The organism is Limosilactobacillus pontis (assembly GCF_002940945.1).
In the GTDB taxonomy this organism is placed as follows: Bacteria; Bacillota; Bacilli; order Lactobacillales; family Lactobacillaceae; genus Limosilactobacillus; species Limosilactobacillus pontis_A.
On record NZ_PNFV01000010.1, the window covers coordinates 1 to 47,786 of the forward strand.

At 45.1% G+C, this 47,786-nt stretch carries 43 protein-coding genes, 2 tRNA genes, 1 rRNA gene and 1 riboswitch; of the genes, 39 read left to right on the plus strand and 7 right to left on the minus strand.

Features of this window, described 5'->3' with window-relative positions; all coding sequences use genetic code 11:
* The first annotated feature begins 123 nt into the window (after positions 1-123).
* The 22 genes from rrf (at position 124) to CK797_RS07745 (ending at position 19,775) form a co-directional block, all read left to right on the plus strand.
* A 5S ribosomal RNA gene (gene rrf / locus CK797_RS07640) occupies positions 124-240 on the plus strand.
* Positions 241-352: 112 nt separating this feature from the next.
* Positions 353-2,332 (plus strand): TerB N-terminal domain-containing protein, encoded by a 1,980-nt coding sequence (locus tag CK797_RS07645; protein ID WP_104689170.1) that lies wholly within the window; start codon positions 353-355, stop codon positions 2,330-2,332.
* Between the two features lie 5 nt (positions 2,333-2,337).
* Positions 2,338-3,678, plus strand: coding sequence for an ATP-binding protein (locus CK797_RS07650; RefSeq protein WP_104689171.1), 1,341 nt, complete (start codon positions 2,338-2,340; stop codon positions 3,676-3,678).
* Between the two features lie 14 nt (positions 3,679-3,692).
* Positions 3,693-5,942 carry a DEAD/DEAH box helicase gene (locus CK797_RS07655; RefSeq protein WP_104689172.1) on the plus strand — a complete coding sequence of 750 codons (2,250 nt, stop codon included), beginning with the start codon at positions 3,693-3,695 and terminating at the stop codon, positions 5,940-5,942.
* Positions 5,943-6,026: 84 nt separating this feature from the next.
* Positions 6,027-6,099 (plus strand) — tRNA-Thr (locus CK797_RS07660).
* 274 nt (positions 6,100-6,373) lie between these two features.
* Positions 6,374-6,518, plus strand: a riboswitch (FMN riboswitch).
* 162 nt (positions 6,519-6,680) lie between these two features.
* Positions 6,681-7,745, plus strand: a complete 1,065-nt coding sequence (gene ribD, locus CK797_RS07665) for a bifunctional diaminohydroxyphosphoribosylaminopyrimidine deaminase/5-amino-6-(5-phosphoribosylamino)uracil reductase RibD (RefSeq protein ID WP_104689173.1) — start codon at positions 6,681-6,683, stop codon at positions 7,743-7,745.
* On the plus strand, positions 7,738-8,340 hold the full coding sequence (locus CK797_RS07670; protein WP_104689174.1) for a riboflavin synthase: 603 nt from the start codon (positions 7,738-7,740) through the stop codon (positions 8,338-8,340). The genes ribD and CK797_RS07670 overlap by 8 nt, the downstream gene beginning before the upstream one ends.
* Positions 8,340-9,521 (plus strand): GTP cyclohydrolase II, encoded by a 1,182-nt coding sequence (gene ribA, locus CK797_RS07675; protein WP_104689175.1) that lies wholly within the window; start codon positions 8,340-8,342, stop codon positions 9,519-9,521. Before CK797_RS07670 ends, ribA begins: the two co-directional genes overlap by 1 nt.
* 3 nt (positions 9,522-9,524) lie before the next feature.
* Positions 9,525-9,986, plus strand: a complete 462-nt coding sequence (gene ribH, locus CK797_RS07680; RefSeq protein WP_104689176.1) for a 6,7-dimethyl-8-ribityllumazine synthase — start codon at positions 9,525-9,527, stop codon at positions 9,984-9,986.
* Positions 9,987-10,147: 161 nt separating this feature from the next.
* Positions 10,148-10,220: transfer RNA gene (locus tag CK797_RS07685), tRNA-Thr, on the plus strand.
* 589 nt (positions 10,221-10,809) lie between these two features.
* A complete protein-coding gene (locus CK797_RS07690) occupies positions 10,810-11,058 on the plus strand; it encodes an AbrB/MazE/SpoVT family DNA-binding domain-containing protein (protein WP_225365043.1) in 249 nt (82 codons plus the stop codon).
* The gene (locus CK797_RS07695) at positions 11,058-11,453 is read left to right on the plus strand and encodes a type II toxin-antitoxin system death-on-curing family toxin (protein ID WP_104689178.1); all 396 of its coding nucleotides are present in this window, start codon (positions 11,058-11,060) and stop codon (positions 11,451-11,453) included. The genes CK797_RS07690 and CK797_RS07695 overlap by 1 nt, the downstream gene beginning before the upstream one ends.
* Before the next feature lie 426 nt (positions 11,454-11,879).
* Positions 11,880-12,884 carry an aldo/keto reductase gene (locus CK797_RS07700; RefSeq protein ID WP_104689179.1) on the plus strand — a complete coding sequence of 335 codons (1,005 nt, stop codon included), beginning with the start codon at positions 11,880-11,882 and terminating at the stop codon, positions 12,882-12,884.
* Between the two features lie 38 nt (positions 12,885-12,922).
* Positions 12,923-13,783: an aldo/keto reductase gene (locus CK797_RS07705; RefSeq protein ID WP_104689180.1), complete on the plus strand. Its 861-nt coding sequence runs from the start codon at positions 12,923-12,925 to the stop codon at positions 13,781-13,783.
* Between the two features lie 109 nt (positions 13,784-13,892).
* Positions 13,893-14,774, plus strand: a complete 882-nt coding sequence (locus CK797_RS07710; protein ID WP_104689181.1) for a LysR family transcriptional regulator — start codon at positions 13,893-13,895, stop codon at positions 14,772-14,774.
* A gap of 279 nt (positions 14,775-15,053) precedes the next feature.
* Positions 15,054-15,992, plus strand: a complete 939-nt coding sequence (locus CK797_RS07715) for an aldo/keto reductase (RefSeq protein WP_104689182.1) — start codon at positions 15,054-15,056, stop codon at positions 15,990-15,992.
* 14 nt (positions 15,993-16,006) lie between these two features.
* Entirely contained in the window at positions 16,007-16,927 is a 921-nt protein-coding gene (locus CK797_RS07720) for an amidohydrolase family protein (protein WP_104689183.1), read from the plus strand.
* Positions 16,920-17,327 (plus strand): MerR family transcriptional regulator, encoded by a 408-nt coding sequence (locus CK797_RS07725; RefSeq protein ID WP_104689184.1) that lies wholly within the window; start codon positions 16,920-16,922, stop codon positions 17,325-17,327. The genes CK797_RS07720 and CK797_RS07725 overlap by 8 nt, the downstream gene beginning before the upstream one ends.
* A 14-nt stretch (positions 17,328-17,341) precedes the next feature.
* On the plus strand, positions 17,342-17,878 hold the full coding sequence (locus CK797_RS07730) for an NAD(P)H-dependent oxidoreductase (protein WP_104689185.1): 537 nt from the start codon (positions 17,342-17,344) through the stop codon (positions 17,876-17,878).
* 16 nt (positions 17,879-17,894) lie between these two features.
* On the plus strand, positions 17,895-18,182 hold the full coding sequence (locus CK797_RS07735) for a YciI family protein (protein WP_104689186.1): 288 nt from the start codon (positions 17,895-17,897) through the stop codon (positions 18,180-18,182).
* A 15-nt stretch (positions 18,183-18,197) separates the two neighbouring features.
* Positions 18,198-18,524 (plus strand): antibiotic biosynthesis monooxygenase family protein, encoded by a 327-nt coding sequence (locus tag CK797_RS07740; RefSeq protein ID WP_104689187.1) that lies wholly within the window; start codon positions 18,198-18,200, stop codon positions 18,522-18,524.
* Positions 18,525-18,668: 144 nt separating this feature from the next.
* Positions 18,669-19,775, plus strand: a complete 1,107-nt coding sequence (locus CK797_RS07745; protein WP_104689210.1) for a low temperature requirement protein A — start codon at positions 18,669-18,671, stop codon at positions 19,773-19,775.
* 206 nt (positions 19,776-19,981) lie between these two features.
* On the opposite strand, the gene CK797_RS07750 is transcribed toward CK797_RS07745, so the two are convergent.
* Positions 19,982-20,446, minus strand: a complete 465-nt coding sequence (locus tag CK797_RS07750) for a MarR family winged helix-turn-helix transcriptional regulator (protein WP_181049546.1) — start codon at positions 20,444-20,446, stop codon at positions 19,982-19,984.
* 191 nt (positions 20,447-20,637) lie between these two features.
* Here CK797_RS07750 and CK797_RS07755 point away from each other — a divergent pair, with 191 nt between their 5' ends.
* The 9 genes from CK797_RS07755 (at position 20,638) to CK797_RS07795 (ending at position 30,056) form a co-directional block, all read left to right on the plus strand.
* Complete coding sequence (locus tag CK797_RS07755; RefSeq protein ID WP_104689189.1) at positions 20,638-21,534, plus strand: AvrD family protein; 897 nt, start codon at positions 20,638-20,640, stop codon at positions 21,532-21,534.
* Between the two features lies 1 nt (position 21,535).
* Positions 21,536-22,312: an ATP-binding protein gene (locus tag CK797_RS07760; RefSeq protein WP_104689190.1), complete on the plus strand. Its 777-nt coding sequence runs from the start codon at positions 21,536-21,538 to the stop codon at positions 22,310-22,312.
* Positions 22,313-22,325: 13 nt separating this feature from the next.
* Positions 22,326-23,042, plus strand: coding sequence for an ABC transporter ATP-binding protein (locus CK797_RS07765; protein WP_104689191.1), 717 nt, complete (start codon positions 22,326-22,328; stop codon positions 23,040-23,042).
* Positions 23,023-25,275: an ABC transporter permease gene (locus CK797_RS07770; protein WP_104689192.1), complete on the plus strand. Its 2,253-nt coding sequence runs from the start codon at positions 23,023-23,025 to the stop codon at positions 25,273-25,275. Before CK797_RS07765 ends, CK797_RS07770 begins: the two co-directional genes overlap by 20 nt.
* A 297-nt stretch (positions 25,276-25,572) precedes the next feature.
* The gene (locus CK797_RS07775) at positions 25,573-26,559 is read left to right on the plus strand and encodes a zinc-binding dehydrogenase (protein ID WP_104689193.1); all 987 of its coding nucleotides are present in this window, start codon (positions 25,573-25,575) and stop codon (positions 26,557-26,559) included.
* Positions 26,560-26,694: 135 nt separating this feature from the next.
* On the plus strand, positions 26,695-28,551 hold the full coding sequence (locus CK797_RS07780) for a heavy metal translocating P-type ATPase (RefSeq protein ID WP_104689194.1): 1,857 nt from the start codon (positions 26,695-26,697) through the stop codon (positions 28,549-28,551).
* Positions 28,552-28,613: 62 nt separating this feature from the next.
* Positions 28,614-28,841, plus strand: a complete 228-nt coding sequence (locus CK797_RS07785; RefSeq protein WP_104689195.1) for a heavy-metal-associated domain-containing protein — start codon at positions 28,614-28,616, stop codon at positions 28,839-28,841.
* A gap of 2 nt (positions 28,842-28,843) precedes the next feature.
* Positions 28,844-29,389: a DNA-binding protein gene (locus CK797_RS07790; protein ID WP_104689196.1), complete on the plus strand. Its 546-nt coding sequence runs from the start codon at positions 28,844-28,846 to the stop codon at positions 29,387-29,389.
* A gap of 19 nt (positions 29,390-29,408) precedes the next feature.
* The gene (locus tag CK797_RS07795) at positions 29,409-30,056 is read left to right on the plus strand and encodes a Crp/Fnr family transcriptional regulator (RefSeq protein WP_104689197.1); all 648 of its coding nucleotides are present in this window, start codon (positions 29,409-29,411) and stop codon (positions 30,054-30,056) included.
* A 105-nt stretch (positions 30,057-30,161) separates the two neighbouring features.
* Here the strand turns inward: CK797_RS07795 and CK797_RS07800 are convergent, their stop codons facing one another.
* Positions 30,162-31,193 carry an MmcQ/YjbR family DNA-binding protein gene (locus CK797_RS07800; RefSeq protein WP_104689198.1) on the minus strand — a complete coding sequence of 344 codons (1,032 nt, stop codon included), beginning with the start codon at positions 31,191-31,193 and terminating at the stop codon, positions 30,162-30,164.
* Positions 31,194-31,358: 165 nt separating this feature from the next.
* Between CK797_RS07800 and CK797_RS07805 the strand changes: the two genes are divergently transcribed.
* Both CK797_RS07805 and CK797_RS07810 read left to right on the plus strand, forming a co-directional pair.
* Positions 31,359-32,348 carry a zinc-binding dehydrogenase gene (locus tag CK797_RS07805; RefSeq protein ID WP_225365044.1) on the plus strand — a complete coding sequence of 330 codons (990 nt, stop codon included), beginning with the start codon at positions 31,359-31,361 and terminating at the stop codon, positions 32,346-32,348.
* A gap of 42 nt (positions 32,349-32,390) precedes the next feature.
* Positions 32,391-33,209, plus strand: coding sequence for a MerR family transcriptional regulator (locus tag CK797_RS07810; RefSeq protein WP_104689199.1), 819 nt, complete (start codon positions 32,391-32,393; stop codon positions 33,207-33,209).
* 70 nt (positions 33,210-33,279) lie between these two features.
* On the opposite strand, the gene CK797_RS07815 is transcribed toward CK797_RS07810, so the two are convergent.
* Together CK797_RS07815 and spx are read right to left on the minus strand one after the other, a co-directional pair.
* Complete coding sequence (locus CK797_RS07815; RefSeq protein WP_181049547.1) at positions 33,280-34,371, minus strand: FRG domain-containing protein; 1,092 nt, start codon at positions 34,369-34,371, stop codon at positions 33,280-33,282.
* Positions 34,372-34,530: 159 nt separating this feature from the next.
* On the minus strand, positions 34,531-34,935 hold the full coding sequence (spx, locus tag CK797_RS07820; protein WP_104689201.1) for a transcriptional regulator Spx: 405 nt from the start codon (positions 34,933-34,935) through the stop codon (positions 34,531-34,533).
* 131 nt (positions 34,936-35,066) lie between these two features.
* Between spx and CK797_RS09105 the strand changes: the two genes are divergently transcribed.
* The 4 genes from CK797_RS09105 (at position 35,067) to CK797_RS07835 (ending at position 40,664) form a co-directional block, all read left to right on the plus strand.
* Complete coding sequence (locus CK797_RS09105; RefSeq protein WP_181049548.1) at positions 35,067-35,231, plus strand: hypothetical protein; 165 nt, start codon at positions 35,067-35,069, stop codon at positions 35,229-35,231.
* 294 nt (positions 35,232-35,525) lie between these two features.
* Positions 35,526-36,533, plus strand: a complete 1,008-nt coding sequence (locus tag CK797_RS07825; protein ID WP_104689202.1) for a LacI family DNA-binding transcriptional regulator — start codon at positions 35,526-35,528, stop codon at positions 36,531-36,533.
* Between the two features lie 169 nt (positions 36,534-36,702).
* On the plus strand, positions 36,703-38,637 hold the full coding sequence (locus tag CK797_RS07830) for a PTS sugar transporter subunit IIA (protein ID WP_104689203.1): 1,935 nt from the start codon (positions 36,703-36,705) through the stop codon (positions 38,635-38,637).
* A 14-nt stretch (positions 38,638-38,651) separates the two neighbouring features.
* Positions 38,652-40,664, plus strand: coding sequence for a beta-galactosidase (locus CK797_RS07835; protein ID WP_104689204.1), 2,013 nt, complete (start codon positions 38,652-38,654; stop codon positions 40,662-40,664).
* A gap of 161 nt (positions 40,665-40,825) precedes the next feature.
* Here the strand turns inward: CK797_RS07835 and CK797_RS07840 are convergent, their stop codons facing one another.
* Together CK797_RS07840 and CK797_RS07845 are read right to left on the minus strand one after the other, a co-directional pair.
* Positions 40,826-42,202 carry an NAD-dependent succinate-semialdehyde dehydrogenase gene (locus CK797_RS07840; RefSeq protein ID WP_104689205.1) on the minus strand — a complete coding sequence of 459 codons (1,377 nt, stop codon included), beginning with the start codon at positions 42,200-42,202 and terminating at the stop codon, positions 40,826-40,828.
* Between the two features lie 291 nt (positions 42,203-42,493).
* The gene (locus tag CK797_RS07845; protein WP_104689206.1) at positions 42,494-43,906 is read right to left on the minus strand and encodes a Na+/H+ antiporter NhaC family protein; all 1,413 of its coding nucleotides are present in this window, start codon (positions 43,904-43,906) and stop codon (positions 42,494-42,496) included.
* 467 nt (positions 43,907-44,373) lie between these two features.
* Here CK797_RS07845 and CK797_RS07850 point away from each other — a divergent pair, with 467 nt between their 5' ends.
* On the plus strand, positions 44,374-44,583 hold the full coding sequence (locus CK797_RS07850; protein WP_104689207.1) for a hypothetical protein: 210 nt from the start codon (positions 44,374-44,376) through the stop codon (positions 44,581-44,583).
* Between the two features lie 114 nt (positions 44,584-44,697).
* Here CK797_RS07850 and CK797_RS07855 read toward each other — a convergent pair whose 3' ends face one another.
* Positions 44,698-45,459 (minus strand): acetoin reductase, encoded by a 762-nt coding sequence (locus CK797_RS07855; protein WP_104689208.1) that lies wholly within the window; start codon positions 45,457-45,459, stop codon positions 44,698-44,700.
* A 203-nt stretch (positions 45,460-45,662) separates the two neighbouring features.
* Between CK797_RS07855 and CK797_RS07860 the strand changes: the two genes are divergently transcribed.
* Positions 45,663-46,967, plus strand: a complete 1,305-nt coding sequence (locus CK797_RS07860) for an IS1380 family transposase (protein WP_104689209.1) — start codon at positions 45,663-45,665, stop codon at positions 46,965-46,967.
* Positions 46,968-47,786: the final 819 nt, after the last annotated feature.

Here is a 47,786-nt window from a genome sequence, read left to right on the forward strand (position 1 = left end):
GATGCATGGAGCGGACCATTACTAATCGGTCGAGGACTTAACCAAGCAGAAGCGGTTAGGTTTGTTGGTGAGATTGGATATTGTTTAGTTTTGAGAGCACAAGCTCTCACCCGAAGAGGGTAGTGTGGTGATGATGCCTTGAAGGATACACCTGTTCCCATGCCGAACACAGTAGTTAAGCTTCAACACGCCGAAAGTAGTTGGGGGATCGCTCCCTGCGAGGATAGGACGTTGCCACGCTAATTACGAAAGGATATGCGTAATGCATATCCTTTTTTTGTTTCTTCATTATTTTTTACTTTGATTTTGGTTCACGATATAATTAGAACATACGTACGGAAGGAGTGATGAGATGGACTACCAGTCACTTAAAAAATTAGTAAGCAACAGGTACGGTCTGCGCTTTGTTCCCCTTCCTAATCAGAACAACGATGGGCCAACGCAGGGGTTATCCATAAAGGCGGGCATGCCGCCCTTTATGGTACTCAACGATGAGGAGCCGGTCCGAGTCGATGCCAAGTGTTTCAGCTTTGCAGACGCAATTCGGGATTTGCCAGGATTTCAAGATTCCTTTTTCCACCGTGATAAACAGTGGGTTGGTTTTAACCTCAGTATTGTCGGGGACCGGGCCGTTGCAAACATCGTCGATTACGCCTTCAAGGCTGCAATAAACGCTGGCCAGGCTGCATCACAGCAACAGCAGTACGTGATTCTTCCTGAGAAGGATAATGATGACTATTACCAAGCGCAAATGATTCCCAAACCGACTTCCCGGCATCTGACACCTATGAAGGAGTTAGTACCTAAGGAAATTGCGGCGGCCCGGGCGGCCTATGATTACTCCCTCTTGCCTGGTGAGCGTCGGGATAAAAATTTTTACCGGCAGGGCCTGATCCTGGAAAACTATTCGGATGATTGTGCGGACTTGGTGCCGTTGAAAAAATACTTTCCAACTTACCATGATCTCAGTTTGGCCCAGTTGCGGACTTACTTCACTTGGCGCACCAAACTGCGTCGGGGCGAGTTCGTCAAAGTCAGTGATTCTTACGCTTATTTATATATCTATGAGCTACTCAATAATATCGGGGTGGATTCTCCAACGACCGGCTTTCAGAAGTTGATGTTATTTCGAGATAAGTATGCGGACCAGTTTTCCTCGCGGATGCGGACCTACTTGAATCGCTGGCTTCAGGATTACGTACTTTATTACCACTTAGACCATGACCTAGCCAACCAGGCCTTTGCAAATGAGATTGCGACAGACCACGACTACCATGTTCTCCTTCATCCAGCCGACTACGATACCGCCGACTTGATAGCGGTGTTCCAACGGCATGCCACCTATCTAAAGAACAGTCGGCTTTATCAGAAGTCGACAAAGCATTTTGCAGCCTTGTTGAAGGTGATCTGGCAAGCGGTGCTGAACCTGCCAGATCAGTCGGGAACTAAGTATTTTGATCACTATATTGCCAGCCAGCAGATGACGACCAACTATTTCTTCGGCAACGCGGTCTTTAACTTTCACCCCCAGCACCAGATGGCTGAATATCCAGTTGATTCAATTCGTCAGTACCGCTTCAAGGGCCGGCAATACTACTGTCTTACTCTCAAAGCCCTACCCAATGAACGACAGAACCTGAACGCCTTCCTTCACGAAGTTGACCGTTTGGTTCGGCAACGGTTCAAGCTAGGTCACCCCCTGAAGCCACGCTGGGTACCGGAAAACATCTTAACGGCAATTAACCAGGGGATCCGGGAGTACCAGCACCAGCTCAAGGAAGCTCGGCGGCCCAAGGTACACATTGACCTGGGTAATATTGATCAGATTCGCCGGGATGCCGCGCTTACCCAAGCTAGTCTGCTAACCGATGAGGAACGGCAGGTTATCGTTGAGGACCAGCATAATGATGGGGCTAAGGAAAAAAGCAATAATCGTTCTCAGAGTACAGTGCCGACCTACCAGTCTGATTTCCAACAGGTTACGCAAGATTCATTACTTTCGAGCGAGACACCAGGTCAATTCAATCTCGCTCAGCCAACCGTGTCGGAGCAACTGGTTCAAGACGCCCCGACCGGTGACCTAGATACGGATGATGCTCCAGACCTGGATGAGGATGAACAATACCTGCTCACTGCGCTCTTGACGGGTGGGCCCTGGCAAGACTACCTGAAGAAGCGGCATTTGATGGTCTCTATTTTGGCAGATCAGATTAATGAGGACCTCTTCAATCTGATCGGTGATGATGTGATCGAATTTGATAAAGATGATCGCCCGGGAATCATTGAAGACTACCGATCGGACCTTGAGAACATGTTTTTAAACAAGGAGTGATTTAAATGACGGAACGGACAAGACAGCGGGTACCGAAGCGGATCGCTCAGACAGTTCTCCACTCACTAAAAGCCGGCGTGGTGCCGCGAATCGGCCTGCCCTACATTACGGTGGGGCGCAAAGATGAGATTGCGGCCCTCCTTCATGACTTTGGTGTGGTAGCTGAGGGTGGCGCTTCCTTTCATTTCATTGTCGGTCGCTATGGTTCGGGAAAGAGCTTCCTTCTTCAGGCGGTCCGTAACTACGTGATGGACAAAGGCTTCGTGGTTGTGGACGGCGACCTGTCACCGGAACGGCGCCTGCAGGGCACCAAGGGGCAAGGGCTGGCCACTTACCGGGAACTTATCCAGAACCTAGCAACGAAGACTCGGCCGGAAGGAGGTGCTCTGACGCTGATCCTGGACCGCTGGATCAATACGGTTATCCAGGAAGTTGCCAGCGAAACCAGCATAGATGAGGATGATCCGCGGTTCATTGTAGCCGTTGACAAGAAGATCGATACGGTCATTACCTCTCTCAGTGAGCTGGTCCACGGCTTTGATTTTGCTAAGCTGCTCAACATGTACTATCACGCCTACCTAGATGACGATCGTGAAACCAAGGCCAAGGTTATCAAGTGGTTCCGTGGCGAGTACACCCACAAGACCGCGGCTAAACAGGAACTTGGCGTGAACGTTATCATTGATGACAGCGACTGGTACGAGTACCTAAAGCTGTTTGCCCGTTTCTTTCGTCAGGCAGGGTATGCGGGGCTAGTGATCATGATCGATGAACTGGTCAACATCTACAAGATTCCCAACAGTATTAGCCGTCAGTACAACTACGAGAAGATCCTAACCATGTATAATGACACCCTTCAAGGGAAGGCTAAGTACCTGGGGATCCTGATGTGCGGAACTCCGCAGGCAATTGAGGACCGGCGCCGGGGTGTCTACAGCTACGAGGCCCTGCGTTCGCGGCTGACGGCGGGGAAGTTTGCCCACGTTGGCGCCCAGGATATGTATGCGCCCGTGATCGAGCTAGCGCCGCTAACTGCGACAGAGATGCTGGTTTTGACCGAAAAGCTAGCCGACATGCACGCCCGTCTCTATGGTTACGACCGTATGATCACCGAGGATGAATTGGCTAAGTTTATCAAGATTGAGTACGGTCGGATTGGTGCTGACACCAGGATTACCCCACGGGAGGTGATTCGGGACTTTATTGAGCTTCTAGACATTGTTTACCAAAACCCGACAACCACAGTTAGTGACCTCCTGAATTCGGACCAATTCAGCGGAGTAGATGATGATTCCAGCGATGACAATGGTCAGTCGGGGAAGGATTATACGGAATTCACGATTTAGGAGGGAGGAGAACGATGGACGTCTTTGCACACTACGCGCCCTTTATCCAGGACTACATCTACCGTCAGGGATGGCAGCAGCTGCGGCCCATTCAAGTGGCGGCAGCCGAGAAAATCTTCGGTACTGACCACAACGTGCTGTTGTCGGCCTCGACGGCGGCAGGAAAGACCGAGGCGGCCTTCTTCCCAATTCTGACCGAACTGAATAATGAGAAGGTTCAAGACTCGGTCAACTGTCTCTATATCGCGCCACTCAAAGCCCTGATCAACGACCAGTATGGCCGGCTGACCGACCTGACCGCGCAGAGTGATATCCCAATTTGGCGCTGGCATGGTGACGTAGCAGCAACCCAAAAGCGCAAGATGCTGAAGCACCCGTCTGGCATTCTTCAGATCACACCAGAGTCCTTGGAATCATTCATGATCAATAAGCACATGGATATCCCCCACCTTTTCCACGGCCTGCGCTTTGTGGTAATTGACGAGCTGCATTCCTTTTTGCGTAATGATCGCGGAGGACAAACATTTTGCCTGATTGAACGGCTTAGCCGGTTGGCCGGGGTCAAACCGCGGCGGATCGGGTTGTCTGCGACGATCGGCAATCTTCGGGAGGCGGCAAAGTTTCTGGGTGCCGGGAGCGGTCACCGGACCGTGGCGCCAAAGGTTAAGAACACTCGGCAGGTCTGGCGCTTGTCGATGGAGCATTTTTATCAGACCGATCCTCAGGCGGCCAGTAAGGACTTCGACCCGGCGGCCCCAGTTGAGGAGAGGACAGACACGGCTCCTGAATTGGCTGATCCCGGAATCGGCTATATCTTCGAACATACCCGGGGAAGAAAAAGCCTGGTCTTTACTAATAGCCGGGAGGAGTGCGAGGCTGTTTGTCAGATGCTGCGCTCTTACAGCGCTGCTAAACATGAGCCCGATCGGTTCCTAATCCATCACGGAAACCTATCGCCAGCACTTCGCCAGACAGCTGAGGACGCGATGAAGGATGATGATTCTTACATGACGACCTGTGCCACGGCGACTCTGGAGCTGGGAATCGATATTGGCAAGCTGGAGCAGGCCTTCCAGATTGATGCTCCCTTTACCGTCTCTGGCTTTCTTCAGCGGATGGGACGAACTGGCCGACGGGGAAATCCACCCGAGATGCATTTTGTGATGCGCGAGGAACATCCAGAGTCGCGGGCAATGCTGCCGGATTTGATTCCCTGGCCCCTGCTACAGGGGATTGCCTTGGTCCAGCTCTACTTAGAGGAACGCTGGGTTGAGCCGCCAGAACCGAACCGCCTACCCTACAGTCTGCTCTATCATCAGACGATGAGTACGCTAGCCGGCGACGGGGAAATGACTCCGGCCACGTTGGCGGGACGAGTCCTGCCACTGCCTTACTTTCACAATGTTAGTCAGGATGATTACCGGATCCTGTTACGCCATCTCCTCAAGACCGATCAGCTGGAGCAGACGGAGCGTGGTAACCTGATTGTCGGTATGGCTGGTGAGCGCGTCGTCAATAACTTTAAGTTCTACGCGGTCTTTCAGGAAAACGAGGAGTTCAGTGTTCATGCTGGATCCGAGGAGCTGGGGACGATTGTTAAGCCGCCACCGGTTGGGGACAAGATTGCGATTGCTGGCCGGGTCTGGGTGGTCGAGGACATTGACCGTCAGCGCCACCAGGTTTATTGCCATGGCGTCAAGGGCCGGATTCCCGCCTACTTCGGAGATGTGGCGGGGGACATTCACCCCAGAATTTTGGAACGGATGCGGCGGGTGCTGGCCGAGGATCAGGTGTACCCTTACCTGATGAGAAACGCTAGGGCGCGGCTGACCCAAGCCCGGGATACCGCTAACGTTGCCGGCCTACCCGATCAGCAGCTGATTAACCTTGGCGGTAAAATGTGGTGTCTTTTTCCATGGACTGGGAGCTATGCTTTCCTGGCCCTGGAGCGCCTGCTACGAATTAAGTGTGCCAAACGTCTGAACCTGCGTGGTTTCAACTCAGTACGGCCCTATTTCATGGAGTTTGCTATGGACGCTAGTGCTGAGGAATTCTTTCAGATCATCGCGGAAGAGGCGGCCAAGGATTTTGACCCGCTGGAGTTGGTGTACCCCAAGGAAGTACCAGTATTTGACAAATATGACGAGTACTTGCCGGATGAGCTGGTACGGAAGGAGTTTGCCCAAAGCATCCTGGATGTTGATGAGATGAAACGGTGCGTGGCCCGAATGTGTGCTGGCCAACATGAAGAACAAAAGAAGTGAAGAGCAAGATGTGCGCTTCACTTCTTTTAATTTTCCCTTGCGTTTGGAGGCGGGGATTGATATACTATTATTCGTCGGTAAATTGCTGACTTAGCTCAGTTGGCAGAGCACCTCACTAGTAATGAGGAGGTCGGAGGTTCGAGCCCTCTAGTCAGCACTAGATAGAGTTCAATAGCCTGTTATAACGGCATTTATGGTCGTTATAACAGGCTATTTTCGTTATCAACTCATCTTCCAACAAAAACTTGCTACGAGCTGCTCCATTTATTATTTCATATGGTGGGGTGATCAGAATATGCGCCTGAAAATTAAAGAAAGCATTATCGGCAAGATTAATTGAACACTATTTGCTATATAGTTAATCAATTGACGAAAAACAATACTCTTTACAAAGAATTGGTAAAGATTTATACTTCTATAAAAGTTAATAATATTTTCTTCGGGGCAGGGTGAAATCCCCAACCGACGGTGACAAGGTATAGCTTGAAGTCCGTGACCCGTTGATCGCTATGGTCAACGGCTGAACCAGTGTGAGTCTGGTACCGACAGTAAAAGTCTGGATGGGAGAAGAAATAAAGTGATGGTAGTGATATTCTACCGTAATTAACGAATTTAAAATATAAGCCCCAGGTAGCAATTTAGTTACCCGGGTTTAATTTTAAAAAGCTATTTCATCCTACCCTAACTGGCCTTGAGGAAAATCCTTGAGGCCTTTTTTGTTGGAGGAGGGGGAAATTAATGGAAAGCGACGAGAAATGGATGAGCCTAGCAATTGAACAAGCCCAAAAAGCGGACTATCAGACTTGGCAAAATCCTCGCGTCGGTGCAGTTATTGTTAAGGGACAAAAACTATTATCGGTTGGGCATACTCAACAGTTTGGCGGCCCGCACGCTGAACGGGATGCAATTAGTAAGCTTCCGACAGGACAATTATCAGGCGCAATTCTTTACGTCACCATGGAACCCTGCAATCACTATGGGAAGCAACCACCCTGCACTCAATTAATTGTTGAGACGGGAATTAAACGCGTTGTAATTGCGGAAACTGATCCACATTCGATAGTTACTGGTAAGGGGATTCAGTATCTACAAAAGCATGGAATAAAAGTGACTACCGGGATATTAACTGAGCAAGCAATGAAAGTTAACCTTCATTATAACTACTACTTTCGAGCTCATCGTCCATGGATAACGATAAAACAGGCTATTTCGCTAGACGGTAAGGTTGCTATTAGTCAAGGCAAACGGACGGCAATCACTAATCAAGAAGTATACGACTTCGTACATCGTGAGCGTGCTTGGTATCACGGCATTATTATTGGCAGCGGAACCGCAATTACTGACGATCCGCAATTAACGGTTAAAGTTAAAACTGCCTTTCCGCCTATTCGCATCATTGTGGACCGGCGGGGAAGGCTGGCGGACCATCCCGATTTACAGTTACTACATGATTTACAAGCAAAGACATGGGTGTTTTCAAGTAATCCAAACCTGGCAAGGGCGTTAAGTGAAACTAAAGCGGAGGTAATATGCTTAGCAGATTGTTCGATTGAAATGGTGATTACTGAATGTGGCCATCGCGGTTTACAGTCACTGTATGTTGAGGGCGGACCAACCATTCAACAGGCAGTGATCGATAGTAACTTGGTTAATGAGTTTGTCACTTACTTGAGTCCGCAATTTATTGGGCGACAGGGGGTTGCGAGAGCTCAAATTCCGCCGACCACCAAAATGGTCACCGTCGATACGAAATTACTGGGGAATAATGTAAGAATTGAGGGTAAGGTGAAGCAAGATGTTTAGTGGTTTAGTAAGTGGAACGGGAAAGATAACGAGCATGGAAATGAAGCAAGGAACAATTACATTGGTGATTGGACCAACTAATCCATATTTTTTATCACAAGCTCAAGTAGGCGATTCGATTGCAATCGATGGAACGTGCTTAACCATTGAGAATTTTAGTGACCGTCAATTTACGGTGACGCTGATGCCACAAACGTTTGCCAAGACAACCTTTAAGGATCGGCGGGTGGGTAGTTTAGTTAATCTTGAACGCTCTCTTCAAGTCGGCTTACGTCTAGAGGGACACATTGTAACCGGGCACGTTGATGAGGTAGTCCAAGTAATCAGTCGCCGGCAAAACAAAAATGCGATTGAGCTAGTGTTTAACTTACCAAGGCGCTTAGCAGGGCAGGTGGTAGCACAGGGAAGCGTCGCAATTAATGGAGTTAGTTTAACGGTTATGACCGTCACGAAGGATACATTTAGCGTAGGACTAATCCCGCATACCCAGACCATTACCAATCTTGATGGATTACAGGTGGGCAGCCGGGTTAACCTTGAAACAGATATCTTGGGTAAATATGTTATCGCAAATCTGAAAGCGAGGGAAAACTAATGGACGTTAAGAAGATTCAGGATGCGCTAATCCATCTAAAAAATGGTGGCTTAGTAATCGTAATGGACGATGAGGACCGTGAGGCTGAAGGCGATATGATCGGTTTGGCAAGTCGGGCCACCCCGCAAAAGGTTAACTTTATGACCAAGTATGCACGTGGATTAATGTGCGTTCCAATGGCGCCAGAAGTTGCGCAACGACTCCAGCTTCAACAGATGACCGCGAATAATACAGATCCTTTTGGGACGGCGTTTACGATTAGTGTTGACCATAAATCGACGACTACCGGGATTTCTGCCTTTGACCGGTGGCGAACGATTACGCATTTGGCTGATCCATCAGCAAAAAATGAAGACTTTTATAAGCCGGGCCATATTTTCCCGTTAGTGGCCGAAGAAGATGGTGTGCTGGCACGGGATGGACATACCGAAGCAGCGGTTGATCTTGCTAGATTAGCTGGTGAGGAGCCGGTAGCGTATATTTGTGAAATCCTGCAGTCGAATGGTGAGATGGCGCGTTCTAAGGAACTTCATGAAATGGCAGATGAATACAGTCTACCGATTGTTACGGTCAAGGAGCTGCAGGAATACCGAAAAAACGAAGTGAGTAGACCGGTAGAGAGCATTAAATTACCAACAAAATATGGTGACTTTAAGCTTCGCCGCTTTGCTGGGGATAATTTAGCCCTGATAAAAGGAAATATCCGCGGTGGCGATCCGGTGATGGTGCGTTTGCATTCTGAGTGTTTTACAGGAGATGTTCTCGGATCGCTGCGTTGTGATTGTGGCCCGCAGTTGCAGGAAGCAATGCGCCAGATTGAAAAACATGGCCGGGGAATAATCCTGTACTTGCGGCAAGAGGGGCGGGGGATTGGCTTACGGAATAAGTTAAAAGCTTACCACCTGCAGGAACAAGGATTTGATACGGCTGAAGCAAATACGCAGTTAGGCTTCAAGGCGGATGAACGCCATTACGAAGTTGCAGCTCAAATGTTGAAAGAGCTAGGAGTTCAGAAAGTAGACCTGCTTACGAATAATCCAGATAAAATAAACCAATTAAAGTTAGATGGAATTAGGGTTAATCGGCGGTTACCATTGGAGATTGCGCCTAATAGTTACGATCAAAAGTATCTTGAGACAAAAAAACAAAAGTTTCACCACATACTAAACTTGGAGGCCTGAAAAATGAATGAGATTAGCGGAAAATTTAACCAGCATGATATGAAGGTTGCCATTGTTGTTGCCGATTTTAACGGTACCGTGACTCATCAGCTTAAAGAAGGAGCAGTTAATGCCTTGATTAAGTTCGGCCTGACAAGTGACCAAATTAATGTTTACCATGTTCCAGGTGCCTTTGAGATCCCGTTTGCTGTTAAGAAGCTGCTTAATAGTGCCCGTTTTGATGGAATTATGACGTTGGGTGCTGTTATTAAGGGAGATACGGACCACTATGATTTGATTTGTCAGAACGTTACCAGTGCAATCATGCAGTTAAACCTGCAAGGGGAAATTCCAATAACATTTGGGTTGCTGACAACCGATAATGTTGAACAGGCAATGCAACGGGCCGGCTTGAAGATGGGGAACGAGGGGGCCAGTACCGCCCAGAGTTTGCTTGAGATGGTCTCACTGAATAGGCAGGTATAGGCGAACAATTAAATTCATCAGTAAAGCTTAGGGGGATAATAAACCGGCCAGCGTAAATTCCTTTCTGGTGCAGTAATAATCAACTGATTTACTGAATTAATTTAAATTATCCCTTGCAATGATGGGGGCGGCTCTGCTATACTATTATTTGTTGGTTAAATGCTGACTTAGCTCAGTTGGCAGAGCACCTCACTAGTAATGAGGAGGTCGGAGGTTCGAGCCCTCTAGTCAGCATAATTAAAACTCACAAAGTTTATTAATCCTTGATATATCAACGTTTTGCGAAGGTATATCAAGGATTGCTTTTGTTTATTTAAGAATATTATGCCCACGGCTGTGTACATAGAAAAAGTGTGTGCATGGGCTTGTATCGGAAAAAGCTTGAATCTACTAATTTGATTTAATAGGTTTTGTGCACATTAATTTGTAAGCAGTCGTTATTGAATGTTTACTTTCAAGCGCACTGAAACGATAGTATGACTCAGTGTTTTTAGAAGAAAATACAAGAGGTCGCATGAATATCAGTGTTGTTTCAATATATTTATTATGTGTTTAAGTTTACATACAAATAGAACTACTTATGGGACTAGAGAGGTTATAGCTATACTTGTAACCATTCCTTAGCAAGGTTATGTGTGTAAATATTCTACGTGAATCTTGTCACGTCAGTTTTTGAGCAAAGTTTATGTACGCAAATCAGAATTTAAAATGGACTCATAAACCATCGGGAAATTTAGCTCAGCTTTAATAAAACGTTGGACGCTTCAATGTATATACTATATAATTTAAATGTATATACGATATGCGAAAGGAGTTTTTAATTATGGCTCTTAAATCATTAACTAAAGTTTTTAAGTCGGGTAATTCAAATGCTGTTAGATTGAACAAAAATATTATGGATGCCGCAGGTTTGAAAGCTGATGATCCCGTTAATGTAATTTTTAATGAGCAAGATGGTAGTGTAACAATTAAGGCCGTCAAAAAAGCAAATTACCATGATAATTTCTCTAAACTATTAGAAAAAAGTTTACATGATGATCGTGAAGCTTTAGATTTCTTGAAGGATAAGTAATGGAATATCTAACTGAAGACGAAATTATTGAAATTAATCGACAGGTAATTACTTTGGCTGGTGAAGGATTGACGGGTGTTCTCGATTCTAATGGACTAAATAGTATAGTTGAAGCTCCTAAGCAAGTATTTTTTGGACATGAAGCATATCCTACTATTTGGCTAAAAGCAGCATATTATTTACAGAAGATTACTAAAAAGCATATATTTGCGGATGGGAATAAGCGAACAGCATTAGAATCGGCAAAAGTATTTTTAATGTTGAATGATATCAATGTTGTATTTAAAGGAATAGAAGCGGGACAAATGGTGTTAGACGTTACTAACTCGCCTGACTCCGAACAAGTAATGTTGAAAATTGCTCAATATTTAAAACAACATCAAGTTAAAAACTAGTATTCCTGTGTATTTACGAAACACAATAATTGGTGTCATACAAAATGATCCCATGTAACTGTAAGGTCGAGGACAGTATCACTCCGTCTATCTAGTCAGCACTAGATAGAGTCTAATAGCCTGTTATAACGGCAATTCTGGTCGTTATAACAGGCTATTTTACGTTAAAAGACGTTACTTACTTCTCCATTTTTTCTCACACTACTGTTTAGTGTGTTTTTTAATCTTCCTCGAATTGCTGTAATTCAACAATACCAAGCGTCTGAGTGGTTTTGGTGTGTGAAAAAGTGAGAATTTAGGGTAAAGTTTATTTTTTACACATTATTCTGAATTGATATATGCCTAAAATGAGTAGATAAGCATTAATTATAGGTAATTAACATCTCCAATTTGATGCTCCATAATAATTTAAAGGAGTGATCAATGATGAAGTATAGTAAGATCCCACAAACTGATATTAAGATTTCAAAGATTGCGGTTGGCGGAATGAGTTTCGGTAAACCAGCGATGAAGACTTACCGTTGGATTCTTGACGAAGAACAAACTGATAAAATGGTTCAGCATGCTCTTGATCTGGGAATTAACTTCTTTGATACTGCCAATGTGTATGGAATGGGGACAAGTGAGGAATATATTGGTAATTCACTTAGGAAACACCAGATTCCTCGGGATAAAGTAGTCCTTGCTAGTAAGGTGTACTTTAATGATGGTCGTCTTTCTAAGGAGGCAATTAATCGAGAAATTGATGGTACTTTAAAACGTTTGGGTACCGATTACCTTGATTTATATATCATCCACCGCTTTGATTATGATCATCCAATTGAGGAGACGATGGCGGCTCTTGATAATTTAATTAAGGAAGGAAAAGTTCGGGCTATTGGTGCCTCGGCTATGTATGGTTATCAATTCCAGAATATGCAACATGTGGCTGAAAAGAATGGTTGGCATCAATTTGTGGCGATGGAAAATCACTACAATCTTTTATACCGAGAAGACGAACGAGAATTGATTCCCATTTGCAAACAAGATGGTGTAATGCTGATGCCATATAGTCCGCTAGCAAGTGGTCATTTAACTCGTCCAACTTGGGAGGGCCGTTCCAAACGAAACGAAACTGATACATCTGAACGTGCTAAGTATGATCATGCTAAACAAGCTGATATGCCAATTATTAAGCGAGTTGCCGAGTTAGCTGATCAGCACCACGTTAAAATGTCCCAAATTGCGCTAGCTTGGCAATGGGCAAAAGGCGTTACCGCCCCAATCGTTGGTGCAACTAAAGAACAATACTTAGATGATGCGGTTCAAGCGATGGAAGTCGAATTGTCACCAGATGAAGTTAAATATCTGGATGAGCCTTATACTGCACACGAAATTGTTGGCGCCTTAGACCAGAATCCTGATGGTATGCTACCGAAGGATGTTAAGTAGGAAAAGTTTATTTAATCGGCAGTGAAGGGATGTTAATAATGCAAACAGTAAAACTTAATAATGGAGTAACGATTCCTCAACTTGGTTTTGGTGTTTTTCAAATGGATGATCTGGATGAGTGCTACCAAGCAGTGACAGAAGCAATTAAAGCTGGATACCGATTATTTGATACGGCAGCAACTTACGGCAATGAAGCAGCGGTTGGACGAGCAATCCGGGAAAGTGGCATTCCTCGTGATCAGTTCTTTGTTACTTCCAAGATGTGGATACAAGATTACCAAGGAACAAGACCACAAAAAGCCATTGACCAGTCACTAACCGAATTAGGTCTAGATTATATTGACTTATATTTGATCCATATGCCATATGGGGATGTCTTTAATGCTTGGCGGGCAATGGAAGAATCCTATCAAGCCGGCAAGTTACGGGCAATTGGTGTTTCTAATTTTTCACCGGATCAAGTTACGAACTTAATGTTGTTTAATAATATAAAACCAGCGATTAATCAGTTAGAAGTTAACCCATGGAATCAGCAGCAAGCAAACGTTCTTTTTAATCAAAGACAAAATATTCAGGTGGAAGCTTGGGCACCATTTGCGGAAGGCAAGAATCAGATATTTACTAATAAGACGTTACAGCAAATTGCACAAGGACACCACAAAACGACTGGTCAAGTTATCCTCCGGTGGCTAATGCAGCGTGGAATTGTGGTTATTCCTAAGAGTGTTCATCAAAAGCGGATTCAGGAAAACATTGATGTTTTTGATTTTTCTTTGTCAGAAACTGAAATGCAGTTAATTACAAAACTTGATCAGCAAACAAGTCAATTCTTTAATCCTCATGATCCAGAAGCAATTGAAACGATTGTGAATGGTGGTCGCCCAGGTGCTAACCATTAATAGCAATGTATGAAACGGGATAACATTGGTTATGGAGAAGTTGGCGTTCCAATATGAATTGATATAATTAAACTGAATAATATTGTGATATCAATTCAAGGAGAAAAGGATGGAAACTAGAATTTTGCGTTATTTTTTAGCAGTTGCCAAACAGGGGACTATTTCCGGAGCTGCTCGTGAACTCCATATTTCTCAACCAACTCTTAGTCGTCAAATTCAACAGCTTGAAGACCAGTTGAATACGCCGTTATTTACCAGGGAAAGACGACGGATGTACCTTACTAAAGCAGGAAGTGCATATGAGGCAAAGGTTCGTCACATCTTAAGCGAACTCGACCAAGCAAATCAGATGGTTGCCACAATCAATAATGATGATTTGACGGGAATAATCCGAATTGGTTGTGTCGAATCGGAAGTAACCAAGATCCTAATTCCGCAACTTGTTGACTTTCATAAACGATACCCCCATGTTCGCTATAATTTTTACGATGCCGATGGTGAAGATATTAAAACGCATCTTGATCAAGGACTTCTAGAGCTCGGTCTAGTATCAACGCCGATCAGCACTGCTAAATATCACACGCTTCAAATTCCAATTAAAGATCGTTGGGGGTTATTAGTACGACCTGACAGTAAATTGGCTAAACAGCAGACGGTAACGGTAGCAGACTTACATGATTTACCGCTAATTATTCCTCATCGTTCATTGATTTATGATGAATTAAATGATTGGTTAATACCACATGGTACACAGTTACAAGTCGTTGCGGAATCAAATTTACTGGCAAATGCCTGTTATCTTGCAGAAGCCGGGGTTGGTAATATTGTCTGTATTGAGGGAGCACCCCGGCCGGCTTCAACTGATTTAAAGTTCATCCCGTTTTCTCCTGAACGTCACCAGAATCAATTTTTAATTTGGCGAAAAGGGGTGGCATTAACAGAACCCACTCAAAAACTCGTTGAAAAAATTTGTAAGGATATTCATGCTTAAAATAACCAATGTGCTTTCTTTGGTAATTGGACAGTATAGGATAAAGGAAAGAGCCTGTTATAACGATTGTGATTAATCGCTATAACAGACTTTTTACATAGGGAAGAAACCGTGAATATTTAACTAAGTAAGTAACAATTAGAGTGGTTGACTGCTTAATTATTATGTTTGGAAAATAATTGAATTTTTTCTTGACCTTGAGTTAACTCCAAGTAGTACTGTAATGATGTAAATGAATATAGAAGTAACTAATGGATTTAATTTAAGGAGGAATTTGCAATGGTAAGTCAACCCAAAATTGTTTTAGGTGCTTGGGCATGGGGTGATAATAATAGCTACTTTGGTAATAACTATGACCAAGCTCATTTTCAAAAGGTATATGATGAAGCAATCAAAGCCGGCTTAACTTTTTGGGACACTGCATATGCATATGGGGCCGGAGCATCTGAAGAGTTGCTAGGTAATTTAATGCAGAATACACCTCGTGAGCAGTTAACGATTTCCACTAAGTTTACTCCCCAGATGGCTGACAATAGTAGCAAGCCGGTTGAATCGATGCTTGCCGGTAGTTTACAACGGCTGCAAACCGACTATGTTGATTATTATTGGATCCATAATAACGCTGATGTTGAGAAATGGACGCCACAGGTTATTCCATTAGTTAAAAGTGGGAAAGTAAAGCATATTGGGGTATCAAATCATACTCTTAGCGAGATTAAGCGGGTCCAGGAAATCTTGAATGAAGCCGGCCTAAAACTAGACGCAGTCCAAAACCATTTGAGCTTATTAGATCGGACTTCAGAACAAGCCGGTATTTTAGATTATTGCCGAGAAAATCGTATTCAATTCTTTGCTTACATGGTTTTAGAACAAGGCGCCTTGACCGGTAAGTATACCACTGACAATCCCTTCCCAGCAGGAAGCGTTCGCGCACAAGTTTATAACAATAAACTTCCCCAATTAACTAGCCTTATTAATGAACTAAAAGAGGTTGGTGATAAGCACAATATTAGCGTTGCGCAGACTGCAATGGCATGGGCCGTTTCTAAGGGTGCTTTACCAATTATTGGTGTTACTAAAACTAACCAGGTTGCTGATGCCGCTACTGTTGCTCAAGTTCAATTAAACGATGACGAAGTTACGCGTTTGGAAAAGGTGGCTGATGCAGCTGGTGTCAATACGATTGGTAGTTGGGAACAGGATATGCGTCAAGATTAATATAAGAGGTTAAGATGATGAAAGTTGATGTTTTTGCGCACGTATTACCGCCACGGTTTTATCAAAAGATGCTATCGATTGAACCGGCATTACCACAAAAGTTCCCGTTCATTAATCATCCGTTGTTAACAGTACCTAACCAACGTAACCAATACTTGCCGAAAGATGTCTACCAAATTATCTCAGCCGTGAATGTTAACCCTGAAGATTATGTTAATTCTGAAGCGGCAGCTGAAATATGCCAGGTAGGTAATCAGGAAATTCAATCGCTAGTTGAAAATAACGATCGTTTTATTGGCGGGATTGCGATGCTACCAATGAACAACATTTCGGCAGCGGTCAAGATTATTGAAGGTATCCCTCACAATCCGGAATTGATAGGAGTCCAAATATTTACCCGGGCGCTTGGTCAGAGTATTGCTGATGAACAATTTCAGCCAATTTTTGCGGCAGCTAGTGAAAACAAAGTTCCCTTATTACTTCATCCGGTTTTCGATAATCGTAAGCCGGATAATAACATTGTCTTCAGCTGGGAATACGAAATTAGTCAGGCCATGATGCAAATCGTCCAAGCTGACGCTTTTGTGAAATTCCCTAATCTCAAAATCATTGTTCACCATGCTGGCGGAATGATTCCTTTCTTTGCTGAACGGATTAACCATATTTTGCCGCCTGAACAAAGCCAGGATTTTCAACGTTTTTATGTTGATACAGCTTTACTGGGTAACCCGAAAGCAATTGAGTTAGCTGTTAGCTATTTTGGCGTTGAACATGTCCTGTTTGGGACGGATGCACCACTAGGAATTGCTCCAGCTGGTGCAACTGCCGAAATTATTAAGGCGATTGAGACAGCCGGTTTAACTAGTGGACAGCAAGCAATGATTTTTAGTGATAACTTTAACCGATTATTTACTAAGGAGAAACAAAATGGCTGATTTAACTATTACCGAAGTAAGTAAAAAATATGATATTAAGCCAGATACTCTCCGTTACTATGAGCGGATCGGGCTAATCCCTAAAGTACCACGGCAAAGCAATGGTAATCGTTACTACAATGAGGGCTTACAGGGATGGATTGAAATGATTGTTTGCTTACGCCATTCAGATGTGCCTGTAGAAAAGCTGGTTGATTATGCTGAAATGCTAAGGCAAGGTGACAGTACTCTGGATGCTCGGGAGGAACTTCTGAAAGAGCAGCTAGCGGAATTAGAGCAACGAAAAAGTAATCTTAATCGCTCAATCAAGCGTCTTAAACACAAAATTTCACTATATGATTCTGGTGAAATTAAAAAGGGCAAAAGTTACTTTGAAGAATACAAAATTATGGATGACTAGGAGGAAGATTGATTATGAAGACAACTGTTTTAGGTTTTCACCCCAATTGGGATCAATCACGGGTTAATAAGACCTTAGCTAATGGCCTTGATCAACAGATCGAAGTCCGTAACATGTACCAACTGTACCCTGATTTTAAGATCGATGTTGAAAAGGAGCACCAAGTTCTTGAAGCAGCCGATCGGATTGTTTTGCAGTTTCCAATGTACTGGTACAGCTCACCAGCTTTACTAAAGCAATGGGAAGATAACGTTTTGTCTTATGGTTGGGCATATGGTACTGATGGGACAGCGCTCGATGGAAAAGAATTGATTATTGCTGTTTCACCAGGTGCTGATAATTATGGGCCAAATGGTTTCGTTAAATATACTGTTCATGAATTATTGCGGCCATTTCAGGCAACAAGCCGCTTAATTGGAACAACCTACATTAAGCCGTTTGTAACAACTGGCTCAATTCACCTAACTGATGAACAATTAAACCATCAAGCCCAACTATATAATGATTACTTACTTAGTGATCATTTAGAAATTCTCGGTGATTTTAAATAATTAAGGAGAGAGTTTTATGTATTTAATTAACGTTAAAATCGATCCACAAACGAAGATTAATGATGAAAAAATGAATGCTCATCGACAATGGTTTAAGTCATTTTATGACCAGCAAAAATTTCTCATTGTTGGTCCGTCAAAATCCATTCCCATGTCCGGAATCATTATTGCCCAAGCTAAGGACCGCGATGAACTCGATAAGATGATTTCGCAAGATGTTTTTTATCCCCAGGAAGCCAGTTATGAAGTAAACGAATTTAAGGCTAATTTGGTAAGTAGTGACATTAAACCAGATCGAGACTAAAAGAGGTGTTAATTAATGAGTTTAACGATTAATCTATACTATACTGGCAAGAACGGCAGTGCCCAAGCCTTTGCCAGAGAAATGGAAGAAAGTGGCCTTGCTCAGCAAATAAGGGACGAAGAAGGAAACGAATCTTACAGGTACTTCCAGCCCCTAAATGATCCAGAGACAATCCTATTAATTGACCAGTGGAAGAATCAACAAGCAATTGATCGACATCATCAATCACCAATGATGGCACAATTAGCACAGTTACGTGACAAGTATGACCTGCATATGAAAGTGCAAAGATTTATGCCAATTAGTAATAATTCCGGGGATGAACAATACCTTCGAAATTAGCTCTGATTAACCAGTACAAATAGATTGTGGCAATTACCAGGACCTTATTTTATAATTTTGGGAATGAGAAGAATGAGATTGGAAATTAACCATTATGGAATTACCAGTTTCACCATTACTAAATTAAATAAGGATGTGATTTCATTGGCTAAAGAAGTTACAAAACGAGTTTCGTTAGTGGAATTATTCTATGATCTTGTGTTCGTCTATATGGTTTCACGGGCAACGGAAATTCTTCATCATGTCCAGAACGGTATTGTTAATTTACCAACCCTGGCTATCTTTGCGTTGGTGATGATTATTTTCATTAATTCCTGGATGGTGCAGATGGTTTTTACAAACCGGTATGGTAAATCATCGATCACGAACATTATCTTTTCGTTCGTCGATATGGCGATCATTTTGTACATGTCAAATACGTTTACTGTAACCTTTGATCAACATCTTTCAACATTTTTTACTGCAGCGGGATTGTTATCATTAACTCTCTGCCTGCAGTATCTAATCGTTTATTGGAAAACTGAGCGGCAAGTTGATCGGCAAATTACGAGAGCTTTTTCGAGCATTCTTGCCTTTAGAGCGTTAACTTTATTTGTCGGTGGCTTTTTTCCTAACCATGTAGGGATCGCAATTGCATTGGGAGGAGTTATTATTAGTTGGATTGCACCGGCATTTACCGGTAAGTATACCCGTCATAATCCAATTATCTTTTCCCATCTGGTAGAACGTTTGACGGCGCTGATTATCGTAATGTTTGGAGAAACAATTATTAACATTGCGGGGTACTTTACTCGGTCTAGCTTCTCACCGCAGTCGATTATGATATTTGTGACTGTAGCGGCGCTGTTCTTTACGTACATTGTTGAATTTGATCACTTAATTGAGGAAAGGCAGACCAACCAGACCGGGAACTTAATGATTTACCTGCACTACTTTGTCTTATTTGGCTTGAGCTTAATTACCGTTGCTTTGAAGTTTATTGATGAACCAGAAATTCACCCAACGTTCTCGGTAACGTGTTTATATCTGGGCCTGACCCTGTTTTACGTTGGTTTGGCAATTTCTAATTACTATAATAAATTTAAGGTTACTAAGCCAATTGTTGCTTGTTTCGTCATAATAACTGCCATTGGTTTTGGTATTTCATTGTGTAATCCAACCTTTACATTAATAGTCGAAACAGTGGTGGCTGTTACTTTAATTAACGCCATAGTATTAACGGGTTTTAACATCAGAAGAGTTCGTGATTAAAACCTAGTATTATTTATCAATATGTTGAAAAGGGTAAAATAAAATCTCTACCGCAATGATGGGCGGTAGAGATTTTTTGCAATTAATTAAGGAATTCATTGTTATTTTTCGCTCGGTTTCATAATTCGGTACAACGCCGATTTTGACAAGTCAACTTTGGATTGTGTTTCGCAGTAAGTATGATGTTAAAGGTAACTATATGTACACTATTCTTCCATGTTAAATCGTCTGCGGATTTTAGAAATGCTATCTGTTCCTTGTAAATATGAGCTTAAAATGTCTATTAATTCATCAACTTGGCTTGGATCATAGATCTTTTGTTCAATAATCTCATTAAATTTTTCGTTAGCGCTATTTATTTTGGGAATCAGCTCTTTTCCTTGGGCGGTTAAGGCGATTAAACTAACCCGTTTGTCTGACTTATCAATCTTTTTAACTAATAGTTTCTTTTTAATCAAAGATTGGACTAATCGACTGGGGGACTTTTTTTCACAAATTAGCAAATTTCCTAGATCCTTTACAGACATTGCACCATATGAATTTAGGATAGTTAGTACCTCAACTTGATTGGCAGTTAGCTTTAAATCCTTAAGTAAACTATTGAAAACAGATAATGATTCTCGTTCACAACTTTTAATTAAGAATCTTAAAATTTCAATTTTGTTATCCATTATTACACGCTTTCTAAACCTAATTGCTGTCGGGATAATTTTACTATGATCAGTTTGATTGATGCAATTAATCAATCCTAAAAAACTATTGACACCAAAAAGTGCATGACATATCATACATTACATAAAATGTATGATATGTCATGCACTTTAAAATAAAAGGGGCTATTTGGCTAAGAAAGGGGTAAGAAATGAACATAAATGAGATTTTAGGAGAGTATAACACCAGGTATTTTGGGGCTGGACACAAGAATACAGGATACTTAATTAAAGATATTCGTGAAAAAGAAGATCACTCATATGAAGCTAATGCTACCGTAAATATTTCAAAAAAGAATTGGTCTATCAAGGACGGAAAAATTATGAAAGCTCATCTCAGTACTATTGACGCTTTAGTGTTGAGCTGCTTGATGGTAGAAAAGGCATTATCAGATGTTGATGTGAACAAATTTTATGTCCATAAATTTACGATTAAAGCTGGTAGCTCTGCTATTGAAAACTTAGATAAAATTCCGATAACGCTTAAAGAAATAACAATCAATGATAAACAAATAAACTGTCAAGTTGATGTAAACAAAATGAACGTAAAGCTATTACTCAAATTAAGGAACAACCTGCCTTCAGGTCAGTCAAACGGCGACAATTATATAAGCAATCACTTTAAAGATTCTGTGGTAGAAATTGATGATGTTCATTATATTAACCAATCTGCTTTAAGTACTAAAGTGACCAAAATGATTGAGCGAGATAGGAGTTATCAAGGGTTGGGAAGCTGTGATCAAAACAGGATATCAATTGTGGAGTGGCTAGTTGTTTTCTCTCAATTAGGAGAAGTAATGGCATACCATTTTGATGACTTAAAGAGATCTGAATCTGAAAACCTATGGATGAAAAGAGTGAAAGCGACTTTTAACGAAGGCACAAAGGAAGACCAACCTATTATAAATATTAGCGAGATTATTAATACTTCCTTGGTAAATATGAAGGGAAATAAGTGGCGGGTAATTAACGCTAAAGGATCAGATATTAATAATTCATTTTACATTGAAGCTAAAATAGCTCATCAATTACCTACGGAGGATAAATAGTATGGGAAAAAATAAAAAACGTTTAGTAATATCTGGCACATATTCGACGGGGAAAACTACTCTTACAACTGCTTTATCAAATTTAACCGGGATTCCTTTAATCAATGCTTTGTCAGCTAGGGAAATATTAACAGACCTATATCCAGGCAGACGTTTTCAAGATATGACTGCATCTGAACTTATGGCACTTGGGCTTAAAAGATTCGAGGAAAGAATACGTGCAGAGGAACAAGCTGTAGAACAAAAAAATGGATTTATTTCAGATGGTTCAGTATTAAATGAATGGATTTATGGAACAGTGCGAATGAAGGTTGGTATTAACCCAGGTTCTACATGGCCTCATAGAGTGGCTAAAGCAGTCACTGGAATTTCATCTAAGCCGTTCATGAAAAAATATTTAAATAGTTATGGAACGGTTGCTAAAGCGCACGCCAGAGAATGGTATACGGATATTATTCATTTACCAATAGAATTTCCGATGGATGCCGATGGTCACAGACCGGTATCTGAAAAGTACAGAATATTATCGGATCGAGAAATTATTAGTTCGTTTAAGGAATTAGGCTTTAATCCTTTTGTTGTTAAGGGTCCGGTTCAGCAACGTTTAGAAAAAATAGTCCAGCATTACGACCTACCAGTTGTCATGTCTGCCGATGAGGCAATTAAAAAGGCCCAGGAGCAAATAAAGACTAATCGTGAAGCAGTATCTAAAAGGATTATTGAGCAGTATCACGAGCCGACCCTAAAGGAAAAGATTAAGTTAATGACCGAATATTAAAAGGAAAGTTATTATGATTGAATTTGAAAAAATTGATAAGGAATATCAAGTTGGTGACCAATTAGTAAAGGCTCTCCATGATGTGAGCTTTGAGATAGAACAGGGAAAGTTAACAATAATTTTAGGGCCGTCTGGTTCGGGAAAAAGTACGTTATTGAATATTTTAGGTGGAATGGATAGACCTACCAGGGGAAAAGTGAAGTTCGATGATCAGTTAGTTTCTGAGCTGAATGATCATGGCCTGACGGACTATAGGAGAAAAGTAGTTGGTTTTGTTTTCCAATTTTATAATTTAATTCCGAGCTTAACCGCACTAGAAAATGTTGCAATTGCAGCGCAATTAAATGACAACAACCAACAGGCAGAAGATTATTTGCGCAAGGTCGGATTATCTGAGCGCTTAAATAATTTCCCTAATCAAATGTCTGGTGGTGAAATGCAGCGGGTTTCGATTGCGAGGGCTTTATCAAAAGAACCTAAATTACTGTTATGTGATGAACCTACTGGAGCACTCGACTCAAAAACTAGTATGAAAATAATGAAAATACTTCAAGACATTTCTAAATCTAGTGAAACTGCCGTAGTGATGGTGACACATAATCCTGAATTTGAACAGTATGCAGACCATGTTATTAGGTTAAACGACGGTCAAATAGAAAAGGCATATGATAATGAAAGTCCCAAAATTGTGGAGGGAGAAAGTTTAGCAAATGAAGATATTGAATCGTAAATTATTTCGAGATATAAGATATAATTGGACTCAATTTATGTCGGTCTTTTTAATGGCGGCACTCTCTATTATTGTATTTGTTGGCTTACAAGGAGCATGGCATGGGTTAAAAGATAGTTTAAATAATTATTTAGCAGAAAATCATCTGCCTAATTACTGGATTCAGGGAAGTTATGTTACTGAAGAAGATAAAAATAAGCTAATGGATATTTCAGGCATAAAAAAAGTAAGGTCTGGAACTAGACTACAAGTTAGGCAAGATGATCATCATCTAATTATTGATTCATTCCAAACCCCCTTAATTGATTTATATCAGGTAAAAGGGAATAAGTATAATAGTCAAAGCAGTAATGGAATATGGATTAATAAGGAATATGCTAAAGCTCATACTTTAAAGGTTGGCGATAATCTACCATTGACGTATGCCAATAAAAAAATAGTTTTAAAAGTAAAGGGTATTGTTCAAAGTCCTAGTCGGATCTACTTTACTGGCACACAAGAATTTATTGCTCCTAATTATTCTAATTATGGTTATGCTTACGTTTCACCTAAAACTTTAAGAAAATCATTCAATTATGTGGGCCCGCAAAACATTATTGAGATTGATGGAAAGCATAAGAATTTAAGAAAAGAAATAGAGAAAATATTTGGTGCTAGATTGTTAACATACTATAATCGGCAAACATTGCCAGACGTTTCTACAGCGACAGAACGAGTTGGGGAGATAAAGAACCTTTCGTATCTATTCTCTTTTATTTTCCTCTTGTTAGCAATTTTGGCGATGTACACAACGATTAGACGATTAATTACTAGTCAAACAGGTGAAATTGCCACTCTGAAAGCCCTAGGATTTTCGAATGCCAAAATTCAAGTCCATTATGCAAGTTTTGGACTATTAGTGGGTGGGCTTGGAACAACTGTTGGAACGATAGTAGCTCCACTAATTTCCTGGTATGTTTTATCAACCCAAAAGAGTATGTTTTCTCTTCCTAATTGGAATATATCATATGAATTTTCTGCGTATGTGGTAATTATTATTGTTATTTTGATCTGCGTTTTGTCGGCTTACTTAGCTGCTAGAAGTGGGTCAAAAGGGTTGCCGGCTGTATATTTAAGAGGTGCTGAAGAAACCACAGCAAGAAGGATTTGGCTTGAACATTGGCAAGGCTTGTGGAAACACCTGCCATATTCTAGTCGTTGGGCCATAAGAGATGCCTTTATCAATCGTACAAGAACGTTAATGGGAATTATTGGCGTGGCTGGCGGCATGATGTTAACAATTGCCGGAATCGGTATGCCACAGTCGATGACCCATTTAGTTGATAAGGCATATAATGATGACTTTTCATACCAAAAAAGGCTGTACGTTAATAATTCTGAAGCATATCGAAGAACTCATCCGCAAGCTAAACAGTGGGTTCAAATAAGCCAGGCACATTTTACCCCTGATGATGGCTATAACAGGTTACTAATTGTAGTCGACCATGGTGATCGCGTTAATATGAAGACAACGAAGGGTGGAACCATCCATAATGGAGGGTTGTATGTCACGCATGGCTTTGCCAAGAAAGCAGGAATCAAGGAAGGTGAACATTTAAAGGTTAGGACTTTTGGAAGCAGTAAGCAGCACTCTTTCAAGGTTAAGGGTATTATTGCCACCGAAACTAATCAGGGGGCTTACATAACCGCCCATACTTGGCAAAAAGCTGAGGGGTTCTATCAACCAACGACGTTATTAGTTGGCAAGAATTACCAATATCATAAAAATGATATTAATTCGACCATTAATATTAGTGAGCAAAAGAAAAATGCATATAACTTTGTAAATAGTCTAATGAGCATTTTTGCCTTAATTATTATGTTTGGTGCATTATTAATCATTATCGTTCTCTATAACCTAGGCTCATTGAGCTTTGTTGAAAGAATGAGAGATTATGCAACTTTGCGTGTGCTTGGAATACATAAGAACGAACTGCGTACATTAACGCTGGTTGAGAATTTAATTACTACCTTTATTGGTTGGTTAATAGGTATTCCAGCCGGAATATGGTTTTTGGGACAGTATGTTGATACATTTTCAACCATCAATTTAGAGTATATAAGATACTATAATTGGCAAACCATTTTAATTGCATCCCTGTTTGTATGGATTTGTTCGTTATCGACTACTTTATTTATTAGTCGTAGAATTAAAAATATTGATATGGTCCAGGCTTTAAAGGGCGTGGAATAAAGAAAATCACTTACTAGTCCTAAACAAGAAGACTAGTAAGTGATTTTTCACATTAATAAGCGATACATCTAGGAGTATGAAATTGCCCAGTTCACAGGTTATCTTAACCTAAGGACGTTTCCACAGATGGTAACCGACGTGATCTCAACTTGATGAAAAATATATTGGTTATTGATTGGCCATAGCTATGCAATCTTTCTATTAATGAAGACTAAATTTTAAAACGAGCTGGCAGACGGACCTTATAGGTAACGGAATGGTATACTGAACTTATCAATCAAAAAGGAGTACTGAACCATGAAAGCACTTGTCGTCAAGCGTCCAAACGATAAAATAATTGATCACCTGCAGATCATCGATGTTGCCAAACCCGTGCCTGCACCCAACCAGGTACTGATCCGCGTCCACGCGGTTGGGTTGAACCCGGTCGACTATAAGGTTGTCGAGAGCGGCGTACCTGCCTGGACCTACCCGCACACCCTCGGGCTGGATGTTGCTGGGGAGATTGCTGCGGTGGGGGCAAACGTTACCGACTGGCAGGTTGGAGAACGGGTATCTGGTCACGGTGATTTGGCAAAGAACGGCTGTTTCGCTGAATTTGTTACCGTGCCAACCTACCAACTGGCCCGGATTCCGGCCGAGGTCAGCTATGAAACGGCTGCCAGTCTGCTCTGTGGTGCCTTGACCGCGTATACCGCCGTGGAGCGCAAACCAAATCTGACGAACGTCAAGACGGTCCTGATTCACGCCGGTGCCGGCGGGGTCGGTAGCATCGCCATTCAACTGGCAAAGCTTCACGGTTTCAGGGTTTTTACTACAGTTTCCACTGGGAAGATCGAGTATGTCCGCCAGTTTCATCCGGATGTCATTATCGACTATCGTAAGGAGAATGTCGATGATCGTATTGAACAGCTGACCGGTGGATCGGGCGTTGACCTGATCATTGACACGGTTGGTAAGGCTGAGGCCGAACGTGACTTGCGTCGTCTTGCTTACAATGGAACCTTGGTGACGATCGTGGATGTGCCGGACTTGACGGGTGTCCCAATGTTTGATCGTGGGCTGAGTGTGGATGTTGTTAACCTCGGTGGCGCCCACCACAGCGGTAATCTAGCCCAGCAAGCAGATCTCGGAAAGATGAATGCCGAAATGCTGAATTTAGCTGCGGCCGGGAAGGTCGACCCACTGATTGAAAAGGTAATTTCTTTTGACCAGATCAAGGCTGGCCTGCAGGCAATCAAAGATCACCAGGTTGTCGGGAAGCTCGTGGCTAAGATTGGTTAAACAATATTGATGATCCCTGATACATCATTGTGGTGCAGCGGGGATTTTTTGATTCGTTTGCATTTTGAAATTGATAATTATCAATTTAATTTCAGTTCCTTCTCCCTATACTTTGAAGGTGAAGGAGGGGAAATTATGGTTAGAACTCAACATTTTTTTACGAAACACCGCCAAGCATTAGTCATTCTGATGACCAGCTTGCTGGTTTTGGCCGAGGCAGCGCGTTGGCTGGGGCAAATGACAACGGTGTACCAGGGTATCATGGCGGTGGCCGGTGTCATTGGCTTCTTGCCAATTCTGCTTACGGCAATCTCGTCACTCCAGGTGCGGCTGATTTCCATTGATGTCCTGGTCAGTACCGCCGTAATTGGGGCGTTTATTATTGGTGAGTATAACGAGGCGGCAATCGTCACCTGGCTATTTATGCTCGGTGAGGTCCTGGAAAATGTAACTCTGCAGAAGACACGATCAGCGGTTAAACAGCTTACTGACCTGGCACCCCAGACGGCCTGGGTGGTTACTCCGGCTGGTGCTGTTCACCAAGAAGATATCGACTTTCTGGATCCGGGTACCCATATTCTGATTAAAACCGGCAGCCAAATACCGGTTGATGGCAATGTTTTGAGTGGTAGCGCCCTGGTTAACGAGGCCAGCATCACGGGTGAGTCCCGTTTGGTTAGGAAGGGCGTAGGCAATACGGTCTTCGCTGGGACGATCTTGGAGAGCGGCACCCTCACCGTCGAGATGACTGCAGCGGGGGATGATACCACCTTTGGCAAAATTATTGAACTGGTGGAGGAGGCTCAGGATTCTCAAACGAAGGTACAGCGATTTATCGACCGTTTTGCCCAGTATTACACACCCTTTGTCCTGATTGTGGCGGTCGTGGTTGGTTTCCTTACCCAGGATATCAGGCTGGCGATCACCGTGATGGTTCTTGGTTGTCCGGGAGCACTGGTAATCGGAGTGCCGGCATCGACTGTGGCGGGGATTGGGAATGGTGCCCGTCGTGGAATCCTCTTCAAAGGTTCTGATGTGATGGATCGCCTGCGTCGTGTCGATACGATCGCTTTTGACAAGACCGGAACCCTGACCATTGGCAAGCCGACGGTCCAGACCCTATTAGTCTTGAAGGGCGACCGGCAGAAGATTATCGACCGGGCCGTAGCGATTGAGCGTCAGTCGGACCACCCGCTGGCTCGGGCAATCACTGCCCTGCCAACTCAGCAGTCACTGACACCGATTAATGTTCAGACACTTAAAGGGCAGGGAATTCGTGCCAAACTGATGGACCAGGAATATCTGCTGGGAAATCGATCTCTAGTGAAAGCAGTTGTTGGGAACAACACCGAACTAGATCAAGCTGTTAACCAACTTGTAGCGATCGGCGACTCCCTGGTGATTTTGGCTAGTACTGACCAGCGGGAATTAGCGATCTTTGGAATTAATGACCAGCTGCGCCCCCAGGCCAGCGTAGCTTTGCAGCACTTGAAGCGGTTGGGTGTCAAGCAACTGGTGATGCTGACCGGGGACAACGTAGGAACGGCTCGGGAAATTGCCGCTACCCTCCCCATCGATACGGTTCGCGCCGGAATGTTACCTCAGGATAAAGAACGCTTCGTTACCGATGAGCGGCGACGTGGGCATCGGGTCGCCTTCGTCGGGGACGGAATCAACGATAGTCCTGCCCTAGCCGCGGCTGATGTTGCCATCGCAATGGGCTCGGGGACAGATGTGGCGATGGATGTTGCCGACTTAGTTTTAGTAAAGTCCGACCTGACCAAACTGGTTACCGCCCGCCAGTTAGCCCAGCGGACCATTATGAACATGAATGAGAACATTATAATTGCCCTTCTGACCGTCCTCCTGCTGTTTATCGGTTTGTTTGCCGGCTATGTTGAGATGGCGTCGGGGATGCTGATTCACGAACTCAGTATCCTGGTTGTGATCCTGAACGGCATGCGGCTTATCAAATATTCACCCCAAAGTTGATATCTATCAAATCTTTATGGCAGAACTCTAGTTAGAATGAAACATGTAAGGAAGTGTTATCAATGGAAAAGGTAATGATGAAACTTGGTGGGCTAACCTGTCCATCATGCTTGACCAAAATTCAAAAGAGTGTTGAAACAGTGAATGGTACCGCAGATGTTAAGGTATTATTTAATGCTGGCAAGGTAAAGTTTAGTCTTGATCCGACTGTCACTTCGCCACAGGTGGTTCAAGATAATATTGAGAAAATGGGTTACACGATCCAAGGAATCAAGACAAAGGAGGTTTAACGATGACAAGCGCCGAACAATACAAACAGGAACTAAAGCAGAGCGACATTGATCATCATACCCCGACTGCGGGGGCAATGACCGGCCATATTATTGCCAATCTGCTAATTCACACCCTTAAGGTCAGTCAGGCTAAGCTATTCGTCCAGGGACCGACTGTCCTTTTTCTGATGCAGTACGGGAATCAGTGGATCAGCTACGAACAAGCCGTGTTTGCCAAACTTAACTGCCTACTGGTCAATAATGGGGAGAGTATCCCTACGACCACGGACCAGTTTAAGCAGTTTGCAATGTTGGAAGAGAACGGGGCTAGTAAGTACGATTCAGGTACCACCCAGCTGTTTGATCTCGTCAAGGACTTTGATACCCAGACCCTGTTTATCACCAAGGGTATTACCCTGGCCCAGCAGGCGGCCTGGCCGGAGCTGGTAACTGCCTTGAGTGATCTTTTAGCGTGGATTAAGGATCAGATTGCCTTGACCCAGCGCTTCCTGGGACATGACCTACGCACGGGGTTGTATACTGAAGAAGATGATGATGACTTTTAATAATTAAAGGAGGAATTCGATGGCTGAGGAAATGTGCGTTCAGCTGGTCCCGCTCTTTAACCATCTTGGCCTTGAACGGCAGCGCCAGGTGGAGCGACTGGTTCACCACCAGCATGTTCGCCGGGGGACGATCGTTGTCAGCCCGGCTGCCAGCGATCGGCTAGTGATTGTCAAGCAGGGGCGTGGCCGGATGTATCAGCTTAGCCCGGCCGGTGAGGAGCAAGTACAGCGGACTCTGACTACCGGAGATTATGTTGGGGAAACCTGGTTACTGGGAGTTGAGAATACCAGTAGCTACGTTGAAATGACAACAGATAGCGACATTTGTGTTCTAAACCGGACGGAGTTTATCCACCTGATCCAAGGTCAGCATGATATTGCCTTAAAGCTTTTGGCTGGTCAGGCGGTAACGATCAGTTGCCTTCGTCAACAGACTCAGCTGTTGGGATTGCCCAATGTCTCCAGGCGGCTGATTGCCTACTTCAACCAACTAGTGGTCCAGCAGGGAAGCACCACGGTGACTCTGCCGTTGAAGCTGAAAGATCTAGCCTCCTACCTGGGAACGACCCCGGAGACTCTATCGCGTCGACTGGCCAAACTACAGGAAAAGGGATGGATTAATCGTCATCAGCGCCGGGTACAAGTGCTAAGACAAGTGGAAAAATAAGTAATCCCCGAGATACTGACACATTGGTATCTCAGGGATTATTTTTAATTCAGAAAAAGCAAAATAATTTAATTTGGCCGTAAGCATCTGACTTTTACAATTATATTACTTCTCAAGCTGCTCAAGCAGATTCGCCGGTACGTGGCGTGGCCCCTGAACGGAAGTTACCCCGTGCTGCTTAATATAGGGGAAGGTGAACTGGTCATGAGCGTATTCCTTCTCCAGCTGGAGCTGCATTACCCGCTTGATCTTTAGCTCAGGGCTCTGGTAGTTGTAGGGTATATCCGTTGCCATAACCCGACAGCGGTAGATGATTGCCTTGACCGGGGCAGAGACATAGAGAAAGACGGTGTCACCGACCCGGACCGTGGTTGACTGCTTCCAGGTAATAGTATCATGGTCGACGAAGGCGTGCATGATATCGTAGTACTTGGGATTGGCAGGTACTAACCAGGCGTGGGATTTAGTTAGCAACTGCCGACTGGCTTGGACCAGCTGTTTGAGGTCTGCGTCAGTCAGGGTATCGTCGAGAGTCACGCAGATCCAATTCTTCCTGCTGAGGTGGTAGCCAGGGTAGATCCCGTCACACTGTAATAGGGCTGAGCGTTGTTTCGGCGGACACCGCAGTTCGATGACCTCGACTCGGTCCTTGCCGGTTGCCTGTTTGTTGGTCAGCCGAGCCCGGAGGATATTCATTACCAGTCCGTACCACTTCTGCGACTGAGGCTCACGGAAAACAGCATAATCTGGCAGCCTTTTGAAGACGAACGCGGGGTGGTCATGAAACTCCTGGTCAATCCAGGTGGCTAGCCGGTTGGCCTGATCTCCGTGGAAAGGAACACTGATGAAACTTTGATCGGCAATTCTGTGAAGGAGGTTTAGGTAGGCAGTTTTAACCCGGGCAGCGAAGGGACCGCAGTGGGCGGCGCGCAGGGGAAGATATTCCTCGCCTGTATTATTGTCAATGACGTTGCCACTGACCCGCCCGTCATGTTTGACTTGGACGACCGCACGGAACTGTCCACCCATGAAATCTTGCTCGTACTGGTAATTATGTTTGTATTGGGCGAACCCGGCGGCAGGAAGCTTAGCGAAGTTCGGACGCTTCTTATGAAAGGCTTCTTCTTCGATTGTCATGGTGGGCCTCCTTAGTTATTTTCTCCATTATAAGATATCTCATCCCATTGATAGAAATAAATAGTAACAGATATCTCATGTTTGGGCTGTTTGTCATGATGGTGATTGACTGTAACGCATCGTCATAGATTATATTGGCTATAAAGGATGAAAGGGGTTTTAATCATGTTAAAGGATACAATGCAAGCAATTCAACTTACTCGGCCATGTACTGCCGCTGAATTGACACCCACTGAAGTTAAAATTCCACAATTGAAGCCGGGGTACGCCCTGGTTAAGGTTAAAGCCTTTGGGGTCAACGAATCCGAAGTTACAAGCCGGAAGGGGGAATCATCACCTGACTTCAAGTTTCCCCGGATTCTTGGTATCGAGGGGGTCGGCGTTATTGACCGAGTCACCTCAGACTCTGCCTTCAAGCCAGGGCAAAAGGTCGCCGCGATGATGGGTGGCATGGGTCGGGCCATTGACGGTTCCTATGCTGAATACATGCTGATTAAGGAGCAGAACTTGATCCCGTTTGAGAGCAACCTGGACTGGTCAATCCTCGGGGCATTGCCAGAGATGCTGCAAACAGCCTATGGTTCCATCAGTCAGGGCCTTCATGTGCAGAAGGGTGAATTCCTCCTGATTCGGGGCGGCAGCTCGACGGTTGGCCTAATGGCAGGAGTCTTGGCCCATCACATGGGCGCTAAGGTAATTGCTACGACACGAAATGAGGGTAAGCTGGCCACGATGAAGAAGTTGGGGATTGACTACCCCATCTTAGACGATCAGGATTTTACCAACCGGGTTAAGACAATTGCCCCGGATAAGGTGGATAAGGTCCTAGAATTGGTCGGCTTCTCAACCCTTTTCCAAGATATGGGCCTAGTCAAGTCAGGCGGCCTGACTTGTTTCACCGGGGCCCTTGGCGGCCATTGGACATTGGACAACTTTTCCCCGTTTATGATTCCGACTGGGGTTTACCTAACCAGTTATGCCGGTGAGTCCAAGGACTTACCGACCAAGTATTTTAACCACGTTCTTAAGCTGATTGAGAATCACCAGCTGACCATACCGATCGCTAAGGTTTATCATGGCCTCGCTGAAGTTGGTCAGGCCCAAGCCAACTTGGAGTCCGGTAAGTTCAGTGGTAAGCACGTGGTAGTTCTTTAGGCGTAAAATGGAGGAAACCGGTATTAAAAGGGGAAGCAGAAGATGGATGATAAACAGTTAATGACCATTTCACAATTTGCCAAGGCGGTGGGAACGACCCGGCGAACCCTCATCTTTTACGACCAGAAGGGGGTCTTCAAACCGCAAAAGACGATGGCAAATGGTTATCGTTACTACAGCTATGAGCAGATCTACAAGATGAACTTCATCCTCGGCTTACGCGACCTGGGGCTGTCTGTAGAGAATATCAAGGACTATCTTAATGACAGCAGTTCGGAGACGCTGAATCAGAAACTCGGTGAGCTGAAGGAGAAGGTGCAGACCCGCATCAAGAACCTACAGGAAGTGTTGGCCATCCTGAATCAGAAGGAGGAACACAATACCCAGTTGACTGACGTGGACTTCTACGTGGTCAAGAAGGTCTTCCTGCCGCGTCGTGATTTCTGGTGTTCGGACTTCAAAGTGGACTGTTCGGAAAAGGAAATTGCTCAGGCATACAGCAACTTTTATCAGCGGCTGGGTGCGGGAATTATGGCGAATAATATGCTATCCGGTTTTCTGACCGATCTTCCCCAAGCCCATGCCAATTGCTATGCCGATGCTGGCTTTCGGATCATCAAGGAGAAGTCTTTTGATAACCAAGTGAATGTACCGATGTTGAGCCAGGCCACCGGTGAATATGTCGTGGTCAAAGTCAAGGATGACGGTGCCGGAATTGAAAAGGGACTGGCGGCCTTGCGGACGTTTGTGACCCAGCGAGGACTTAAGATTGGTAATAATCTCTGGCAGTTCAACATTGGGATGGACATCCAGCGACTGGGTCTGACCGAAAATAGTATCCTGGCTTACCGAATTGTTTAAGTGGGGTCATGGCTTAGAAAAACTAGTAAAACTTCCCATGGTTGGGTGGCAGCCATGGGAAGTTTGCTGTTTAAAGTCCTAAGTACTTGTCTTTGATCATTTCGGCCTTCTTGGCGTGGTCCTCGGGATAGATGAAGCTGTAGTCGATCCCCAGCTTGGCTAGCTCGTCTAGGATCGACCGTTTATACCGGGCGGGGATAATGTATTTTTCTTTTTCGTCCGGGTTTTCCACGTTGTAAAGGCTGAGGATATCGATCGCTAGCTGGGCCCGACGCTCAACCTCAGTGTAGTCAATGGTAACGGATTGATCGTATTCGTCACCGATGAAGGGTACGAAGAGGAAGAGCCCCTGCTGGTTCTCCATTCGCCGACTCATCCGCTTGATTGTAACGATTTTAGGTACGATCAGTTCAAGCGGATTCAGCTTGTTGGCAAAGCTGGGGATGTCGCGCTTGGCCTCCTCAAACAGGCGGAGGAAGGGCAGAGTCTGCAGGTCGTGTTTGAACTCGGCAAAGTAGTCAGAATCTTCACTATCGAAGTAATTCAGGTAATCATCGCTCCAAAGGCGGTGCTGCTGGGCGATGTAGCTGTTATCCAACTGGTAGAAGTTCTTGATAGCCTGGAAGAAGGAGCTTTTGTCGGCCATCGACTGTCGGGCCAGGGAGGACTCTAGCTGCATCTCATTGGAAAAGGCGTTCTTCTTAAAGTAGTTGTGATTGGTCCGGCCGCTCTTAAATCGGTACTCAGCAATCAGGTTGTCCCAACCACGCTGGTTGAGCATTCTAGCCAGCTTATCTGGATTGGGTTGGTCCTTGTAGACATAAACCTCGCCGTTACCCTGGCCACCCTTGACCGCAAAAAAGAGGGCAATTAAGGGGCTAGAACTGACATCCAGCAGCCGGGTTGGCAGGTGGTAATGTTCCATCAGTGCCATTCGCTCGAAGTTGGTCCGGCACTTCTCGAAGAGCTGGGGATCAGCCATTAGGAAGTCGTTGAAGAGATTATCCTCGTTGTCAAGTAGTTTCCGACTTCGGAAGATTGACGGCAAGGTATTGGAGAAGGCGTCGTCCTGCCCGCGAAAATAGTAGTTATGATCCTTATTGTTGATGAGTTGCTCGATCTCCTCAATATAGTTGGAGACCGTCGTGATGTTGTGAATCATCTGAACCGACCTGCCTTTTGATAATAATGAAATGACGTGTAGTTTTCTCAATAATATCCCGCACTGGCGACGAAGACAAGGACTGCCTATGAAAGGATGCCGACACATGAAAACACCCTTGGTATCACCATAATGAGATGCCAAGGGTGTTTTGGATTGTTAGGCGGCGTCGGTCTTTCGCTGCGCCGCAATTAATTCAAGTCGGCGAATCTTTCGGGGGAGAAACTGGCGAATGTCATCGATGTTGTAACCGATTTGGAGACGGCGGTCGTCGATAATCAGGGGCTGGCGCAGGAGGCCGGGGTGCTTACTGACCAGATCGTAAAGTTGCCGGAGGGAGAGTTCGTCATTCAGGACGGCTTGTAGCTGGTGGTAGGCCTTTGAGCGCGTAGAGATGATGTCGACAGTACCGTTTTCGGTCCGGGACAGAATCTGCTTAAAGGCCTGGTAGGATGGCGGCTTGACGAAGACGTTCTGCTCGACGAAGGGGATCTGGTACTTACGCAGCCAGGCTTTGGCTTTCCGTGAAGAATTGCTGTTGTGGGAGGTGTAGATGGTGATCATTGCTGGAACTCCTTTCCGTGATTTTACGATACTCAATGATTCTAGGTTAAACCCAGACGTAACGTCACAGTCAAGATCTTCTGATGAGTTGGTTTGCGGGTACCACTAACCAGTATTTAGGGGAGACTAAGATGCCTGAGAAAATCACATTGTTCAATCACGGTGATCAAGCTGATGGTCACTTCAAGCAACCAACCACTGGCGGATCGGATACGACCGCGGACGCTTGCGGAAATGGCCGGCTGGGAACATTTTCTTGCCTCTCCGGCAAATCTCTTTGGCAGATCATCGATTAGCATATTCCCATTCCACTGATTCTGTGGGAACCGGTAATACAATCCTGGCCCTATCTAGAAAATAGCCACGTCCTCTTAGTGGGTCGCTACTATTATGAGTCAGCCTCAAATCAGCATGAGCGGCAGCTATGCTACCAGCAGCAAAAGCTCTTCGAGTACATTTATCACGGCCGTTTAAGCCTAATCCAGATAGTAGTCACTTCGATCACGTAACCCTATCAGGATTAACGGTGGCAATGTGCTAGAATAGTAAATAGCATTACTAAGATTTATAAAAGGGAAGGGCGATGCGGTGTGGCAACAATCAAGAAAATTGCGGAAAAATCAGGGTTCTCCCCGGCAACGGTCTCGCGCCTGTTAAACAACGACCCCAACTTATCGATCGCTCCGGCCACGCGGAAGAAAATCATGATGGTGGCTAACGAATTGGGCTATTGGGCCGATCACCGTAAGCAGGAAGCCATCCGACCGACGATTGCGCTCCTTTATCGAGTTGACAGCAAAGAGCAGCTTCAGGATGAGTACTTCTCCTCACTGAAGGATGAGCTCCTGAAGGTTATCGATGCAGCGGGACTCCAGGTTCAGGTTTTTGAACACATTACCGACTTGGTAGTCAAAGCTGATGACTTTCAGGGCTTCATTGGGGTGGGACCCCACCGGTTGACCCGGAAGAAGTTAATGACCCTACACGCTGCCTTGCCCAATGGCGTCTTTGTCGACATCAATCCGGCCCCAGAGCTTTTTGATTCTGTCCGGCCTAACCTGACCCTGACCATTCGTGACGCCATCCAGCGCCTGATCGCGGCCGATGCTCACCGGATCGGCTTCATCGGTGGAGTGGGGCTCAACTTTGATCAAGTTCAGCAACCTGATATCCGGGAGACCGCCTTTCGGGAGTTTACCAGTATCAATCCTGGGGTCACCGAGGCCCCAATGTTTGTCGGCGGGCCCTTCAACATTGAGAATGGGTACACATTGGGGAAGCAGGCCATTGCAGAATGTGGTGATCACTTACCAGATGCCTTCATCGTGGCCTCCGATACCCTGAGCGTCGGGGTACTTCAGGCCTTCAACGAAGCGGGGATTATCGTTCCTCGGGATACTGCGGTGATTAGTGTCAATAACAGTGAGGTTGCTCGTTACGTTTCACCGCCCCTGTCCTCCTACAATATTAACCAGACCACCCTGGGACGGATGGCCATCAAATTGCTTCAGGATTTGATCATTCATCCGGCCCGGCCCCATGTCCATTTGACCGTTAACACTGACCTAGTTCTGCGCAAGAGCTTTGTAACCGAATAAATCGTTGGGTGTGGTAAATCACGGTTACCACACCCTTTTTTATTAGTTGATTAGTAAATTATTTATTTATTAAGATAAATGCTTTACTAAAATTAAATAAAGAATTATACTAATATTTGTAAACGGTTACAAGTATTTTAGTAAAGATAGCTTTAGGAGGTTTGGTTTTATGACACAGGGTCATAAGTTAACGGCTAAGCAGTGGATCTCACGAGCATCCTTCTGCTTTGGTAACGTTGGGCACTCGGCATTTTATGGGGTAATGAGCACCTATTTCATTATCTTCGTCACCGGGGGCATGTTTAATGGTTTGAAAACATCGGTTGCTGATAAGCTGATTGGCCTGATCACTGGGCTAATTGTCACTGTTCGGATTTTGGAGTTGGTCATTGACCCGCTTCTGGGGAACATTGTCGATAACACCAAGACCCGGTGGGGGAAGTTCAAACCCTGGATCATGATTGGGAACATTGTTAGTGTTGCCTTGCTGCTGATCCTGTTCACCGGGATTTTCGGCCTGGCCAAGGTTAACTGGGTGCTCTTTGCGATCCTGTTCGTGATCATCTTCATCCTCTTTGATATCTTCTACTCCTTCTCCGATGTTTCATACTGGGGTATGGTCCCAGCACTGAGTGAAGATTCCGAGGAGCGGGGGGTCTACACCTCACTCGGGGCCTTTGCAGGAACGATCGGCTGGAACGGGCTGACGATCATCGTGGTTCCGGTGGTCACCTTCTTCACCTACCTGGCCACGGGCCAGCACAAGGAAGGTCCGATTGGCTGGTTTGCCTTTGCGGCAATCGTCTCCATCATCGCTCTGCTGAGTGCGCTGGCAGTTTGCCTGGGTACCAAGGAAAAGCACAACATCATTCGGAATTCCGCTCAGGACAAGACAACTATCCGGGAAGTCTTCTCGGCCATTTTCCACAATGACCAGATTCTCTGGCCAAGCTTAGCCTACCTCCTGTACTCCTGTGCTTACGTCATCACCAATGGGGTGCTCTTCTATCTTTATAAGTTCGTTATTGGTAAGCCGAGCGAGTTCTGGATCGTGGGGGTCATTGCCACGATCATCGGTTTCTGCACCAGTCCACTCTTTCCCGTCTTAAACAAGTTTATTCCGCGGAAGTGGCTGTTCACGGCGGGCCAGATTTCAATGGCATTGGCGTACGTGATCTTTATCTTCTTCCGGTCCAACGTCTTCATGATGGACCTTGGTCTGGTACTTTTTAACATTAACTTTGCCCAACTGGTCACGGTTCTGACCCTGACGGACGCGATTGAATATGGTCAACTGAAGAATGGTCAGCGAAACGAAGCCGTTGTTCTGGCGGTGCGGCCAATGATCGATAAGCTGACCGGAGCCATCTCCAACGGACTGGTCGGTTACATCGCCATCGCGGCTGGGATGACTGGGACAGCGACTGCGGCTGACATGACAGCCCACGACATCCGGACCTTCGATAGCATGGCCTTTTACATCCCACTGGCCTTTGCCGTATTAGCGATCATCGTCTTTCTGACGAAGGTTACCCTGAGTGAAAAGAAGCACGCCGAAGTAGTTGAAAAGCTGAAGGACCAACTGGCGGCGGGGCATGACAACGTTAGTGCTTCGGTTGCTAAGAATACTGTAACAGCCACTGTTAAGGCCACGACGATCTATGCTCCGGTTGATGGTAAACTGGTACCGATGACGGATGTCGTTGACCATGATGGTCAGGTCTTCCCCGGCAAAGGCTTTGCAATCCAGCCAACCAGTAACCACATTTATGCGCCATTTGACGGCAAGGTTTGCTTTACCTTCGGCACTCGGCACGCCTTCGGGATTGTTTCCAAAGATGGTTTAGAGTTGCTGGTTCACATCGGGGTCGGCACCGTTAACATGCGTGGTGACGGCTTTATCAGTCACTACAACGATGGCCAGGTGGTCAAGAAGGGCGACTTGCTCTTCGACTTCAATCGGCAACTGATCAGGGAGTCTGGCTATCAGGATACGGTGATCACCTTCTTCACCCAGCCACATCGGGTCACGGATGTTTCACCAATTGCTTACGGCAGTACTATCAAGCATGGTGATCATGTCACCACGGTTAAGTTTAAGTAGAAAGGTCAATTAACATGAAAAAGAAAGTGCTGCCCCGCTTTCTCTATGGCGGGGACTACAACCCAGAACAGTGGCCGACCGATACTTGGCCTCATGATATCCGGGTCTTCAAACAGGCCGACATCAACTCGACCACGATCAACGTTTTCTCCTGGTCACTGCTGGAACCCCAAGAGGGCCAGTACGACTTCAGTCAGTTAGACCAGATCGTTGACGAACTAGGCAAGGCGGACTTCGACATAGTGATGGCGACGTCTACGGCTGCCATGCCAGCATGGATGTTCAAGAAATACCCTGGGGTTGCCCGGGTTGACTATCAGGGTCGACGCCACGTCTTCGGCCAGCGCCACAACTTCTGTCCAACCAGTCTGGACTACCAGCGGCTTGCCGGCGACTTGGTCACCCGGCTGGCCAAGCGTTACGGTGATAATCCCCACATCGTTGCCTGGCACGTTAACAACGAGTACGGTGGCAACTGTTACTGTAACCACTGCGCTGCGGCTTTCCGCAAGTGGCTACGGGATCGTTATCAGACCCTGGATAACTTGAATGCGGCCTGGAATATGAATGTTTGGAGTCACACCATCCATGATTGGAACGAAATCATGGTACCAAACGAGCTCGGTGACGCCTGGGGACCCGAGGGCACGGAGACGATTGTGGCTGGCCTATCGATTGACTACCTGCGTTTCCAGTCTGATGCGATGCTTGACCTCTTTAGAATGGAGAAGGGGATCATCGAGCGTTTCGCCCCGGATGTGCCGGTAACGACTAACTTCCACAGCCTGCCAAACAAAATGGTTGACTACCAGAAGTGGGCCCGCGATCAGGATATTATCTCCTACGATAGCTACCCGACTTATGACATGCCAACCTACCACCCGGCCTTCCTCTATGACCTGATGCGGACGCTGAAGCACCGGCCGTTCATGCTGATGGAGTCAACCCCGGCCCAGGTCAATTGGCAGCCTTACAGCCCCCTTAAGCGGCCCGGGCAGATGCGGGCGACTGAGTTGCAGGCGGTGGCCCACGGTGCCGATACCGTCCAGTTCTTCCAGCTGAAACAGGCGATCGGTGGGTCGGAGAAGTTTCACAGCGCAGTGATTGCCCATTCCGGCCGCACCGATACGCGGGCGTTCAGGGAGGTGGCCCGGCTGGAGCATGATCTGAAGAAGGTCGGACCGACCGTCAAGGATGCCAGTATCCACGCCAAGGTTGGGATCGTTTTCGATTGGAGTAACTTCTGGTCCCTCGAATATGTTGATGGGATTACCCAGGACCTCCAGTACGTGCCAATCATTCTGGACTATTACCGCCAGTTTTACGAGCGCAACATCCCGACTGACGTGATCAGTGTCGACGATGACTTCAGCCAATATGACCTTGTAGTGGCCCCGGTCCTCTACATGGTTAAACCCGGCCTGGGTGAGAAGGTCAGCCGCTACGTTGCAGCGGGTGGCCACTTTATGACCAGCTTCATGTCGGGGATGGTCAATGAATCCGACAACGTCTATCTGGGAGGATATCCCGGTCCCCTAAAGGAGGTCACCGGTGTTTGGGTCGAGGAAAGTGACGCCGTGGTACCGGGACACCGAACTACGGTCCGTATTAATGACCACCAGTACGATGCCCAACTGATCTGCGATCAAATTCATCTGACGGGTGCCAAAGCCGTGGCGACCTACGCTAACGAGTTCTACGCGGGCACTCCGGCGGTCACCGAGAATCGGTATGGCCGGGGAATGGCCTGGTACGTCGGTAGCCGCCTTGACCACGACGGGCTCTGGCATATTATTGACCGAGTTGTTAAGACCAGCGGGGTCCGTCCGCTGGTCGACGAGCAGACAAAATTGGAGATCACCGAGCGGACGACCACTGATGGTCAGCGGTTGTACTTCGTGCTGAACATGAGCAACGACCCGCAGAAACTGCCGATGAAGTTTCGTGGCTACCAGGACCTGCTGACCGATCGGGCGGCCTGTCCAACCCTGGCCGGTTGGGATGTTGAGATCCTGACTCGGCCGTGAAATCTTCGGACCAACGGCGAATTTCATAAGCTTTGATATAACACACATAACTGATTCCCAATTCGCCCTGGCCCGGGATCTTGGAAATGGTCCTCGACATCAAAAGCGTCTCTCCACTTCAAACCGCGGAGAGACGCTTTTTCGTTGCTTTTATTTAAATATTATTGCCGTGGCTCGTAGATCAAGTGCTCATTAACGAATTCGGTAAAGCCTAATTGACTCAGCTCACGTCCATAACCGGAGTTTTTAACGCCACCAAATGGCAGTTCAGGTAGTGATGCCCAACCGGAGTTGATCCATGACATTCCGGTCTCGATCTGAGCAGCAACCTGTTCAGCATGGGCTGAGTCGCTGCTGAAGATGGTGTTGCCAAGGCCATAGCTGGAATTATTGGCCAGTTCGATGGCCTCTTGATCATTGTTAACCTTATAAACGGATGCAACCGGTCCAAACATTTCGGTGTCGAAAATCGGGTTGTCTGGGGTAATGTCGGTTAAGATGGTTGGCATAAAGAACTGTCCCGTCAGATTATCGACTGGCTGGTTGCCGTAGTAAACCTTAGCACCGTTTGCAACGGCCATCGTGACCTGGGCCTGAAGCTTTTCTTTGGCCCGCTTAGAGTTCATTGGGGCCAAGGTGGTTGAACGGTCGAGTGGATCTCCCATTTTGACGTTGGCAAAGTGTTCTTTTAGCATTTCCAGGAAACGGTCGTAGAACTTGGCATTGACGATGAAGCGTTTGGAAGAAGTGCAGACTTGACCGGCATTATATAGACGGGCGGCAGGTGCCACCTTCACGAGCTGGTCCCAGTTGGCATCATCGAGAACAATGAAGGCGTCGTTGCCACCCAGTTCCATTGTATTTTTCTTCAGGTTTTTGCCGGCCTCGGTAGCTACGGAAGCCCCGCCACGTTCAGAACCGGTTAGGCAGACCCCGACAACACGGTTATCGGCGATTGCTTTCCCGACCTGATCGTAGTTGAGAAAGAGATTGGTAAGACTACCAATCGGTGCTCCAGCCTCAATTACTAGATCTGCAAAGGCTTGGGCCGAGGATGGGCAGTTGGAGGCGTCCTTAAGGATTATTGGATTGCCAACAATGAAGTTGGGGATGAAGATTCGGGCAATTTGGTAGAATGGGAAATTCCACGGCTCGACAGCTACTAGGACGCCGAGTGCCTGTTTCAAAACTTTGGCTCGGCCGGATGTAGTTGCGATTACCGTAGGTTGGAGAAATTGGTCGGCGTGGGCGACGTAGTAGTCACAAAAAGAGGCACAAAGTTCAACCTCGCCCTCAGCCTCTCCAATTAACTTCCCCATTTCCTTAGTCATAATCGTAGCCAAGGCTGTCTTGCGTTCGCGGAGTAGGGTCCCGAGACGGAGAATAACCTGTTTGCGTTTAGCTAAACAATCGTTTTTTCGCCACTCCTGATAAAGAGCATGGGCATTAGTCAAGGCTTCCTCAAGCTCAGCATCGCTGGTATTAGCAAATGTTTTTAAAGTTTCATTAGTATATGGGTTAATGGTTTGATAAGCCATAGGATTACCTCCTAATTGATTGAGTACAGTTTACGGAATTGCCTTCATTGTATAGTAGTTAGCTAGACCAATTCAATAGGAAAGTCTTTAAATTTAATGGCCATTTGAGGGTTGAAAAGTGCATTTCATAACAATATCACCGGCGATTACAATGATAAACGTTAACAATTTGATACAATTAGGAAAGGATTATTGCTCAATTAATTCACCTAGACCAATTTGTGAAGATAAAAATATAACGATAAAAAGCGGCTGAGAGAAAACAGAGCTTTCTATCAGCCGCAACATTATTTAAGCAGTATGACTGGCAGTCACCTTTTTTGGTACCTTCAGGAACATTCCGGTGATTACTGCAAGGATGGTGACCAAGAACGGGAAGAAGGCCCAGGGGATGAACTTCAATGGGTTGATCTGCAGGGCTCCGGCGATAAAAACACCAGAAACACTCCACGGAACGATAGCGTTGACTGCCGCACCAGCATCGTTCAGGATCCGGGTGAGGAACTTACGCTTGAGACCCAGTTGGTCAAATGATTTGAGGAAGGATTGCCCGGGCAGGATGATGGCGAGGTAGTGCTCACCGACGATCAAGTTGACTCCCACACAGGTAATAGCGGTAGCCAGGGTGAGCCGCCCTGGTGTCTGGATAGCGCTAGAAAGGTGGTCAATGATGGCACCGATAATGTTGAACTTGATCAGCAGGCCACCCAAGGCAAGGGCAAAGACGATCAGGGCCAATGATGTCAGCATACTAGCAATTCCGCCCTTGGAGAGGAGAGTATCGATGGTCTTATCTCCAGTATGAGAGACGAAACCCGTCATGATCGTTTTGGTGATCATACTGATACTGGTAGCAGGAGCGTGGATCCAGCCAAGCAGGGCAGCAAAGAGGGAGCCTAGTCCCAGGGATGGGATGGCTGGCACCTGTAGGATGGCTAGGATGATCAAGAGCAGGACAGGGAGCAGTGCCCAGCCAGAGATCCAGAAACCGCTGGCCAGACCGTGCATCATCTGGTGGACGGCGCCGAGACTGACATTCTTAGAATTCAAACCGAGAATGGTGTAGAGGACGACACAGATGGCCCAGGCGGGAATATCGGTGATCATCAGAGCCTTGATATGCTCGTAGATACTGATCTTACCAACGCTAGCGGCCAGGTTTGTAGTTCCAGACAGTGGTGAAATGTTGGAACCGCAGAAGGCTCCAGAGACGATTACCCCAGCGGTCAGACCTGGATTAATCTTTAGGGTGGCACCGATTCCGATAAAGGCGATCCCCATAGTGGAAACGGTGGTGAAGGAGCTTCCACAGGCTACCCCGACCAAGGTACAGACGATGAAGACGGTCGGCAGGAAAAATTTCACGGAGATGATTTCAAAACCGAAGTACATGATTGTCGGAATTGTTCCAGAGAAGATCCAAGTAGCGATCAGCACTCCGATGGATAGAAAAATGATCAGCGGGTCGACCCCGGCTCGCAGCCCACTCCGCATTCCGTCCATGACGTTGTCCCAGGAGAAGCCGCGTAACCGTCCGTAGATGGCTAGCAGGGTGAAGGCGATGAACAGCGGTGCTTGTGGTTCCTGCTGCCGGATGATGATCAGGTAGCCTAGGATACATAGGATAACAGTCAGGACAATCAGACTTTCACCAAAACCGAGGGTTGGCTCGGTGGTTTGACGATGTTTTTTAAAGAGACTCATTTATAATTTCCTCCTTATTACCAATAAAAAAACCAGCTAGATGCTTGAGACATTGCTCAATCTAGCTGGTGGCCGCGTAAGCGAATAGTATGATCCTGCCTGCCCAATTGCTAGATTGAAGACACCTAGCAAAATGGCATAGTAAACACAACCCTGCTTAGGTGCGAACGTCTCTGCCCGCACCTGTTGTGCAGACATTAATTACGATAAGCAGCGTTGTAATAATAATTGGTCGTGTTTAATACAAATTGAATCATTACTATCCGGTCCTTTCAATTGTTTGTTGGCATTATTAAAGCATTCTCATTTTAGTTTGTCAATTCCTAATTTTAAATTAATTTAGAACTAGTGATAGTCGAATTCCCTTGAGATACGGCGGGTTGTGCGATTGACGATAAATAAAATTATAGAAAAGTGTGCAGGGTGTAAAAAAGGGACTATAATAGACGGTGAAAGGAAGCATAATCATGGAAATTAATGAAGATGCTCTTAAGAACTTCCAGAACTCGAAGTTTGATTTTGTTGATGCTAAGGGTAACGATGTTGACTTCAGCAACCTTTCTGATGACGTAACGTACACGCTGCGGGACGGCAAGACTGTTGTTGAGGATGACATGAAGGCTCAAGACGTTGTTGATACAATCAACAACGAGTATGGCAAGACCATGAATGTCTGATTTAATAACTGAATATGCTAACTTCACTAATCTTCCCAGCCATTAATTGGGAAGATTTTTCATTTTAAACAATAATGGGCCGGGGCACTAATACCCTGACCCGTTGTTTAACTTTTACTCAAACTGCATTCCGCCATCGCAGAGGATCGTCTGTCCGGTAATGTAATCGGACTTATCACTGGCCAGAAATTCGACTACCTTAGCAACATCGTCTGGGTCAGATAGCTTGTCGAGAGCAATCAATGACTCGTAGTCACTCATCTTTAGGCCCTGGTCGTCGGCAATTTTCCGCATCATTGGCGTGTCAACAATTCCAGGAGCATAAGCGTTGACCGTGATTCCTTGCTTAGCCAGGTCTCGAGCTGCAACCTGCGTAATGCCACGAACCGCAAATTTAGTGCTGGAGTAGAGGAGCTCATTCTTGTTGCCTCGGACTCCGGCTTGTGAGGTGGCGTTGATGATCTTACCAATAACTTCTTTTCCCTGCCGAGGCTTCTTTTCAAACTGCTCAAGGGCTGCCTGAATTCCCCACATATCACCAGCAACGTTAACGTGCATAACCTTGTCGAACATTTCTGGGGTAACATCCTTGATCCTGGTGACGGGGCCTAGACCAGCATTATTGACGAGAACATCAAAGCCGCCAAAGTGGTCCGCTGTCTGCTGAACGGCTGAGAACATCTGGCCTCGGTCGGCGACGTTGACGGTAACAGCCAGTGCATCACCGCCACTAGCTTTGATTTCGCTAGCAACCCGTTGGGCGTTATCGCTATTTAGATCGGCAACTCCAACTGCAAAGTCCGCGTTGGCGAGTCGCTTGGCGATTGCTTCACCGATACCTTGTCCAGCACCTGTAACCATTGCAACCTTAGTCATAATGATAGCTTCCTTTCTTTAATATATAGATAATTAACACTTCCCTGAATTATTCACCAGAAACTCCAAAATCCCCATCAAACACATGATTCAAGTGCTTGATGGGGATTTTGCGTTTTCACCTTTTAAGTGCAGAAAAAGAGCCTCAGCTCTGGTATAGTTAACTCGACCAAAAGACACTATAAAAAAAAGAGGACTCTATAATGAAAACTGTACAGGAAATGGCATTTAGTTTCAATAAAAACATTCTAGCATCGCATACCGGCGGTCAATTATCTTCTGATGGTGGCCTAACCTTGTGTGTTGAACTGATGGCAAAGTTTCAGTTCACGAACTTAGCTGACAATCTATTGAAGTTCAACGACCATCGACAATACTGTCAGCATAGTAATTCAAGTATCTTGATGCAGTTGGTTCTGCAGATCATTGCCGGTTATAATACAGATTCTGCTGCAACCTCATTGGTTGCAGAACCACTGTTTAAACTTTTATTGGACAAACCAGCCTTAGCTTCACAAGCAACGATATCCCGTTTCTGGCAACGTATCGATACCGCAGGTGTGGACGCCTTCCAGACTTTAAATCAAGCTCTTATTGATCAAGCTCGACTGCTAACTAATCAGACGACCACCATTATTGATATTGATTCAACCCATTCTGACACTTATGGCAATCAAGAAGCTACTGACTATAACGCCCATTATGGCTCGGAGGGGTATCATCCATTACTAGCTATCGATAATGATGGTAACCTCCTGAAAGCCATCCTACGGCCTGGTAATGCCTATACCAGCACAGATATAAAAGCCTTTTTGGAACCGTTATTAAAACATTATCAAGACCAATTGCCAGAAACTGATATTTTGGTTCGCGGTGATAGCGGGTTCGCCACACCAGCTGTTTATGATACCTGCGAGGCCGATGATGTCTTTTACATTATTCGCCTCAAACGTAATAAGCGACTACACAACTTGGCAGAAGAGTTTGTACAGATAAGCGACACAACTGAGTGGCATGAAACCGAAACTCACTATTACTCAGCAACTTATCAGGCCACTTCGTGGCCTAAACCGCGTCAAGTATACGTTAAGTCAACTCGTGTAGCTGGCGAATTGATCTTTTCACATGAATTTATTGTGACTAATCTGACAAATTTAACCGCAGAAGCAGCATTTGAACTGTATCATAAGCGTGGTCAGATGGAGAATTATATCAAGGAAGCCAAAGAGGGCTTCTTCTTTGATAAGACTGATAGTTCAACGTTTACCGCCAACGCTGCCCGTATGATGGTTAGAGTATTAGCGTACAATATTATCAATTTTATGAAGCAAATAGCCCTACCTAAAACAGAGACCGGATTGCGTGTTAGTACATTACGAATCCGTTTATTCAAAGTCGCTGCCCGCGTTGTGTTTACCGGTCGACGAATCCAGTTACGACTGAGTTCTCATCACGTTTATCATCGACTCTTTTATCAGGTATTACAGCGTATTCAGGCTATTAAATAGCCCCAATTAAAAAAATTCTGTACGATCAAGGGATAAGTGCACCCAAAAATTCAAAAATGACTCACCGTTAGGTGATACCATCAAAATTTAGAGTCTCAATACATAGTAAGCAAGATCAAAAGCCGTCAGTTTTTGAAAAACATGAAAACTGACGACTTTTTTTGAAGGTATGAATAATTCAGGACTTCTAATGTTTAGTTTATTTCAACTTTGTGGTAATGTAAACGATTTCACCCTAGGGCTATTAGATTAACTATTGCAATTTAGTCACAAAGAGATTATAGTATTTAACTGTTGTGTTTCAGAGGCATGACAAAGTTAGCTATACCAAAACTATTTTTCACAAGCTGTCAAGGAATGAAACTTTACAGCTAGTAGTGAGAACTACATGAAAAATAATTCATATTTTTCTTGATAAAGTGTGTTGGTGATAGTACAATGGATATTGCTGTTGAGATAGATGCGTTGATGTTTATCTTAAATAGGTAAAATTAATCATTGACATCTTGGTAGTAATCAAGTATTATAAATAAGCTAGCTTGTATGAGACAGACACGATTACTTGCTTAATAAAATTAGCAAAAAGTGTTGACTTACTGTTAGCTAGATGATATAATAAATACGCTAAGTAAGCGGTGCTTGCTTAGCACGGTAGACCTTTGAAAACTGAACAAAGTTTTTGACGAACTAAATGTGTAGGGTCTTCAATCACTTCGGTGATTTGAAGCAAAACATTTGCGAAGTCAATTCGCTTAATTAATTTGATTTAGAGCTATTCAAGTTCTTATATTTTATATGAGAGTTTGATCCTGGCTCAGG

Coding starts and splice junctions, on each gene's coding strand:
- CK797_RS07715 (WP_104689182.1), top strand. CDS start 15,054: ATGGTAAGTCAACCCAAAATTGTTTTAGGTGCTTGGGCATGGGGTGAT.
- CK797_RS07830 (WP_104689203.1), top strand. CDS start 36,703: ATGACACAGGGTCATAAGTTAACGGCTAAGCAGTGGATCTCACGAGCA.
- CK797_RS07805 (WP_225365044.1), top strand. CDS start 31,359: ATGTTAAAGGATACAATGCAAGCAATTCAACTTACTCGGCCATGTACT.
- CK797_RS07755 (WP_104689189.1), top strand. CDS start 20,638: ATGAACATAAATGAGATTTTAGGAGAGTATAACACCAGGTATTTTGGG.
- CK797_RS07700 (WP_104689179.1), top strand. CDS start 11,880: ATGAAGTATAGTAAGATCCCACAAACTGATATTAAGATTTCAAAGATT.
- CK797_RS07800 (WP_104689198.1), bottom strand. CDS start 31,193: ATGACAATCGAAGAAGAAGCCTTTCATAAGAAGCGTCCGAACTTCGCT.
- spx (WP_104689201.1), bottom strand. CDS start 34,935: ATGATCACCATCTACACCTCCCACAACAGCAATTCTTCACGGAAAGCC.
- CK797_RS07650 (WP_104689171.1), top strand. CDS start 2,338: ATGACGGAACGGACAAGACAGCGGGTACCGAAGCGGATCGCTCAGACA.
- CK797_RS07735 (WP_104689186.1), top strand. CDS start 17,895: ATGTATTTAATTAACGTTAAAATCGATCCACAAACGAAGATTAATGAT.
- CK797_RS07845 (WP_104689206.1), bottom strand. CDS start 43,906: ATGAGTCTCTTTAAAAAACATCGTCAAACCACCGAGCCAACCCTCGGT.
- CK797_RS07810 (WP_104689199.1), top strand. CDS start 32,391: ATGGATGATAAACAGTTAATGACCATTTCACAATTTGCCAAGGCGGTG.
- CK797_RS07860 (WP_104689209.1), top strand. CDS start 45,663: ATGAAAACTGTACAGGAAATGGCATTTAGTTTCAATAAAAACATTCTA.
- CK797_RS07670 (WP_104689174.1), top strand. CDS start 7,738: ATGTTTAGTGGTTTAGTAAGTGGAACGGGAAAGATAACGAGCATGGAA.
- CK797_RS07795 (WP_104689197.1), top strand. CDS start 29,409: ATGGCTGAGGAAATGTGCGTTCAGCTGGTCCCGCTCTTTAACCATCTT.
- CK797_RS07770 (WP_104689192.1), top strand. CDS start 23,023: ATGAAGATATTGAATCGTAAATTATTTCGAGATATAAGATATAATTGG.
- ribD (WP_104689173.1), top strand. CDS start 6,681: ATGGAAAGCGACGAGAAATGGATGAGCCTAGCAATTGAACAAGCCCAA.
- CK797_RS09105 (WP_181049548.1), top strand. CDS start 35,067: ATGCCTGAGAAAATCACATTGTTCAATCACGGTGATCAAGCTGATGGT.
- CK797_RS07835 (WP_104689204.1), top strand. CDS start 38,652: ATGAAAAAGAAAGTGCTGCCCCGCTTTCTCTATGGCGGGGACTACAAC.
- CK797_RS07725 (WP_104689184.1), top strand. CDS start 16,920: ATGGCTGATTTAACTATTACCGAAGTAAGTAAAAAATATGATATTAAG.
- CK797_RS07760 (WP_104689190.1), top strand. CDS start 21,536: ATGGGAAAAAATAAAAAACGTTTAGTAATATCTGGCACATATTCGACG.
- ribA (WP_104689175.1), top strand. CDS start 8,340: ATGGACGTTAAGAAGATTCAGGATGCGCTAATCCATCTAAAAAATGGT.
- CK797_RS07710 (WP_104689181.1), top strand. CDS start 13,893: ATGGAAACTAGAATTTTGCGTTATTTTTTAGCAGTTGCCAAACAGGGG.
- CK797_RS07855 (WP_104689208.1), bottom strand. CDS start 45,459: ATGACTAAGGTTGCAATGGTTACAGGTGCTGGACAAGGTATCGGTGAA.
- ribH (WP_104689176.1), top strand. CDS start 9,525: ATGAATGAGATTAGCGGAAAATTTAACCAGCATGATATGAAGGTTGCC.
- CK797_RS07775 (WP_104689193.1), top strand. CDS start 25,573: ATGAAAGCACTTGTCGTCAAGCGTCCAAACGATAAAATAATTGATCAC.
- CK797_RS07850 (WP_104689207.1), top strand. CDS start 44,374: ATGGAAATTAATGAAGATGCTCTTAAGAACTTCCAGAACTCGAAGTTT.
- CK797_RS07740 (WP_104689187.1), top strand. CDS start 18,198: ATGAGTTTAACGATTAATCTATACTATACTGGCAAGAACGGCAGTGCC.
- CK797_RS07695 (WP_104689178.1), top strand. CDS start 11,058: ATGGAATATCTAACTGAAGACGAAATTATTGAAATTAATCGACAGGTA.
- CK797_RS07780 (WP_104689194.1), top strand. CDS start 26,695: ATGGTTAGAACTCAACATTTTTTTACGAAACACCGCCAAGCATTAGTC.
- CK797_RS07690 (WP_225365043.1), top strand. CDS start 10,810: ATGGCTCTTAAATCATTAACTAAAGTTTTTAAGTCGGGTAATTCAAAT.
- CK797_RS07785 (WP_104689195.1), top strand. CDS start 28,614: ATGGAAAAGGTAATGATGAAACTTGGTGGGCTAACCTGTCCATCATGC.
- CK797_RS07655 (WP_104689172.1), top strand. CDS start 3,693: ATGGACGTCTTTGCACACTACGCGCCCTTTATCCAGGACTACATCTAC.
- CK797_RS07840 (WP_104689205.1), bottom strand. CDS start 42,202: ATGGCTTATCAAACCATTAACCCATATACTAATGAAACTTTAAAAACA.
- CK797_RS07730 (WP_104689185.1), top strand. CDS start 17,342: ATGAAGACAACTGTTTTAGGTTTTCACCCCAATTGGGATCAATCACGG.
- CK797_RS07750 (WP_181049546.1), bottom strand. CDS start 20,446: ATGGATAACAAAATTGAAATTTTAAGATTCTTAATTAAAAGTTGTGAA.
- CK797_RS07815 (WP_181049547.1), bottom strand. CDS start 34,371: ATGATTCACAACATCACGACGGTCTCCAACTATATTGAGGAGATCGAG.
- CK797_RS07645 (WP_104689170.1), top strand. CDS start 353: ATGGACTACCAGTCACTTAAAAAATTAGTAAGCAACAGGTACGGTCTG.
- CK797_RS07790 (WP_104689196.1), top strand. CDS start 28,844: ATGACAAGCGCCGAACAATACAAACAGGAACTAAAGCAGAGCGACATT.
- CK797_RS07720 (WP_104689183.1), top strand. CDS start 16,007: ATGATGAAAGTTGATGTTTTTGCGCACGTATTACCGCCACGGTTTTAT.
- CK797_RS07705 (WP_104689180.1), top strand. CDS start 12,923: ATGCAAACAGTAAAACTTAATAATGGAGTAACGATTCCTCAACTTGGT.
- CK797_RS07765 (WP_104689191.1), top strand. CDS start 22,326: ATGATTGAATTTGAAAAAATTGATAAGGAATATCAAGTTGGTGACCAA.